Raw genomic sequence first — 45,886 nt, forward strand, 5'->3', positions numbered from 1 at the left:
CTGGTGCAACCCGGGACCGAGCACCAGGGGTGGCGGCGATCGACCGGAACCGGCCACCATCCAGGCACCGGCGAGTACCTCCGTGGTCCTTTCTTCGGCGCACGAGGGGTAACGAGGGGAGTGGACCGGGCCGTGTGGTGGGATTCCGGCGGGGTTCTTCCGTTTCTGGTGAGGTACGTGCGACCGCTGGGGTGCAGGTGACCGGAGGCGACCACCGAGTGGGAGCGATTCCATGGACAATGGTTCCGGGACCACGAGGAAGGGCGGACAGGCATGGGCGTCAGGTTCGGACTATTGGGCACGGGGTTCTGGGCCAACGAGACACACGCGGCAGCCCTGGACGCCCACCCGGACGCGGAGCTGGTCGGTGTCTGGGGCCGGGATCCGGCCAAGGCGGCGGCACTGGCCGAACGCTACGGGGCTCAGGCCCATCAGGACGTCGACGCGCTCCTGAAGGAGGTCGACGCGGTCGCGATCGCCCTGCCGCCCGACGTCCAGGCGGAACTGGCCCTGCGTGCGGCGCGTGCGGGCTGCCATCTGCTGCTGGACAAACCGGTCTCCCTGTCGACCTCGATGGCCGACCAGCTCACGGTGGAGGCGGAGAGCCGGGAACTGGCGTCGGTCGTGTTCTTCACGGCGCGGTTCTCCGAGGAGGTCGAGCGTTTCCACTCCGGGGCGCAGGGCCAGGACTGGCACGGTGCGCGGGCACACCTGTTCGCGTCGATCTTCGAACCCGGGAACCCGTTCGGCGCCTCGCCGTGGCGGCGGGCCAAGGGCGGCCTGTGGGACCTGGGCCCGCACGCGCTCGCGCTGACGCTTCCGGTGCTGGGGCAGGTCCAGCGGGTCTCGGCGCTGGCCGGGCCCAAGGAGACGGTGCATCTGTTGACCGAGCACGCCGGGGGCGCGGTGGGTTCGTTCGCGCTGACGGTGGACGCCCCGACCGCGGCACAGACCTTCGAGGTGGTTCTGCACGGCGAGCAGGGGTGGCGTCCGGTTCCGACCGGCTCCCGGGACCCGGTGTCGGCGTTCGGAACGGCGGTCGACCGGCTCATCGCGCAGATCGACGGGGAGAAGGGGGATCCCTGCGGGGTGCGGTTCGGCCGTGACGTCGTAGCGGTGCTGGAGGCGGCGGAGTGGTCGCTGTCGTCGGGGCGTACCGAACGTGTGGCGCCGGCCCCCGGATGGTGATCGGAGGTCGGCGCGTGTGCTCGTGCTCGGCGGCGCGTCAGGCGGCGTTCTTGGCGTAGAAACCGTCGGCGAGGTAGACGATCCCCGCGGCCACCAGTACCTGGACCAACAACACCCAGAGGAAGGCCGTGGCGAAAATGGTGGCGATCCAGCCTCCGACGAAGGCGGCCACGATGCCCAGGACGAGTGTGAGCCAGATGGGCAGGTGTTGTTTGCCCGGGATGATGAGGCGCCCGAGCGCCCCGATGATCAGCCCGACGATGATCGCACTGAAGATTCCGGTGATCTCCACGGGTACCTCCCCTTGGTCGGCGCGTTGACGCGCCCTTTCCGTTCCCTCCCGAGCACGGAGGGACACCGGCACACGCTGCCCTGTATGAACCTTTTATAGGGTTTTTGCGGCCCCGAGTATTGCTGCACGTGCATAAGCATGTGCGCTGCGCAATATCGTGCTCCGTTTTCCGGATACGGAGCGTTTTCTGGGGTATGAGTCCTACGTTCCTGTGGACGTCGAGAGACCCCCCATGCTCCCCCACGACAGCGACCGGAACCGTGTGACCTCCGATCAGGTGTCGGGGACCGTCGTACAGATCGGCTCCGTCCAGGGCCACGTACACACCGGCACCGCCCACCTCCCTACCCCTCGTCAGCTGCCCGGTGGACCACGGCTCTTCGCCGACCGCGAGGACGCGGTCCGCCGCCTGCACGAGCTACACGAGGCCGCCGCACCTGCGGTCGTGCTGCACGGCACCGGAGGCGTGGGCAAGACCGCGCTCGCCACGCACTTCCTGTCCTCGGTCGCCGACACCTTCACCGACGGGGTCCTCCACTGCGACCTGCTCGGCTTCAGCGGCGACGCACCCGCCGACCCCGGTGACGTCCTCGACCGTTTCCTGCGCGACCTCGGAGCCGCCCCGGAACACATCCCCCGCGACCTCGCCGGACGTGTGGCGGCCTTCCGCACCCGCACACACGGGCGCCGGCTCGGGCTCCTCCTCGACAACGCCGTCTCCGCGGCGCAGGTACGGCCCCTCCTACCGGGCGAAGGCGACCACCTGGTGCTCGTGACCACACGGCTGCACCTGAACGGGTTGCGTCTGGACGGCGCCGAGTTCCTGGAGTTGGGCCCTCTCGACGGTTCGGGGACGGCCGAACTCGTCCGGCGCATCCTGTCCGACGACCGGCCCCGCGACGAACCCGACTCCCTCCACGCGCTCACCGGCCTCTGCGCAGGGCTGCCTCTGGCGGTGTGCGCAGCGGTCAGCGGGCTCACCGTCCGACGCCACCAACCGTTGAGCCGGCTCGTCGAACGCCTGTCCCGGGCGCGCCACCGGTTGAGTGCGTTCGGCGCGGAAACGGAGATGTCTGTGGAAGCGGTGCTCACCGAGTCCTACCGGTGGTTGAGCCCGGACGCGCAGCGTATGTACCGGCTCCTGGGGCTGAGCCCCGGGCGGGACCTGACCCCCGAAGCCGCCGGTGCGCTCGCCGGGCTCTCCGAGGAAGAGACCGAGGAGCTGCTCACGGAGTTGCTCACCGTGAGCCTGTTGGAGGAGGGCGCCGGAGGGCGGTTGCGACAGCACGACCTGACACGGCTGCACGCGCGTGCGCGTGCCGAGGACGAGGGGACGGAACAGGAGCGGGAGGAGGCCCTGGACCAGGTCCTGGAGCACTACCTGACCACGGCGGCCGCGGCCGACCAGGTACTCAACCCCGGCCGCTGGCACTTGGCCCCGGTCTTCGACCGCCTTTCGGCTTCCTCTTTCACCACTCGCGCCGACGCGCTCGCGTGGTCGGAGACCGAGTTGGAGACCTTGCGCTCGTGTGTACGGTTCACCCATACCTCCGGACGCCACGAGAGCTGCTGGCAACTGTGTGAAGCTCTACGGAACCTGTTCATTCTGCGCAAGCACTACGCCGTGTGGGAAGAGTGCTATACGACCGGGCTGGCCTCGGCCAAAGCTCTGGATTCACCGACCGCCCAGGCGAACATGCTCGGCTCTCTTGCGGGCCTGCACCTGGCCTTGGGCTCCCCAGAGAAGGCGGCGGACCTACAGAGTCAGGCGCACGAGCTGTGGAGGTCGGCGGGCCATGTCCGTGGCCAGGCCTCCGCGTCGGAGGGCTTGGGGGTGTGCGATCTGACCCGAGGCAGACCGGAACAGGCCCGAATTCACTTCACCGAGTATCTTGCCCTCCACGAGGAGATCGGGGACCTCCGAGGAACGACACTCGGCCACCGGCGCCTGGGCGAAGCATCGAGAGACTGCCGGGATTTCACCACCGCAGTCGCACACTTCACCTCAGCTCTCGAAGGTTTGCCCGCTGACATCGAGCCCTATCAGCGCATGCGGACACTGATCGGCTTGTCCGACACCCACATCAGGCGCGGCCACCTCGGGAGTTCGGGCCCCCTCTTGGAGGAGGCCCTGTCTCTCAGTTTCGCGACGGGCGCGTCAGGCGAGGAAGCGAACGTGCGTTCCCAACTCGCGGAGGTGGCGCTGGGCCGAGGCGCTGTGAGGGAAGCGCGGGCGCATCTCACCCAGGCGCTCGCGCTCCGATCCGCCCTCCGTGACCCCAGAGCTGAGGAGACACGCCATCGTTTGTCAGGGCTCTCAGAGGCACCTCCTCCATAACCGGTCGGTCTGCGGTCCCGCCTTTCCTCCGGAGGTATGGACGGAGCATCTCGGCATAGGCCAGGACCCCATGCCTCCACATGTCCCTGCCCGGTGCGGCCACGGGAACGGAGATCCCCGCGCTCGTGGTGACGACCCCCTCCACCAGCACGACAGCGCATCCGGGGAAGCGCTCCAGGACCTCCTGTGATGTGCCCCAGCTCAACGGGGGCGAGAGGACGACGTCAGCGGCGTGGAGCCATTCCCAGGCCTGCGGAACACGGCAGTACACGCACAGTACGTCGACGGCCTCCTCCCACGAAGTCAGGCGGAACATCCTCACGGCGCCGGTGTTCACAGACTCCATCGGCCGGCTCTCCCTCCTCCGAGGAAGAAGGGATCCTCCACTGGCGAGAGGAAAGCGGGGAACACAGGTTCGGGCAAGCCCATCAGCCCGTACATGAGCGCCCTCAACCGCACAGCGGACTCCCCCGGGACGGTGGTGACCCGGCGCCGGTAGTGTGCCTTCGCCTCCGCCCCGTACCGGAAGAGCGCGGAGGCCACCTGTGGCGCGAAGGGCTCGTCCGGCCGGTAACGCGGAGCCGTACAGCACAGGGAGTCCACAGCGGTACCGGACGCGACCTCGCCTCCGACGCCACCGCCAAGGAGGGGTGCCGCGCCCAGAGCCGCTCCGTATGCCGTCGTGCTTCCGACATCGCCGACGACCACGTCACTGGCGGCCAGCAATCCCGACCATGGGGAATCGGGCGCCAGGATGCGCAATCCGCAGCTGAGAGCACGGCCGAACCAGAACCGGATCTGTCTCGGGCTGTACCGGGCCCATATGCCCGGGTGGAGGAGCGTAACGACCATGTGGTCAGCGGGCAGCTCTCCGACAGCCCGGTCGAGCGCCTCGGGAGAAAAGCCGAACAAGGAAGCGGGACCCCAGGTCGAGGAGAGGACCACGAGCGTCTGTCCGTCACCCACACCTATGGACCGCCTGAGCTCGCGGCGTCTGGGCTCAGCAGCCTCGGCCCGGTCGAAAGCGGGATCGCCGACGAGACGGACGACCTCTTGCGTCTCCGGAACGGCCTCGACGAGCAAACGACCGTGGTTCTCGCTCCCCACTCCGATCGCCGACGCGGTGACGCGCCCGTGCCGGACCAGGGTGGAAGGGACCACGTCCGCCACTGGGGGAGACAGCAGTCCGGGACCGTTTCCGGGACCCGGCATGTGGAGCTTTCCGGGACCGATCCCGTGGGAGACCGTCAACAACGGCCCGCGAAGCTGCTCGAGGTTGCTGTCGTACCCCGTGTTGGCCGCCACGACGAGGGCGAACCTGCGCTCGGGATCGGTCGCCCACTCCCATGAGACGACCTTTCCGTCGAAGGTACTCGCGTAGCGCTCCATGGCTTCACTGAAGCGTGAGGAGCTTCGCGGGAGGACGTACAGGACTTCGATCCGCCGGTCCCTCTCCAACAGGTCGGGGACGAACTCCTGGAGTCGGTCGGCCGCCGTCCCGTGTTCGAGGAAGATGGCGACTCGGTGGGACGGGTTCAACGTCATGGCGGACTCGGGGCCCAGGCGGGCCCTGGTTGCGATGGGGGTCACATCCGGTCCTCTCGGTCGGGGAAGTGGGACCGGAACCCACGCTCACGGCCGGTGCTTGGGATCCGCTGAACGGTCGCCTGCGGGCCGCTTGCGGACCCTTGCACGGCGCTGGCCCCGCGCTTGCAGAACCCTTGGCGACAGCGTCGGCTCTTTCCCGGGCATACAAAACCCCGCCGGACATATAATCCGACGGGGTGATTTGCGTCGCTGTGATCAGCCGCTCTGCGGCCACGTGTCAAGAGGAATACAGTTTGCCAATTCGGCCCCATTCAATAGACGTTCTGCGCAAAACGGGCATACTTGCTGATTCGGGCATGGCAGAGCCCATGCCCCGCATGCACCAAAGAGAACGTACAGGCACACAAAGGGTCCGCGCTGGAAAATCAGGCAGATCGGGGTGAAAACTTCAGCCCGTCATATCCAGGGTGTCGAGGAGCGCCTCGATCTTCACCTCGATCTCCGCGAGGAAGAAGGTCGGGGCGACGCTGAGGGCCTGCGCGGCCCGCCTCCACGACGCGAGCACAGCACCGTGGTCGCCCCTGCCGAGCTCCAGATCACCGATACGCCAGTACGCCAGGCCCACGGCTTCGTTGTCCGTCACACGCTCGGCCTCGTCACGGGCCCTCATGTAGGACCGTTCCGCGTCCTCGACACGACCGTGTCCGAGGTGGAGATCGCCTTGCACGCGCATCAACGAGGCGAGCGAGATGTCTTGTCCACAGGCGTGTGCGCGCTCGAGCCCCGTGGCCAGCACGGCTTCCGCTTCCTCGTTCCTACCCAGATCCAGGAGTGCCTGGCCAGTCTGTGCCGTGCTGTTGGCCAGCCACTGTTCATCTCCCGTGGCCCAGAACCCGCGCTGAGCCGACCGAAGGAGCCCCAGGGCCGCATCAGGGTCGCCGAGGTATCGCTCGACCATGCCGAGGCAGTGCTCGCTCTGCGCAGCCCCCAGGACGTCGTTCCGGTCCCGGAAGACGACACGAGCACTCCCACACAAGCGCTTGGCCTCACGGTGACGCCCCTGTGAGAGTTCGAGCCGCGCGTGGTTCAGGAACATCGATGCTTCGAGCCTCTCGTCCCCGACCTCCCGGTAGAGCGAGCGGGCCGTGGTGTAGGAGGCCCGGGCCTCACCAGCCCGTCCCAGTTCCTCGTAGCCGAAGCCCAGGTGAGTATGGACCCGCGCCGTTCCCCACCTGTCTCCCAGCCGGCGGAAAGCCGCCAACGCCGTCCGGTAGTCCTCGAACGCCCTGGTGTGGTTCCCCTCGGCGACCCGGATCTGGCCGATCTGGTCCAGTACATGGGCGGCCCCGCCCTCGTCCCCGATGTCACGCCAGAGGGCCAGTGATCGCCGCAGCGCTTCCTCGGCCTCCGTCCGCTTTCCCTGAAAACGGCGGAAGGACCCGAGCTGAAGCAGCGCCGACGCCACCCCGACGGTGTCCTGCAGCTCTTCCCACGCCTCCACCGATGCCCCGAGCAACGGTTCCGCGGCCGACCACGGACCGCAGATCTCCAGCAGACCGGCCATGGCCAGGGGCAGGCGGGCCACGTGTTCGAGCGCACCGGATCGGGTGGCCCGCAAAGCCACGGCCTCCAGGACAGGCAGGTGATCGACGAACCACTGCCGCGCCGCCCGGGGCGTGGAGAAGCACGGATCGACCGGCGCGGACCATCTCCTACCGAGACTCCGTCGGCGTTCCGGCCAAGCGACACGGTCCGCCGATTCGACGAGGCGGAGATAGTGGTTGTACAGGCGTTTCTCGATCTCCGAGGGCACCGCACCGTTCATGGTCGAGGGCACGTGGGTCTGCGCGAACGTCCGCAGCAGGTCGTGCGAGCGGTAACGCCCCACGCCGACCTCCTCCACGAAGTACGCGTCCAGCAGCTCCTCGACGCCGGTCTCCGTCGTCGTCCGGTCCCCGACCATCTCGACGAGCGCCTCGTCACCCACCACGGGGTTCGGATGCAGCCCCAAACAGAGGAAGGTGAGGCGGGCCGGGCCGGAGAGGGACTCGAAGGCGTCGGCGAAAGCGGGGAAGACCTCCCGTTCGACGCCCCTTCTCGTGGACGAGTCCTTCCGGGAGAGTCTTTCCACCAGGTGCCGCATGTCCCACGCGGGCCGCTTCCTCAACTGCCCCGTGACCACTCGCAGGGCTATCGGCATGCCGCACGAGATCGCCGCCACCCGGGCAAGATCGGGGTCGTCCCCGCGCTGGGTGAGACCGGCCAGCATTGCGGCCGCGTCGTCCTCGTCCAGCGGATCGAGTTTGAGGCCACCGGCCCCGGCGTAAGGCATGGAGCGACGTGCCGTGGCCAGGACGACGGCCCCGGAGGAACCGGGGATCAGCGGCACGAGGTCCTCTGCACGGGCGACGTTGTCGAGCAACAGCAGTACGCGGCGATCAGCCACCCTGCTGCGCCACAGGTCTACGCGGGCGTCGAGGTCGGACGGAACCTCCTCCTCCGGGACCCCGACCATGATCAGCAGCCGTCTCAGCGCCACGTCGGCACGATCGCTACCGAGCTCCACATCGAGCCTGAGGTCGAACTCCTCGCGTATCAGGTGGGCGGCGTGCACCGCGAGGGTGGTCTTTCCCGTTCCTCCGAGCCCGGTGATGAGCTGGACGCACGGCGCCTTGCGGTACCGCCTCACACGGGCGAGCAGGGTCTCGATCTCCTCCTGCCGGCCGACGAAGTCGGCGGTGTCGGCGCGAAGAGTGTCGACGGTCTCGGGCACGGGCGGCGCTGACGGAGCAGCGGCCGTCGCCCGGGGCGGTGTTCCGACGGTTCGGGGGCGCGATGGCGCGTCCGCTTCTTCGAGGATCCACTGGTGGAGATCGCGCGTACGGGGATTGGGTTCGGTCCCCTGCGCCTCGCGGGTGTGGGCGCGCAAGCGTGCGAAGCAATCGATGGCCTCGGCATGGCGCCCCTCGGCCACGAGGGCGCGCATGTGCACGTAGGTGTGGGGTTCGGACGGTCCGTGTCCGTCGAACCGCTCGCACACGTGTGCCGCCCGGTCCAGGACCAGCGCGGATTCCGCCCATCGGCCGAGGAGCTGGGCGTGCAATTGGGCGCACTCCTTCCGCACGGCCCGGGCCCATTCCTCCTGGAATTCTGAGAGCGGCTCCTCGGACCACAAGTCCAGTGCCAGGTCACACAGGTCGACGGCCTCGCGGTGCTCGCCCCGGAGTGCGTGGGCGTGGGCACGCCGGTCGATACCGCGTGCTCGGCAGAGGTCGACCGCCTCCCCGGGGACGTCGAGGAGGTAACCGCCTGACCGGTGGAGGACGAGATCGCGGGCGCCGGCCCGTGCCAGACTCCTGCGGAGCCGGCTGATGTTGGACTGGAGACTCTGGTTGACCGCGGGGGGCGGGTCCTGACCCCAGATCTTGCGGACGAGGGTCCGCGTCGACACCGGCTGCCCCGCTGAGTACGCAAGCAAGGCAAGCACCGACCGTTCCTTCGGTCTTCCCATGTCGACGGTCCGGTTCTCGACCAGTACGCGGGGGCCTCGGGCGAGGAGTCGTATCTCCAACTGGTCACCACCCAACACCTCGACATAATCGCACCGAGGATTACGGAAATCCAGACCACGAAATACGGACGATATCTAACCGAAACCAACAAGGCTGCCCCGACCTGGGAAAATACCAGAAACCACATTATCACCCACCCTCACCGAGGAGCATACGTGTACATAAACACCCCTCCCCGATAACCTCACATCGGAGGAAATAAAAAGGGAACATGAAAATGCACAACCTCTTGCACGAACCCTTGCACGGGCCTTTCGCACGTGCAGTACGGGGCGAGCCTGCCGGGGCGGCGGGGCCGGTGGACCGGCGCCACAGGAAACCCCGCACCCGTCAACGGTCCAGGAGCGACCCGGCTTCTGCCGAGGGCAGAAGCCGGGCCGCTCCCCTGCCGCCGCACCGGCCCGGGGCATAGGCTCGAAGGACGACGTCCGCGCCGCCACCGGGAGGAACCGATGTCCGAGAGCGTCCTGCGCGATCTGGACGAGGCCCGCCGCGGCCCGCGCACCGAACAGCCCGACGACCCGCTCATGCGCGACCTCATCGGTGAACTTCTGCGCCGCACCCGCAACGACCAGGGGCGCACCCTGCGTGAGGTCGCCGAGGACGCCCAGGTGTCACTGCCCTACCTGTCGGAGCTCGAGCGCGGCCGCAAGGAGGCCTCCTCCGAACTCCTCGCGGCGATCTACCGTTCCCTGGGCCTGTCGCTGACGGACGTGCTCGCCGAGCTGTACCGGCGTTCGGCCCCGGTGCGGATCGCGCGCACAGGCAGCTACCAGGTCGCACCGCTGCCGCAGACATCCGCGCCGATCCAGCAGACCAGGGTGCTCACGCTCGCCGCCTGACCGGTCGAACCCGTCCAACGGCCGAGGCCCACGCGGGAACCCACGGATCACGGGCCACGGCACACGCCACGGGGATCACCACGGAACACGGGTGCGGCCCGGCCGGTCGGCCGGGCCGCACAACTGCGTCGGATCCAGGTCCCCTCAGGCCGCCGCCGACGCCGGGGTCTCCTCACGGACCGTGACGATCCCGTCGATGAGCCCGTACTCCTTCGCCTGTTCGGCGGTGAAGTACCGGTCCCGATCGGTGTCGGCCCGCAGTCGGTCGAGGGTCTGTCCCGTGTGCCTCGCCAGGATCCCCTCGACCTGCGAACGGATGCGCAGTACCTCCTCGGCCTGGATCTCCAGGTCGGCGGCCACGCCCCGCCCCTCGGCGGAGGGCTGGTGGAGGAGCACCCTGGCGTGCTCAAGGGCCATCCGTTTGCCGGGGGTTCCGGCCGCGAGCAGCACCGCGGCGGCGGATGCGGCCTGGCCCATGCACACGGTCGAGACGTCGGCGCGCACGAACCTCATGGTGTCGTAGATGGCGGTCAACGCGGTGTTCGAGCCGCCGGGCGAGTTGATGTAGAGCTGGATGTCGGTGTCGCTGCTCTCGTGGTCCAGGTGCAGCAGTTGTGCCATGACCACGTTGGACACGTCGTCGTCGACGGGGGTCCCCAGGAAGATGATGCGCTCCGACAGCAGCCGGCTGAAGACGTCGTAGGAACGCTCCCCCTTCGGGGTGCTCTCCACGACCGTCGGGATCGTGTAACGGCCGCTCATCGTCCACCTCCTCGTCCGGTACCGAACCCGGGCGCGTGCAGGCCCAGGCGCGGTCCCACCCCGCCGAGTTCGCCGACGCCGGTCACGACCTCGTCCACGAACCCGTAGTCGCGGGCCTCCTCGGCGGTGAACCAGGCGTCGCGTTGCTGGTCGGTGGCGATGCGTTCCTCGGTCTGCCCGGTGTGCTGGGCGATCAGGCGCACCATGGTCCGTTTGGTGTGGGCCAGGTCCTCGGCCTGGATGGCGATGTCGGCGGCGGTCCCGCTGATACCGCCCGAGGGCTGGTGCATCATGACGCGTGCGTTGGGCAGCGCGAACCGCTTGCCGGCTGTACCGGTGCAGGACAGGAACTGGCCCATGCTGGCGGCCATGCCCAGGACCACGGTCGATACGTCGTTGGGCACGAAGTTCATCGTGTCGTGGATGGCCATGCCCGCGGTGATCACGCCGCCGGGGCTGTTGATGGCCAGGGTGATGTCCTTGTACGGGTCCTCGTCGGCGAGCAACATCAGCTGTGCACAGACCCGGTTGGCACTGACCTCGTCGACCTGGGTTCCCAGGAACACGATGCGGCTGCGCATGAGCCGCGCCGCGAGTTGGTCGTCGAAGGCGCCGTCCGTCCCCTCGGCCGAGGCCACCGGGGTCGACATGGTGGTCATGGTCCTCTCCTTCCGCCGGCCGCGACGGCCGGGCCGGCTCTTCTCCAGCCTGTGGGGAGAAGGGAGGCAGAGGCCACGGTTTCGGCCTGGGGCAGATCTGCCCAGGGCAGAGCTGCAACATCGGCCCTCCGGCCACCGGGTCGGACCGCGGCTTTCCGGCTATCGGGTCGGGCCGCTCCGGGGTGGGAACCGGGTGCGGGAAGAAAAGAGAACGTGATGCTGTTGTCAATGGAGGTGAACGAGAGCGCCGAACCGGGGGCCCGGCCGCTCAGGTGTCGTCCAGCGCCTCGCGCAAATCATGGAGGAGCGTGATGACCATCGGGCGCATGGACGGCCTGATCGCTTCGAAGACCTTGCGCTGTTTACCCTCCATGCGCTTGCGCGTGAGGGCGAGGACCCGTTCTCCGTCTTCCGTGACGGTCACCACGGTGCTGCGTTCGTCGCGTTCCGATCTGCGGCGTGACAGCAGTCCGCGACGCTCGAGCTGCTGGATCATGCGCGTGGCGGACGGGGACGAGACCCCCACCACATGGGCCACCGCGCCCACGTTGGGAGCGTCCATCCCTCGGACCGCCTCCATGAGCAGGGCCTGAGTGAGGGTGAGTTCCTCACCGCCACGGTGGCTGTGGCCACTGCGTGTCTGCGCGTGTATGGCCGCATTGATCAGTTCGGTCCACGCACGTTGGAACTCCTCGAGTTCACGATTGTGCAGCTCCGCACTGAATTCGTGGGCTTCATCGGGCACGGAACGGTCCTCGCAAGCTGAAGGTCCGGCGGACCCCCCGGGTCCGCGCGGCGGTTTGACGCTTGTATAGTCTAGCTATTAAATAGCTTGCGCACGCAAGTTCAGGAAGACACACGTCCCGCAAGCCGCAGTGACAGCCCGTCCACCCCCAGTCGTGGGCGTAACGGACTGCTGTAGGGGCAGTGGACGTCCGCCCGGAACTCGGGTGGGCCCGGACCGGTCCGGGAGGGCGCATTGACAACAGTGCTGATCGCGCATTTCATCGCTGCGGCAGTGGCGCCCTTACTGGTGAGCAGGTGGGGCCGTAACGCCTTCCTCGCGCTCGCCGTGGTACCCGGCCTGTCCACGGTCTGGGCCTTCTTCCAGATCCCCACCGTCCTCGACGGCGGTGCGCTGTCCTCCTCCTACGCATGGGCCCCGGAGTTCTCCCTCCGCCTGGGCCTGCACATGGACGCACTCGGCCTGCTGATGACCCTCATCGCGGCCGGCGTGGGCACGCTCATCCTCATCTACTGCGCCCGTTACTTCAGCGACTCCGAGGCCGGGCTGGGCCGCTTCGCCGGGGTGTTCGTGGCGTTCGCCGGTGCGATGCTCGGTCTCGTACTGGCCGACGACCTCATCCAGCTCTTCGTGTACTGGGAGCTGACCACGGTCTTCTCCTATCTGCTCGTGGGACACAGCACCGAGCTGAAGGAGAGCCGCCGCGCTGCCATGACGGCGCTGACCGTCACCACGTTCGGTGGCCTGGCGATGCTCGTCGGCATGGTCATGCTCGGCGAGACCGCCGGGACCTACGTGATCGCCGAGATCGTCGAGGCCCCGCCCGACGGTGCGATCATCGACGCCGCGCTCGTACTGGTCATGATCGGCGCGATGTCGAAGTCGGCGCTGTTCCCGTTCAGCCTGTGGCTGCCCGCAGCCATGCGCGCTCCCACACCGGTCTCCGGATACCTGCATGCGGCGGCGATGGTCAAAGCAGGTGTCTACCTGGTCGCCCGTCTCACCCCTGCCTTCGGCGACGTGGCCGTGTGGCAGACGATGGCGGTGTTCTTCGGTGTCCTGACCATGGTGTTGGCAGGGTGGAAGGCCCTGCACCGGACCGACCTGAAGCTCGTCCTGGCGTCGGGCACCATCAGCCAGCTCGGCTTCCTCATCGCCCTGCTCGGCACCGGCAACCAGTACGCCGCCCTCGCCGGCATCTCCATGCTCTTGGCGCACACTCTCTTCAAAGCGCCGCTGTTCCTGGTGGTCGGCATCATCGACCACAGCACCGGTACCCGGGACATCCGTAAGCTCTCCGGGTTGCGCGGATCGATGCCGGGAGCGTTCTGGGTCTCGGTCGTGGCAGCGGCTTCCATGGCCGGGCTACCACCCACCCTCGGCTTCGCCGCCAAGGAACTGGCCTTCGGCGCCTACGTCGGCGGCGGGCTCGTCGACATCGCCGTCCTGGTCGGGCTGGTCGTGGGTTCCACCTTCACCGTGGCCTACAGCCTGCGGTTCCTGTGGGGGGCCTTCTCCACCAAGGAGGGCGTTCCCGATACCCGGGTGCACGCGCCCGGGCCGCTCTTCCTGGCTCCTGCCACGGTCCTGGCCGCGCTCAGCCTCCTCGGCGGCCTGTTCTCCTCCCAGCTGGACCCGCTGTTCGCCCTCTACGCCGACACCGTCGAGCCCCTCGGCCCCGGTGGCCACGAGGCGCACCTGGCGCTCTGGCACGGTTGGGAGCTGCCGCTGCTGCTGTCGGCACTCTGCCTCGTCGGCGGTGCGCTCCTGTTCAGGTTCCGGGACGGGGTGGAACGCCTCAACAACGCCACCTCAGTGGTCGACGCCGACCGCAACTACCGCCGCATGCTCGCCGGGCTGGACAAACTCGCCCTGCAGGCCACCGGCGCCACCCAACGCGGTTCACTGCCGGTCTACCTCGGCACGATCCTGATCGTGCTGATCATCGGCGCGGTCTGGCCGATCGTCACCGGCCGTATCTGGGAGCTGCCCACACCGGAACTGCGTCTGTGGGACACCCCGATCCAGGTCATCCCGGCCGTCATCATGATCGTGACCGCCCTGGCCGCGGTCTTCGTGCGCCGCCGCCTGTACTCGGTGATCCTGATCGGCATCAGCGGTTACGGTTGCGCGGCCCTGTTCTACCTGCAGGCGGCCCCCGATATCGCGCTCACCCAGTTCCTGGTGGAGACCGTCAGCCTGGTCGTGTTCGTGCTGGTGCTGCGGCGTCTGCCCACGAACTTCTCGGCGCCCGCCCTGCGCGGCCGCCGTATCTGGAACCTGGCCATCGGTGCCGCCGCCGGCCTGGTCGCCTCGTTCATGACCTATTACGCGCTGGCCGGCCGACAGGAGGAGTCGATCGCCTCCATGTACCCGGACGCCGCACGCGACGCCGGGGGCGAGAACATCATCTCGGTGCTGCTGCTCGATGTCCGTGCCTGGGACACCATGGGCGAGATCTCGGTGCTGGCCGCCGCCGCTGCCGGTGTGGCCAGCCTTATGTTCCTGCGCCGCCGTCCCCAGTCCCGGAAGGTCCCCGACCGGGTGATGGCCCTGTCGGTCACCCCTCCGCCGGAGCAGCCCAACGGACACGACGACGTGGACCTGGGCAAACTCTCGTTCGCCCCGACGTCCATGCACGTCAGGCCACGGTGGAACCGCACGTGGTTGCCGGGCGCGGACACCCTGCCCACCGAGCGCCGCTCGATCATCTTCGAGGTCGTCTCACGCTTCCTCTTCCCGGTGATCATGGTGATCTCGCTGTACCTGCTGCTGACCGGCCACACGGCCGTCGGCGGCGGTTTCGCCGGCGGCATCGTGGCGGGGCTCGCCTTCATCGTGCGTTACCTGGCCGGGGGCCGTTACGAGCTGTACTCCACAGCGTGGGTCCAGCCCGGGGCACTCATCGGCACGGGTCTGGCCGTGGCCACCGGCACCGGTCTCGCCGGTGCGCTCTTCGGCGACGCCGTCCTCGCCGGAGCCCACGGATACGTGGACTTCTGGATCTTCGGTGAGGCCCACCTGACCGTGTCCATGTTCTTCGACGTCGGTGTCTACCTACTGGTGATCGGCCTGATCCTGGACATCCTCAGGAGCCTGGGCGCCCGCATCGACGAACAGATCGAGAGGGATGCCTCCGAGACCGACGAGGAGTCCCGGGCCGAGGCCACCAAGCGAGCCGAGGAGGTCACCTCGTGAGCGATTCACCGAGCCTGACCCTCGTCATCGTCATCGGCGTCCTGGTCGCCGTGGGTGTGGTGCTGCTCCTCGAGCGCAGCCTCACCCGCGTCCTCCTCGGTTTCGTGGTGATGAGCAACGGGGTCAACCTGATGCTTCTGGCCGCCGGAGGCCAGAAGGGCGGTCCCCCCGTCCTCTGGTTCGGCGACGAGACCCGCATGACCGACCCCCTGCCTCAGGCGATGATCCTGACCGCGATCGTCATCACCCTGGGATTGACCGCGTTCCTGTTGGCGATGGCCTACCGGAACTGGCAGTTGGAGGGCAACGACGAGGTCCAGGACGACGCCGAGGACCTCCGGATCGCGTACGGCGAGGGCCGGCGCGCGGTGCGGCACCGCTTCCAGCAGGAACGCCGCCGTCTGCGGGCCGACATCCGCCGCCAGCGGGCCGAGCTCCAGGCCACCATCGCGGCCGCCGACGCCCAGGAGCTGGCCGAACAGGCCCGTATCAAGGCGGAGATCGCCGCGGCCCAAGCCGAGCTGGCGCGCCACGAGGTCGAGGCCGAGGACGGAGAGGCCGATGAGCGCTCGCAGGAGACCATGCGCCGTCTCAGTGAACGTTCGGAGACCATGACTGCCCAGGTCAACGAGTTGCGCGGCCGTATCCGACTGGGCCGGCGCCGCCTGCGGGAGCACCGTAGGGCCGACCGTGCCGCCGAGCGTGAGCTCTGGCGCGAGCTGCGGCGCAGGATCCGCGCCCAGCGGCGGGAGGCGAGCCGGTCGATGCGTGCGGAGCGTGAACGCCTCGCTCGTGCCGAGGACAGCGACCTGCAAGGGAGCGAGTGACCATGGGCGAGTTCTTCCTCGCAGACATTCTCCATCTGCTCGTTCCGCTGCCGGTGATCCTGCCGCTGTTCGCGGCGGGGGTGAAGTTCGCGCTCGGGACCCGTTGGACCAGGCTCCAGCAGTGGTTGAGTGTGGGAACGCTCGCCATCGTGCTGGTGGTCGGTCTGCTGCTGATGTTCGGCGCGCACGAGCTCGGACCGCAGGCCGTGCAGGTCGGTGGGTGGGAAGCCCCCATCGGCATCACGTTGGTCGCCGACCGGCTCGCCGCGCTGATGGTGACGGTCTCGGCCGCGATCACTCTGGCGGTGCTGATCTACTCGATCGGCCAGGGCATGGCCCCCAAGGCCGAGGTCGCGCCGTTGTCGGTGTACCAGCCGACCTATCTGATCCTGGTCGCGGGTGTTTCCAACGCTTTCCTCGCGGGTGACCTGTTCAACCTGTACGTGGGGTTCGAGATCCTGCTGACCGCCAGCTACGTGCTGCTGACCCTGGGCGGGACCCAGTCGCGGATGCGCGCGGGCGCCATCTACGTCGTGGTGTCGCTGGTGTCGTCGGTGCTGTTCCTGATGGCGATCGCACTGATCTTCGCCGCGACCGGCACCGTGAACATGGCGCAGTTGGGCAAGCGCCTGCCCGAGATCAACAACGAACTCTGGCTGGTGCTGGAGGTCGTGCTGGTCATCGCCTTCGCCATCAAGGCGGCGGTGTTCCCGCTCGCGGCCTGGCTGCCGGACTCCTATCCGACCGCCCCGGTGCCGGTCACCGCGGTGTTCGCCGGCCTGCTGACCAAGGTGGGCGTGTATTCGATCATCCGGGTCGAGACGCTCATGTTCCCCGGAACGCAGATCAACACCCTGCTGATGTGGGTGGCGCTGGCGACGATGATCATGGGCATCCTCGGTGCGGTCGCGCAGAACGACATCAAACGTTTGTTGTCGTTCACCCTGGTCAGCCATATCGGTTACATGATCTTCGGGGTGGGGCTCGGCAGTGAGCTGGGTATGGCCGGCGCGGTGTTCTACATCGCCCACCACATCACCGTGCAGACCACGTTGTTCCTCATCACGGGGCTGATCGAGCGCAGGGGCGGGTCCGCGTCGTTGGACCAGCTCGGCGGGCTGGTGCGTATCGCACCGGTCCTGGCGGTCCTGTTCTTCATCCCGGCGATGAACCTGGGCGGGATCCCGCCCATGTCGGGCTTCCTCGGCAAGATCGGCCTGATGCAGGCCGGTATCGACGCCGGGACACCGCTGGCCTACACGCTGGTGGGTGTGTCGGTCCTGACGAGCCTGCTGACGCTGTACGTCATCGCGCGGGTGTGGAACTACGCGTTCTGGCGCACACCCTCCGAGGGCATGGTCGCCGAGCCCGGCACCGTCCTGGAGGACACCGAGGCCGACTCCTCGTCGACGGCGGCGTTGGGTCCGTCGGACGAGGCCGTGGGCCCCTCCTCCCGGATCGGCGACACCGCCGTGTCCGCGCCGGTGGTCACCTCGGTCGTGCTGCCCCGGAGCATGGTCGGCTCCACCATGGCGCTGGTCGCCTTCAGCCTGGCGCTGACGGTCTTCGCCGGCCCGCTCATCGGTTACGCGTCCGACGCCGCCGTGGAACTGATGGCTCGGACGTCCTACATCGACGCGGTCCTCGGAGGTGAGTGATGAAGAAACAGACACCGCCGAGGAGTATTCGCGCCCTGGGGCTGCGGCGCCGGCTCGGTAAGATCCAGCTCCCCGTCGCGCTCGGTATGACACTGGTGTGGATGATGCTCTTCGACGGCTTCCGTCTGCGCCCGGAGTCGTTGGGGCTACTGGTGCTGGGCTTCCTGGTGTCGGTGGCGATCATGCTGGTCTTCCCGCTGCCGCCGATCAAGCCCGGGTTCCGGTTCTGGCCGGTCCGAGGGGTGTGGATGATCGTCTACATCGCTTGGAAGATGTTCGTGGCGAGTTTTCAGGTGACCGCTCAGGTCTTCACCCCGGGCACGGTGCACAGCTCCGTGATCTCGGTGAAGCAGCGCACGGGTTCCGACCTGATGCTGGTGTGCACCGCCATCGTCACGACGGTGATCCCGGGCAGTGTCATCGTCGAGGTGGGTCAGACCGAGCGTGAACTGTTCGTGCACGTGCTCGGCGCGGACACCGACGAGAAGGTACGCAGGGCCGAGCAGGACGTGCGTGCTCTCGAGGAGCTCCTGGTGCGCGGTCTGGGCACTCGTGCCGACATCGCCGAGTTGGAGGAAGCCCTGGCTTCCGGAGAGGGGCGCGTGTGACCGTCCTCTGGATCGTGATCGCGGTGGCCCTCGCCGTCGCCGCGCTGCTGGGTACCGCCCGGCTGTTCATGGGACCCAGCATCCTGGACCGGGCCCTGTCGGTGGATGTGCTGATCGCCTCGGCCATGACCGGCCTGGGCGCCTATGCGGCCTTCCACCAGGACCCCACCCTCATGCCGACCCTGATGGTGTTGGCTCTGCTCGGTTTCACGTCGTCGGTCAGCATCTCGAAGTTCGTCGCCCGGCGTCCCGAGGAGTACGCCCCTCCCCGCGGGACGACCGATGAGACCGGTACGGGCTCGCAGCAGAACGCCCCGGGCAAGGAGGGTTCATGAGCGAAGTGTTCGTGCAGGTGCTCGACTGGATCGCCGTCCTGTGCCTCCTGGCGGGGGCACTGCTGACACTCGTGGCGGGCATCGGCCTGATCCGTTTCCCCGACCTCCTGTCGCGGATGCACACAGCGGCCAAGCCGCAGGTGCTGGGGTTGCTGCTGGTGCTGGTGGGGCTCGCGATCAGGCTGGTGCCCGTGGAGACCAACGTGTTCAACGCCGGGACCCTGGCGCTGGTGGGCCTGTTCCAGATCGTGACGATCCCCGTTGGCGGGCACATCGCGGCGCGTGTGGGCTATCGGTCGGGGCGCATCCAGCAGGATCTGCTGGTCCACGACGCGCTGGCCGACCGGCTCGCGGAGAAGGAGCGTGCGCAGGAGGCCGAGCGCCAGGAGGAGGAACAGGCGCGGGAGAGGGCCGAACACCAGGAGGGACGGGCGCAGGAGGCAGAGCGCACCGAGCAGTGAGGTGTGGCTGCGCAGAGGATCGGGAGGGCTCGGCGCCGGGCGCGGTGTCGAGCCCTCTCCGTCCGGGGTCCGGTTCGGTGCGGAGTACGCCTCTCGGTTCCCGGAGACCGTTCAGCGGGCGGGACCGCCGCCACGTTCCTCCTCCGACGGGGCCTGCCGGGGATCCACCCGGCTCACGGCACGGTAGTGGGCGCGTATCCGACGGTGAGTGGTTCCCGGGGCGATCTCCGACGGCAGGTTCTCGCGACTGCTCTCCACAGTGGCCTCGCCGTCCTCACCGAAGACCGTTCTCACCTCCGGCACTTGGTGGAAGGTCAGCTCCTCCGCGCTCGCCCACGCGCCGATCTCGACGTCGGGCCTGTCACGCGGATCTTCCCAGGGCATGGGTCTCATTCCCCTTCACGCGCTGCCCGCACCACTCGCGAGGCCGCACCGCCGAGCTCGCGCCCGAGCTGTTTGGCCCCCGCTCCCAGCCCTTTGAGCACCCTCTCACGGGCGGCCGAGAGAGCCTGTCCGGCCTCGGCCCGAGCCCGCTCCCAACGCTCGGTGTCGGACTCGTCGTCGGGCTGCCCGGTGTCGTCGTCCTCGGTCCGGTCGATGTCGGACTCGTCGTCGGACTTCTCAGCGACAGTTCCGCCGTCGGCTCCGGACCCGGCCCCCTCGGACCCGGTGTCTTCGGCACCGGCCTGATCGCTACCGGCCTCGTCCTCGGCCTGCTCGGTGCCGGACTCCTCCTCGGGACGGTCGTCCGTGGTCCTGTCCTCGGGACGCTCGACGGCGGCCTCGGGCTCGGTCCCATCGGTCTCGCCCCCGGCCTCGGGGCCCTCGTTACCGGCCTGATCGCCCCCGGGACCGTCGTCGTGCCGTCCGGTACCGGCGGCCTCCCCGGGCCGTTCGACGTCCGTCGTCTCCCGGCCGGTCACCGGTTCCGCCGGGGAAGCGGCTCCGGGGCTCTCCGTCTGCTCCACCGCGGTTCTCATTCCGGGGACAGCCCCTCCCCCGCTGTTCTCCGTCCCGGGGCCCCGGGATCTCTTCTCCACCCCGGCATCCTGTCCGACACCGGTCCCAGGGGCCGTATCGGCGATGTCGGTGCTGTCGCCGAGGTCACGGGCCACCGCGCCCGCGCTGCCCGCAGCCTCCTCGGCCGCCCTTCCGGCCCCTTCGGCCACGCCGCCGACGCCTTCGGTCGCCTTGCCCACGCCCTCGGTGATCCCTTCCGCCGTCCGGCCGAGGTCGTCGGCCGCTTTTCCGGCCGTATCGGCGACCGTACGGGCCGCCGCCTCGACGATCTGCGGGTTCTCGTCGATGGTCTGCAGGACCCTACCGATGATCGACTCCACGTTGTCGAGCCGGACCTTCAGGAGGGCCTGGGCCTGGACGCCCTTGATGTCGAGCCGGACCCCGCTGAGGTCCACGTCGGCCCCCACGTCGAGTTGGAGGAGATCCAGGACTCTGGCCTGGAGGGCGACCCGTGCCCGGAGTTCGTCCACCTCCAGGTCGATCTCGTCCACGTTCAGGCGGGGCACGTCCAGAAGGACGTCGGGCTCGTCATCGCCCTTTCGCGGTCGGTCCTCGGCGGTTCCGGTCCCGGAGGTGTGTGTCCCGTCCGCGTTACGGTCCGCAGGGTCCTTCGATTCCTCCGTCAGCCAGGGGGCGTAGTGCTCTGTCTCGTCTGGCTCACCCATGTCTCCCCTCTCCGCGCCGTGCGCGTCGGAGAGTCGACCGGTACACCGCCCGTACGGTTCGGAGGGCGACCGGGCCCCGTGTCGCGCTCATTCGCGGAGCACGGACACGAGGGCTTCTGACCTGGCCTTTCAATGCTCTTCCTGTCGGCGAACCCCTGTCAAGCGGGTGAGGTGGTGCGAGTATCCGGCCGCCTTCCCTGCCCCCGTCTCAGATCCCGGCGGCCTCCTCGTCCGACATCAGCCGGGACCGGACGAGGAAACGGCGCCCGGTCGGGGCCTCCACCGAGAACCCCGACCCGCGGCCCTCGACCACGTCGATGGTCAGGTGGGTGTGGCTCCACAGGTCGAACTGCGAACGCGACATCCACACCGGAACCGTCTCGGGTGCCCCGATGTCGAGGTCGCCCAGGTGGACGTCGGCGGCGCCGACCCGGAACTCCCCCTCCGGATAACACATCGGGGAACTGCCGTCGCAGCAACCGCCCGACTGGTGGAACATGAGGGGCCCGTGGGTCCCGCGCAGTTCCCGGAGCAGGACCGCCGCCTCATCGGTGACGGCCACTCGCTCCACCTCAGCTCGGCCCGGGTCCGGGGCACTCATCAGAACAGCCCCTGGGCCTGGTCGGAGTAACTCACCAGCAGGTTCTTGGTCTGCTGGTAGTGGTCGAGCATCATCTTGTGGTTCTCCCGTCCGATCCCCGAGTGCTTGTAACCGCCGAAGGCCGCGTGCGCCGGGTAGGAGTGGTAGTTGTTCACCCACACCCGTCCGGCCTGGATGTCGCGTCCGGCACGGTAGGCGGTGTTGCCGTCCCGCGACCACACGCCCGCGCCGAGGCCGTACAGGGTGTCGTTGGCGGTCTTGATCGCGTCGTCGTAGTCGGTGAAGCGGGCCACGGACACGACCGGGCCGAAGATCTCCTCCTGGAAGATGCGCATGGCGTTGTTGCCCTCGAAGACCGTGGGGGCGACGTAGTATCCACCGGAGAGCTCCCCTCCCAGGTCCACGCGTTCGCCGCCGGTGAGGATCTCGGCTCCCTCGCGCTTGCCGATGTCGATGTAGGACAGGATCTTCTCGAGTTGATCGTTGCTGGCCTGAGCCCCCACCATCGTCTCGGTGTCCAGGGGGTTGCCCTGTTTGATGGTGCCGAGGCGGTCCAGGGCTCGGGCCATGAACGAGTCGTAGACCGAGTCCTGGATCAGGGCGCGGGACGGGCAGGTGCACACCTCCCCCTGGTTGAGGGCGAACATCGCGAAACCCTCCAGCGACTTGTCGTAGAAGGAGTCGTCGGCGGCCGCGACGTCCGAGAAGAAGACGTTCGGGCTCTTGCCGCCCAGTTCCAGGGTGACGGGGATGAGGTTCTCGGACGCGTACTGCATGATGAGGCGCCCGGTGGTCGTTTCCCCGGTGAAGGCGACCTTGCGCACGCGCGGGTTGGCGGCGAGGGGCTTTCCGGCCTCCGCGCCGAAGCCGTTGACGACGTTGAGCACGCCGGGCGGCAGCAGGTCGGAGACGAGGTCCATCAGGACCAGGATCGAGGCCGGTGTCTGCTCGGCCGGCTTGAGCACGACGGCGTTACCGGCGGCGAGTGCGGGCGCGAGTTTCCACGTGGCCATGAGCAGGGGAAAGTTCCACGGGATGATCTGGCCGACCACACCCAGCGGCTCCTGGAAGTGGTAGGCGATGGTGTCCCCGTCGATCTCCGAGCTGTGGCCCTCCTGGGCACGGATGACGGCAGCGAAGTAACGGAAGTGGTCGATGGCCAGGGGGACGTCCGCGGCGAGGGCCTCGCGCACCGGTTTCCCGTTCTCCCAGGCCTCGGCGACCGAAAGTTTCTCCAGATTGGCTTCCATGCGGTCGGCGATGCGGTTGAGCACCAGGGAACGCTCTGCCGCCGTTGTACGGCCCCAGGCCGGTGCCGCGCCCCAGGCGGCGTCGAGGGCGAGTTCGACGTCGTCCGCGTCGCTCTGGGCGACCTCGGTGAAGGTCTGCCCGGTGACGGGGGTGGGGTTCTCGAAGTAACGGCCCTTGGCCGGGCGGACCCACTCACCGCCGATCCAGTTCTCGTAACGCGGGGCGTACTCGACGATGCTCTCGGGCTGTCCGGGTGCAGCGTAAACGGCCATGCCTGCCTCCTTGCGTCACAGGCCGCAGCTCTGCGGCCGCGGCCCACTCGGGCCATGAGTGAGACGCTAGTCACACAGACGTTGCGACCACGTTGCGAGCCTGTGCGTCCGGCAGGGACACGCACCGGAGGGGTCAGTGGGCGAGCCAGGCCAAGCGGCCGGCGAGGATCCGGCGGCGCGGGGAGTCCGGGGGCAGAGCGGCGGCGGCCGCGGAGACGGCCCGCGGGTCCTCGTTCCAGGCCGGGTGCTCGACCCAGGCCAGAAGGGTTCCGGGGTCGTCGGCGGCCTCCAGTACGGCACACAGTTCGGCCTGCAGCTCCCCGCGTGCCTCGCCCACCCCGGGTGCCGTGGACGCGGGCAACAGATGCCCGGGGTAGGCGTCGAGGGCCTCGGCGAGAGCGCCCTCGGCCAGCAGAGCACGCACACGGTCGGCGTCGGTGCGCACTGGCACACGAAACCGATAGGGGCGGGAAGCCACGACGTCCTCGCCGAGCAGGCGCCGCAGACGCGCCACCTCCGCTCGGACAGTCACGGGGGACGTGCCGCGGTCGGTGAGCAGCGCTCCGAGAACGCCCCCGGTGAGGCCCGCGGGGTGTCGGGCCAGGAGCAGGAGGAGCTCCGAGTGGCGCAGACTGAGCTCGATGGTAGCGCCTCCGGAGGTGAACGCCGCACGGTCCCGGCCGAGCACTCGCAGCTCGGCGGCTCCTCGCCCGGAACCGTGCGGTTGCGGTTCCCACACCGGGCTTCCCGCGCTCGACGGCCGCGCCCGCACGCACGTGGCACCGTTCCCGGGCACCCTCGCCGTCTCGGGCGGCCCGGCCCTCTTCGGCGCCGTCCCGGAGGGTGCCGGGTCCGCACCGTCGGCGCCCGTCCCCGGCAGCCGTCCGGCTGCGTACAAGGCACGCATCTCGGCGTCGGCGGCCGAAGCCGCCGCGCGTACGAGTGCCATCGCCGAGGGCGAGGCGGCGTGGTCGGTCCCGGTCAGGTCCAGGAAGCCGAGCACCTGCCCGGTGGCGGGGTCGTGCAACGGCGCGGCGGAGCAGCTCCATTCGTGGACGCCCCGGGCGAAGTGTTCGACCGCGAAGATCTGGACCTCGTGGTCGACGGCGAGGGCGAGTCCGGGGGCGTTGGTCCCGGCGGACCCCTCGTCCCAGCTGGCTCCCTCGACGAAGCGCATGTCCTCGGCCCGGGTCCGCAGGCGGTGATCGCCCTCGACCCACAACAGGCGCCCGTCGGCCTCACCCACGGCGACGATCTGCGGTTCCGGGGCCGTTTCGACGAGAAGGTGGCGTACCAACGGCATGACGGCGGCGAGCGGGTGCGTTCTTCTGCGCTCGTGCAGGTCGTGTGTGTCGAGTTCGACCCGGGGGCCGGTGGTTGCGGGGTCCACGCCGTGGCGAGCGCTGCGCAGCCACGACTCGCCCACGATCGGCCGCACGCGCACGTCGACCCGACCGGAGTCGGTGAAGTGCTCGTGGGCCTCCTCCACCTCCCGACGCACGGTGTCGGGGTCGGCCGTCCACGGCCACGCGTTCGCTGAGCCGGACATCGGGTGCCCCCTCCGTCGCAGTGGCGGCTGTCCCTGCGGACACCGTCCCGGACCCCTGATTGAAACCTCCCGCACGTGGCCTGACAAGGGGTTTCACCGGATCGGGTCAGGCTCGCGGCCGACGGGAGCGCGCGCCGGGGCCGGCGGCCGGTGCTCCGGCGGGACGAGCAGGGGCGCCCGCCGAGCTCTGCGGGCGCCCCTGCGGTATGCCCTGTGGGACCGTCAGACGGAGGCGCTCTCCTTCTGTCCCTCGGCCGCGGCCTGCGCCATCTTCCTGTGGCGGCGCCGGAGCACGACGAGTCCGAGGAAGAGGGCCGCGACCATGGTGCCCGCCATGATCGCCAGGAAGCCCCAGGCGCCGACGAGCGGGCTGACGATCAACGGGATGGCCGCGGCGGTGACCAGTCCCCCGCCGAAGAACGGCTCGAAGACGAGCTGCTTGTACCCGAACGCAGGGTAGGCGGGTGTCTTGGCCTCGGGGTCGACGACGCGCATGAGGACCATGCCGGTGGCCGTCACGCCCATGGACTGGCCGAACTCGCCGATGCCGCGCTCGAACCAGTAGTTCGGCATCATGCGCGGGGCCAGGACCAGGAACGCGAACAGGCACCAGACGATCCCGGAGATCGCCAGGATCGCGAAGACGGCGATGTTCTCGGCGATGGCCTGCAGAGACAGCGTGGCCATGGCGGCGATGATGAGCACGTCCAGCGACATGCCCTGGATGCGTTCGACGGAGCGCTCGTCCACGAGGTGGTTCTTGTCGAACCGGTCGATGACGATCTGGACGACGATGCCGCCGATCATGGCGAGCGGGAACAGCGGCACGTACGCCATGATCTCGATGGTCTCGGCCCACAGGGCCTGCTCAACCCACTGCAGACCGGACAGGATGAGCTGGCCGATGATGATGGCGACCGCGATGAGCCCGAAATGCAGGGTGAGCGGGTCCATGGACGAGGGGTGGATCGTCATGGTCGAACCGGCGGTGCGGTTCTCGTGCTCGATGAGGCCGGCCTGCTCTTTGTCCGTGCCCTTGTTGTCGGCATCGATGACCCGGGTCTTCTTGGTGCGGGCACCCCAGTTGATGAGGATGATGCCGATGATGACGCCGGAGAGGAGACCGACCGTGGCCATGCCCAGGGCGAGGTCCTGTCCCTCGGCCCAGCCGACCTGTTCGAAGGTGTTGCCCAGGCCCGCCGCGGTTCCGTGGCCGCCGAGGAAACCGATCTCGATGAGGGCACCGGAGAAGAGCGGTACCCCGAAGACCGGGGCGAGGACGAAGATGGCCAGGAGCAGGCCGATGACGTACTGGCCGCTGGCCACGGTCACACCGAAGGCCAGGTTGGGGCCGGCGAGGTCGACGGTCTCCTTGAGCTTGGGCATGCGCTTGCCGAGGAAGAGGCTCGCGAAGACCACGGAGATCAGGAGGCCGGGCAGGGTCGACCAGACCGACATGATCTCCTCACCGAAGAGACCGCCCGCCCGGAGGCGCTCGGCGAGACCCTCGGCGATCCCCTGGTCGGCCAGCAGACCCGAGAGCCTTCCGAGGATGTCGGGCCCGAGGAGCAGCGCGATGCCGCCACCGATGATCGAACTCGGCAGGTAGAGCTTCTGCGAGAGTTTCCACTTCACCCGGACGAGTTTGGAGAGCAGCAGCAGACCTCCCAGCAGGAGGAGCGCGAGACCGACGGATTCAGCCGACATTTCTACCTCTCAATGCGGTCCCGTAACGGGTGGTTCAGGGCAACATTCGGCCCCTGAACACCCACCCGGGCCGCGTCGGCTCATGACGCGTCGGGTGCACGGATGCTCCAGGGGCGGTGGCTGGGAGGTAAGTCGCTCACCGGAGTGACCCAGGTGACGCGATCGCTCGGGCGATCCTATACACGCGTCGAACGTGATCCCCACATACCGAGGGAAGACTTCGAGGCCATGTGGGGTCCGGATGAGCCGTGCCGCAGCACCAGGGAGGTTACCCACGGGTCACTTGGCTTTCACAGTGACAAAGGTCTCCCCTATGACCTGCAAAAATACGCTCATGGCCGGATCCGGGGGCTCGGCGCGGCTGTCGCACACGCAGTTCTTCACGGTGAGCGACGACCATCACTCGACCCCGCCGCACACCGATGCCGCGGCGCCACCGGACCGTGACCGCACTGCAACGCGATCAGCCCCGTTCAGGCGGACCGGCCGGTGCGGCCGGAGGCATCGGGCCGGCCCGGGACCTCCGGCCGGACGACACCCGTGTACCAACGCCGCGAAGGGCCGATCTCGTTGAGGAGCAGGAGCAGGGTCGGCACCGCTACCGCGAGCACGGGGTTGACACCGTTGACCCGGTCCACGGCGGCGCACAGGTAACCGAACACGACCGTGAGCCGCACCAGCAGGCGTGTGCGCCTCCCGCCCCGGCCCAGGGTCGCGGCGACGTAGACCTGGAAGGGCAGGCGCAACGCGGCGACCGCGGTCAGCGCCAGCGCCGTACCCCTGGTGAGCCCGCCCTGCCGTTCGAACCACACGGGTTCGACCACGACGAGGCCCACCAGGGACAGGAAGTACACGAGGGCGACGATCCCCGTCCACAGGAGGAGCAGGACACGGACCGCGACGAGGGGTACGGGCACGCCGATCATGCCCTCCCCCTACCCGGGGCGGGCCCCGGCAACGGCGCGTCCTCAGTCGGTCAGGCCCAGCGGCCCGGTCGGGGCGGGCGCGAAGAAGCGCTCCACGTCGGTCACACCGGCCAGGGTCGGCGGGTCCCAGTGGGGATCGCGGTCCTTGTCCACGACCTGGGCACGGATGCCCTCGGCGAGGTCGGAGCCGGTCAGGAACGCGCAGGAGACCCGGTACTCCTGTTCCAGGACGGCCGGGAGATCGGGAAGGTCACGAGCCCGGCGCAGGGCCTCCAAGGTCACCTTCACCGACGTCGGGGACTTGCTCAGGACGGTCTCGGCGGCCTTCTCGGCCTCGGGTGCCCCGTGGCCGCGCAGCCGGGCCACGATCTCCTCGGCCGTGTCGGCGGAGTAACAGGCGTCGATCCACCCCCGTTCGGCCCACAGCGGGGCCTCGGGCGCGGGCTCGGCGAAACGTTCCACGACCGCGGTGATCCCGCCGGCGGAGGAGACCGACAGCAGCGCCTCGGTCAGCCCCGGGAGGCGCTCGGAGGGCACGTAGTGGTCGGCCAGGCCCAGGCGGATCGCGTCACCGGCACCGGCCGAACCCGCGGTCAGCGCCAAGTGGGTACCGAGCTCCCCGGGTGCGCGCGAGAGGAGGAAGGTACCGCCCACGTCGGGGGTGAAGCCGATGGTGGTCTCGGGCATGCCGACCTTGGAGCGTTCGGTGACCACCCGTACGGACCCGTGCGCGGACACACCCACGCCGCCGCCCATGACGACGCCGTCCATGAGGGCGACGTAGGGCTTGGCGAAGCGGGCGATGCGGGCGTTGAGCAGGTATTCGTCGCGCCAGAAGGCCGAGGCGCCACTGCCGTCGCCCAGGGCGCTGTCCCGCATCGCACGGACGTCACCGCCCGCGCAGAGACCTCGGTCGCCGGCGCCGTCGATGACGACCGCGTCGACACGGTCGTCCTTCTCCCAGGCGGCCAGGGTCTCGTCGAGGCACTGGACCATGGGGTGGTCGAGGGCGTTGATCGCGCGGGGCCGGTTCAAGGTCAGCCGGCCCACGCGCCCGTGGACCCCGACCAGTACCTCTGGCTCGGTACTCACGCGGCACCTCCGGCGGCTGCGGCGGTGTCGTTCACGCAGTGGCTCATGGTGATCGGTCCCCTTCCTCGGCACTGGTGCGGCCGGAACGATCCTCTCAACCGTGAGCGGGTGAGGTGGTGAGCGGGTCCGGGACAGCTCCGGCCTGTTCTCCCGGAGCGCGGCGGGGACCGGGGCCTCGTCCGGTGCGGCCCGGCCGGGGCTCCGCCCGCCCGCCGGCTGCTCGGTGCTCCTCCGAGCGCGGGGTGCGGACCGGAGCGGTCACAAGCACCCACTGGAGGAAGCCTTGGCCGGTGCATGTGGACCGTGTTCAGATGGTGGCAGGAGCCGTACCAGAGCTTCCAGGGAGGCATGATGCGTGCCGTACGTGTGCACCAGTACGACAATCCTCCGACGATCGACGATGTCCCGGACCCGCGTGTGGGAGGGCCGCTGGACGTGCTGGTCGAGGTGAACGCGGCCGGGGTCTGCCGCACCGACCTGCACGTCATCGAGGGCCAGTGGGCGGACAAGAGCGGGGTCCGGCTCCCTTGCACGATCGGCCACGAGAACGCTGGGACGGTCGTGGAGACCGGGTCGGCCGTGACCAACGTGCGTGTCGGGGACCGGGTGATCCTCCACCCGCTGGTCACATGCGGGCTCTGCCGGCCCTGCCGCGCCGGCGACGACGTGCACTGTGAGAACTCGGCCTTCCCCGGGATCGACACCGACGGGGGCATGGCCACCTACCTGCGCACCAACGCACGAGCCTGCGTGGTGCTCGACGAGGACCTGCCCCCGGCCGAGGTCGCCGCGCTGGCCGATGCCGGGCTGACCGCTTACCACGCTGTGCGCAAGGCCGTTCCGCTCCTGCATCCGGGTGCGCACGTGGTGGTCATCGGCGCGGGCGGGCTCGGCCACATCGGGATCCAGTGCCTGCCGGCGATGAGTCCGGCCGATCTGACGGTGGTGGATCGGTCGGCCGAGGTGCTCGGGGTCGCCGAGGAGCTCGGGGCACGTGAGACGGTCCTGGCCGACGGCGACCAGGTGGAGAAGGTCCTGGACCTGACAGGTGGACAGGGCGCCCACGTGGTGCTGGACTTCGTCGGTGAGGGCGGAACCGAGCAGGAAGGCATCGCGATGACCCGCGACGCCGGGAGTTACTTCGTCATCGGTTACGGCGGGGCGCTCGGGGTGGCCACCATCGATGTGATCTCCCGCGAGATCAACGTGGTCGGGAACCTGGTGGGGACCTACAACGATCTGCAGGAGCTCATGGCTCTGGCTGCGCGGGGACGGGTACGCCAGCGCACGCGCACCTATCCGTTCGACCGGGCTCTGGAGGCCCTGGACGATCTGGACCACGGGCGCCTGCCGGGTATGCGGGCGGTGCTGGAGCCCGTACCCCTGTGAGACCCGGTCCTCGGTGCTCTCAGCAGTGCTGGGAACGGACGGTGGTGCTTCAGGAGGCACCGTCAACGGACCGATCGGTCCCGGTGCTGCCCGAACCGAGCGCGCCCAGCAGGAACTCCATGGTCCGCTCGCGCACGGCGGGCAGTGTCCCCGGGGCCGCGGCGACCTCGTGGACGGCGGCTGCCATGGTCCCGGAGAGCAGCCGGGTGGTCAGGCCGGGGTCCCCGCCGACCCGGAAGCGGCCCTGTTCGGCACCGTCCTCGACGATCGCTGTCAGGTCGGCGACGACACTCGCGAACGGTGCGCCGGCGCTGCGGCCGACGTCCTGGGGCAGGGCCCCGGTCAGGCTCTGCAGGAGCAGGTGCCGGTGGGTACCGGAGACGAAGAAGGAGAGCAGGGCGCCCACGGTCGCCGACAGGCGCTCGAGCGCTGATCCGGGCCCGCCGGCGATGTCGGAGATCCGCGGGGCCAGGTCGTTCCCGGCGCGTTCGGCCGCGGCCGCGAGCAGGTCCTGCTTGTCGCGTGCGTAGTTGTAGATGGTGTTGCGGGCGATCCCGGCCTCGGCGGCGATCTGGGCCAGAGTGACGGAGTCGGCTCCCCGTTCGGCGAGCAGGCGCTCCAACGCGTCGAGAAGCGATCCCCAGACCAGGTCGTGGTGTGCGGACAGACTGCCCGCCTGAATCCTCGGCATGCCTCCAGTATCGGGGGTGAGGCCCACCGCACAGGAATTTTCACGACGCGACGTCGCGAAGTAGGGGTACGGTTTTCACGACGAGAGGTCGCAAAACCAACCGGAGGGCATCTGCCCTCCTCCCCACCGCAGCGAGGAGAACGACGTGAGCAGCGACGCACCGCTGACCGCCCACAGCACCATCGGCACCTGGCTCGACGACCCGGAAGGACGCCGTGCCATGGAAGGACTCCTGTCCGCCTCGGGTGTGGACCCCGACTCGCTGGCACCGGTGCGGTCGATGCCCCTGGTCCAACTCGTCGACCTCAGCCGGGGTGCCCTGACCCGGGAGACCGTCGATACGCTGGTCCGCTCGGTCAACGGTGGTGAGGTCCCCGAGGAGGAGCCCGGTGCGGTCTGGCGCGAGCGCATCGTCCCCGGCCGCTTCGAGGGCCGGACCGCCGTCGTCACCGGCGCGGCCTCCGGTATCGGGCGGGCCACCGCTTCCCGTGTCGCGCGCGAGGGCGGCCGTGTCATCGCCGTGGACCTGGCCGCCGAGGGTCTTGGGCAGCTGGCCGCGGACCTGCCCGGCAGCGACGTCGTCCCCGTCACCGCCGACCTCACCCGCCCCGAGTCGATCGAGGACGTGATCGAGGCCGCCGGGCCGCGTGTGGATGCGCTGGCCAACGTCGCCGGGGTCGTCGACGACTTCTCGCCGCTGCACGAGGTCACCGACGAGGCCTGGGAGAAGATCTTCGCGATCAACGTCGACGGCCTGTTCCGTCTCAGCCGTGCGGTGATCCCACTGATGCTGGAGGCCGGCCGCGGATCGATCGTCAACGTCGCCTCGGAGGCGGCGCTCAAGGCGTCCACCTCGGGCACGGCCTACACCGCCACCAAACACGCGGTCGTCGGCATCACGCAGAGCAGCGCCTTCATGTACGGGCCGCAGGGTCTGCGCGTCAACGCGGTCGCGCCCGGCCCCGTCGCCACCGCGATCTCCGGGGGTATGTCCATGTCGGAGTTCGGGCGTGAGCGCACGGGCGGGTTCATGCAGCTCATCCCGCCGGTGTCCACAGCCGAGCAGCTGGCCGCCTCGATCACGTTCCTGCTCAGTGACGACGGCGTCAACATCAACGGTGCCGTCCTGCCCTCCGACGGCGGTTGGTCGGTTCAGTGACCCGCGGCAGCCCTGGAGATCGGCCCTGCCGCGCTCCCGGAAGTGCCTATCCTGTGCTGCATGGCCCATTCACGCCGCCGGCCGCCGTTGAGCAGCGATCTCGCCCAGCGTGTGGTCGACCTGATCGCGCCGACGATCAGCCACAACATCAACGTGATGGATGAGCACGGCACGATCATCGCGTGTCTGGATCCCGAGCGGCTCGGCACGCTGCACCGAGGCGCCCAGCGTGTGATCGCCGAGGGCCGCACGATCCGTGTGGAGAACCCCGAACCGGGTACCTCCGACCGGCCCGGCGTCAACGAACCGCTCGTCGTCGACGGGGAACTGCGCGGGGTCGTCGGTGTGACCGGCCCCCCGCAGGTGGTCGCGGCCCTGGCTCGGGTCGTGGCCCTGACCGTGCAGCTGCTCATCGCCCAGGAGCACGAACAGGATGCCGCGACCCGGCGCCACACCGACGCCCGCGACCTCATCGCCGCCCTGAGCGCGGGCACCACCCGGCCCGACGCCGCACGGGTGCGTCTGGCCGCCACCGGGCTCTCCCCTCCCTGGTCGATCGCCCTGTGGACCTCCGAACGCCCCCGCGAGGACTCCGCCGCTGCCCCTCCCCCCTCCGCCGCGACCGCCGTAACCCGTATCAACACCGACTCCGGGCGCCGCGCGGCGGTGTTGCACGGCGCGCTCTGGCTCGTCAGCTCCGGCCCGCCTCCCAGGCCCGACGCCGCCGGGCTCTCGCCGGGGTGCCGACACACCCGCACCGAGCCCACCGATGACGTGGAGGTGCTGCTGGCCCACGCCGAGGAGTCCCGGGCCCTGTGCAGGTACGGGGCGCTGCTCCCCGTCCTCGGTGCCGACGGGCCGTGGTCGCGCGAGACGGCGGTCGCCGCCGCCCACCTGCCCCGCCGCTCCCTGGAACGGCTGGCCCGGCGCGCTGCAACGCTCAGCCCCGCCCACCGTTCCACCGTCACCGCGGTCGGGTCGACGATCTCCATGCAGGCCGCCGCGGACTCCATGTACGTGCACCGCAACACGCTCCTGCAGAGGGTCGAACGCATCCGGTCCCTCACCGGGCTCGACATCCGCCGCGGCGACGACCGCGGCTCACTCGACCTGGCACTGTACGCACTCACCGCACTGGGCGAATCGCACATACACGCCGGATAAAAGCGCAGGGAACCTGGGCGCCATAACGTCGAACCGCACCATGCGTGTGCTTAAACTTTCCGACATGTCAAAAGTGGTTCACACGCGTGGCGGGGACGCCCCCGTCCGTGTCGCCGTACTCCCCGACTCCTTCAAGGGGAGCGCCCGCGCCACCGACGCGGCCGAGGCGATGGCGCGGGGAGCCGAGCGTGCCCTGTCCGGCCGTCCCGGCGGTGTGCACATCGATGTACTCCCCTTCGCCGACGGCGGCGAGGGCACCCTGGACGCCCTGCTCGGTTCCTGGGGCACCCCCGTCCTGACCGTGGACACCACCGACGCCGTGGGCCGTCCCACGACCGCCCGCTACGGCCTCTCCCCCGACCGCACCCGCGGTGTCGTGGAGGCCGCCGAGGCCAACGGCCTGCCGACCGTCTCCGATCTGCCCCTGCGGCCGCGCACCGCCACCACCCGCGGGATCGGCCCGCTCGTGGAAGCGCTGCTCGACGCAGGGGTCGAGGAGATCCTGTTGTGCATCGGCGGTTCGGCCACCACCGACGGCGGGACCGGGCTGCTCCGCGCGCTGGGAGCCCGTTTCCTGGCCGCCGACGGCACCGAACTGCCCGACGGCGGCGGCAGCCTCACCGACCTGGAACGCATCGACCTGGACGGGTTGGACCCCAGGGCACGGTCCGTCCGGTGGCGCATCGCCTGCGACGTCACCAACCCTCTGGTGGGTGAACGCGGCGCCGCGGCAGTCTTCGGCCCCCAGAAGGGCGCCGGCCCCGAGGACGTGCGTGTACTCGACGCCGGCCTGGACCGACTCGCCGACGTGCTCTCCGAGAGTACGGGGACCGACGTCCGGGACCGCGAGGGCATGGGTGCGGCCGGGGGACTGCCCGCGACTCTGACAGCGGTCCTGGGCGCCGAACTCCTCCCCGGAGCCCGCCTGGTCGCCCAGACCCTGGACGCCGAACGGCTGGTCGCCCGGGCCGATCTCGTGATCACCGGCGAGGGCCGCTTCGACCGCCAGTCGCTCGACGGCAAGGTCGTGGACGCGGTCCGTCGTATGACCCCCGGCCACGTCCCCGTCCTCGTGGTCGCGGGCAGTGTTGCGGTGGGCCCCGAAGAGCTCGAACGCTCCGGGGTCACCGCGGCACTGTCGATCGCGCAGGGGCCCGAAAGCCTCGACCGGATGCGGGAGCACGCGCTCCCCGACATCACCTGGACGACCTACAACGGCTGTCGGCTCCTGGCCCACTCCCTCGCACCGTCCCGCTCGCAGAAAGAACCACGCCCGTGACCGCGCTCCTCATCCTTGTCCTGCTCGTGGCGGGCATCGTGCTCGTCACCGCCCGCTGGAAGATCAGCCCCTTCCTCGCACTCATGGGCGCGGCCCTCCTCGGAGGTTTCGCCTTCGGCCTGCCACCGACGGAGATCGTCGGAACCATCACCGAGGCCTTCGGCGGCACCCTCGGCAACATCGGTCTGGTGATCCTGTTCGGCACCATGATCGGGGTGATCCTGGAACGTTCCGGCGCCGCGATCGCGATGGCCGAGGCGCTCATCAAGGTGCTCGGGACCCGCTTCCCGAACCTGACGATGTCGCTGATCGGCTACATCGTCGCCATCCCGGTCTTCTGCGACTCCGGGTACGTCATCCTCAACTCGCTGCGCAAGGCCATTACCCTGCGCACGGGGGTGTCGGCTCTGGCCACGTCGATGGCCCTGATGACGGGTCTGTACGCCACACACACCCTGGTGCCGCCCACACCGGGTCCGCTCGCGGCCGCCGAGAACATCGGTATCACCCACAACTTGGGGCTCATCATCGCTCTCGGCGTTCCGGTGGCGGCGATCGCGGCGCTGGCCGGCCTGGCCTACGCGAGCTCGTTCAGCCGCAAGGAGTTCACGCCGTTGCCGGCCGAGGAGGGCGACGACCTCGCTGTCCAGCAGTCCTGGGAGGAACTGCGCGAGAGCTACGGCAAGCTCCCCAACCCGTTCCTGGCGTTCTTCCCGATCCTGTTGCCGTTGGCGCTCATCTGTGTCGGCTCCGTGGCGGAACTACCCGGTGCGCCCTTGGGTGAGGGCATGTTCCTCGACGTGGCGGCCTTCCTCGGTACCCCGGTGATCGCGCTGATCCTGGGCCTGGCCGCTGCCACCCCACTGCTGCGGGGACACGGCAAGCTCGCCCGGTTCAACGAGCAGATGAACGACTCGGTGCGCGTGGCCGCACCGATCCTGCTCATCACCGGTGCCGGTGCCGCCTTCGGTTCCGTCCTCGAGGCTTCCCCGATCACGGGCTTCCTGGAGGAGAACCTCAGCGGCCTGGGGCTGGGCCTGGCCGTGCCGTTCCTCGTCGCCGCCGCACTCAAGACCGCGCAGGGCTCGTCGACGGTGGCTCTGGTCAGCACCTCGGCGCTGATCGCACCTATGCTGCCCGCGCTCGGACTGGGGTCACCCGAGGGGATGGCGCTGTCCGTGCTCGCCGTCGGTGCGGGTGCGATGGTCCTCTCCCACGCCAACGACTCCTACTTCTGGGTCGTCTCACAGCTGAGCCGGATCCCTGTCGGGACCGCCTACCGCACCCTCAGCGTCGCCACCGCGATCGAGGGCACGGCCGCGTTCGCGACGATCTGGGTCATCGGCCGGTTCCTGTTGTGACCCACCGGCTGCACACACCGCGCCCCGGGCGGGGAGCATCCCCGCCCGGGGCGCGGTACTGCGTGTGTGAGGGCGGTCCGCCCCACGCAGTCGCGGGTCCGGCCCGTGGGAGTGCGCAACAGCGGCGCGAGGTCCTCGCCGAAGGTGTACGGCCGGATCCGGCTGCCGTTGTCGTCGCCCCTGACGGCGACCTGGGCCGGGCACGGCGGTTCGCTCTCGGCCGTGGCCGGGGCGCCACCAGTACGGGTTCCCGGTGATCGGCTCGGCCGAGACGGCCAAGAACCGGGACCCGAGTTGCCGCAGGGGACGCGTCGCGGGCGCGGGGACGTCCTCGGCCGGGAGCGTGCGCCAGGGCCGCCGGCGGGGACGTGCAGCGGAAGACCTCTATCCGACGCGGCGGGCCGTGGACACCGGCGCCACCACGATCGCGACCGCGGAGAAGACCGCCGCCACAGCGAAGACGGCCGGGAGCCCGAGGAGGGTGATGACCGCGGCCATGAGAACGGGGGTCAGGGTCGTACTGATCCCTTGCAGCCAGTTCTGCACGGCCAGAGCGCGTCCGGCCCACGAGGTTCCGGCGAGCTCCGCGACGGAGGTGAACGTCAACCCGTTGTGCCACATGGTCAACATCAAGCCCGTCAGAACCAGCGGCACCGCCGTCCACGACCACAGCCCCGGAACCAAGGTCAGCAGCACGAGGGAGGTCCCCGACACGATCGCCAGCCACCGCACCGGTCGCAGACGGTCCCCGGTGCGGTCCGACCACATCCCCAAGAGCAGGCGGCCCGCGGCCCCGGGCACCTGGGCGGCGGCGACGACCACACCGGCTGCGGGGGCGGACCATCCCTGTTCCTGCACCAGGTAGACCAGCGCATAGGTCATCATCGCGACCTGCGGAACACCGAGCAGCATGCTCACCCCGTGCACGCGCCACAGGGCCCAGGTCCGGTAGGGCGAACCGGAAGAGTCACCAGCGTCGGGCACGTCCTCCCGGCCGTGACCGCCGCGGTCCCCCTCGGTCGCAGGCGTGGGCGGCGCCGAGGCCACGACGAGCACCAGCGGGGCGGCGATCAGCGCGAGCACGGCCGGGAGGCTCATCGCCGCGGCGAACCCCCACGCGTCGGCGGCGCCGGGCAGCACCAGGGACGAGATCCCCACACCCATGGGCAGCGCCGACTGGCGGATCCCCATCGCCAGCCCGCGTTCGGAGGGAGCGAACCAGACCAGGACGAGCCGTCCGCTGGCCGCGTTGACGGGCCCGCCGACCGCTCCGACCAGGAGCAGCACGGCACCGGCCGTCCACAGACCCGAGACGGTCCACAGGAGCCCCAGCGCACCGGCGGTCAGGAGCATACTCAGCGTCATGGTGACCCGCTCGCCGGCGCGGTCGATGACCACACCCCACAGCAGCAGGGTCAGGAGCAGACCGAACGAGGGCAGTCCCGCGAGCGCACCCGCCTGCGCGGTCGTGACCCCGAAGGCGTCCCTGATCTGGGGAAGGACGAAGGGGACACCGAACATCGCCGACACACTGGCGATCTGGGCCACCAGGCTGACGGTCAGGACCGACCAACGGTTGTGCACGAGCATCCGACCACCCTAGGGACCGGCCGGTGCTCGGCTCGAAGGCCCCGGGGACGGCCCGTACCGGGGAGGGATCAGCCCTTCCGGGCCGTGCTCTCCCCCTCCGGCACCGTCGCCGTTGCGTTCGCCGTACCGCCGTCACCGGACACGTCGAGCCCGATCCCGCGTGCCCACAGCAGCGTCGCGGTCTCCAGGGCGTTGTCGGGGTCGTGTTCCTGGCCGTGCAGGAACCACACCCGGGCGAAGTGCTCGACCATCCCGCCGAGCATGCTCGCCGCGGTTTCGGCGTCCAGAGCGGGGTCGGCCTCGCCCTCCTTCTGGAGCCGACGGACACCTGCGGCGATCCGGTCCACGAACAGGCCCCTGATCTCCAGGTAGACGTGGGCGAACCGGGGGTTGCGCGGGGAGACCTGCTCGACCACGTGCATCATGCGCGCGTTGTCCCGGTACACGCTCAGGAACCGTTCGGTGGAGGCCCGGATGCGGTCGACGGGGGCCGCGCCGGGCGGTTCGCCGGAGCGGGACGCCTCGAACATCTCGGCTGTGAGGCCCTTGGCGACCTCGTGCAGGGCATCGTCCTTGGAATCGAAGTAGGTGTAGAAGGTGCCGTGTGCGAGGCGAGCGCGGGCGGTGATCTCGGCGACCCTGGTCTCCTCGAACCCCTTCTCCTCGAACATCTCGCGTGCGGCCTGCACCAACGTGTTGCGGGTCCGGCGTCCGCGCGTAGTGAGCGGGCGCTCGTCCAGACGGCGCTCCCTCATCGCCTCGGTCTCCTCCCCGTTCCCGGCGGTGTGCTCCACCGCCCGGGATCGTAACAGCGGCCCCGGGACGGCGGGCCCGGTCAGCGCAGCGGCAGGAACTTGGTGATGACCTCGTTCATGATCTCGTAGGCGCCACCGCCGATGCTGAAGATGCGGGCGTCGCGGTAGTGGCGTTCGACCTCGCTGTCACGGACGAAACCTGCCCCGCCGTGGATCTGGACGGCGTTGTCGACGACGTGGTCGAGGGCCTCCGTGGCGGTGTTCTTGGCGACGGCGACCTCGGGGATGAGCTCTTCTCCGTCCTGGAGGCGCTCGGCGACGTGGCGGACGTAGGTACGGGCGACGGTGGTGCGGCGGTGCATCTCGGCGAGCCGGTGGCGCAGGACCTGGCGCTTTGCGAGCGGGCCACCGAAGGCTTCGCGTTCGCGCAGGTAGCGGGCGGACAGGTCGATGCAGCGCTGGGCGACGGCGACGGCCTGCACGGACATCCCGATCCGTTCACCGGCGAACTGGCGCATGATCTGGAGGAAACCCTGGTCGCGTTCGCCGACGAGGTTGCGGGCCGGGACGCGGACACCGTCGAAGGACAGCTCTGCGGTGTCGGAGGAGAGCCAGCCCATCTTGTCGAGTTTGCCGCCGGCCGTGAAGCCGGGGGTACCGGTGTCGACCACGAACAGGGAAATGCCCTCGTGGCCGGTGTCGGAGGTGCGGGCCGCGACGGTGACGAAGTCGGCGCGGTGGCCGGAGGTGATGAACATCTTGGTTCCGTCGATGACCCACTCGTCGCCGTCGGGCACGGCCCGGGTGCGCAGGCGGGCGACGTCGGACCCGCCGTCGGGTTCGGTGATGGCCAGGGCGCAGACACGTTCGCCCGCGAGGGTGGGGCGGACGTAGTCGCGTGCCAGGTCCTCGCGCTCACTGTCGACGAGGGCCGGCAGGGCGATCGCGTGGGTGAACAGCGACGCCAGGACCCCGCTGGGCACCCCCGTGTGCAGGAGTTCTTCGGAGACCACGAGCTGGTCGATCATCTCGCCCCCGCCGCCCACCCGCTCGGGCATCCCGAGTCCGAGCAGCCCCAGGTCGGCAGCGGCCCGGTGCAGGGACCGGGGGAGTTCGCCCTCCCGTTCCCAGCGGTCGGCGTGGGGCAGGATCTCCTTCTCCGCGAAGGCACGCACGGTGGCACGCAGTTCGGTGCGCTCGGGGGTGTTCCAGAGGTCGGCTCGGGGGGTGGAACTCATCGGTTCACGCTCGCATCCGTCGTCGCTGTGGGTGTGGCGGTCCGGGGACACGGGGTTCACCGGACCGCCGGAACACAGGCCGCGCCCGCCCGTGTGAGGCCCCTCACTCGTGCGCTATTGTTCGCCGGACATGACAAGTCCGTCAACATCGGACGGCGCAGGTTCCCTTCTGGGAGGAGCGATCCCGTGGTCGACGTACACGCCCTGATCGAAGACCTGAGGGCCGAACAGGAAGAGCTCGCCGGCCTGTTGGCCGGCCTGGACCCCGCGGCCTGGTCCCGCCCCACGCCCGCCCCCGGGTGGAGCATCGCCGACCAGGTCCGGCACCTGTCCTTCTTCGACCGCGCGGCACACACCGCGCTGACCGACCCCGAGGGTTTCGACGCGCTGCTGACCGAGGCCATGGCCGACCCGGTGGGGTTCACCAAACCCGACCCGGTCCCTGCCGAGCGCCTGCTCCCCGAGTGGCAGGAGGCCGCCGGTGAGCTGCGCACGGCGCTCGCGGAGGCGCCCCCCGGAACGCGTGTTCCGTGGTTCGGCCCGCCCATGAGCGTGCCTTCCAAAGCCACGGCGCGCCTGATGGAGACATGGGCGCACGGCCAGGACGTCGTCGACGCGCTCGGGGTGCGCCGCCGCCCGACCGCACGGCTGCGGCACGTCGCACACATCGCGGTGCGGGCCCGGCCGTTCAGTTACCTCACCCGTGAACTCCCGGTCCCCGAGGAACCGGTGCGGGTGGAGCTGGAGGCACCCGACGGGTCGACGTGGCATCTGGGCCCGACCGAGGCCGAGCAGATCGTCACCGGGGACGCGGAGGAGTTCTGTCTGGTGCTGACGCGGCGGAGGCACGCCGACGACACCGTCCTGCGGGCGTACGGCGCGCTCGCGCGCGAGTGGCTCGAGATCGGGCAGGCATTCGCGGGCCCGCCCGGCGAGGGCCGGCATCCCGGGCAGTTCGATGCCAAGAGTTGACCGGTTCGTCAACTCCGGCCCCGGGCCGTCCCGGCCGCCTCGACGAGCGGGGTCAGGACTCTTCGCGCACGGCGGGGAAGACCGTCTGCAGTATGTGCAGGACCGAGCTGGTCAGCATCACGTGCAGGTCGGCACGGTTCAATGCACCGCGCACCAGCCACTCCCGGGACGCCGCCTTGAGCATGCTGCCGTAGGCGCGCACCATCCCGCGGAGTTTCTCCCGTCCTTCGACGACGTCGGACATCATGGCTGCTTGGAGGATGTGGTCGGTGGCCGTCTCGTCGACCTCGAGCATGATCTGCTCGACGTCGCTGTCCTGTCCGATCGCCTCCGAGCCGATCGCCGACAGCCACATCTCGCGGTTGCGCTCCACCACCGCGACATCATCGGCAAGACGTACGGACTGTGAGGCCCGACCATGTTGACGACACGGTTCTGTGAGACCTTCGGGGTGGACCACCCCATCGTTCAAGGCGGCATGCAGTGGGTGGGCAGGGCGGAACTCGTCTCCGCCGTGGCCGAGGCCGGCGCACTGGGGTTCCTGACCGCGCTGACCCAACCGACCCCCGAGGCCCTGGTCCGTGAGATCGCCAGGTGCCGGGAGATGACCGACGAACCCTTCGGCGTGAACCTCACGATCCTGCCGTCCATCGATCCGCCTCCGTACGACGAGTACAAACAGGCCATCATCGAGTCCGGCATCGGGATCGTGGAGACCGCAGGGGCCAACCCCGCCGAGCACGTACCCGATTTCCACGCGGGCGGGGTCAAGGTGCTCCACAAGTGCACCAGTGTCCGGCACGCGGTCAAGGCGCAGAACGTCGGTGTCGACGGGGTGAGCATCGACGGTTTCGAATGCGCCGGCCATCCGGGTGAGGACGATGTCCCGGGGCTGGTCCTGGTCCCGGCCGCTGCGCAACGGCTGTCGATCCCGATGATCGCCTCGGGAGGGTTCGTGGACGGCCGCGGCCTGGTCGCCGCCCTCGCGCTCGGTGCCGACGGCATCAACATGGGCACCCGTTTCCTGTGCACGGCGGAGTCCCCCGTGCACGAGAAGGTCAAGGAACAGATCGTGGCCAACACCGAGCTGGACACCGAACTGATCTTCCGTCCTTTGCGCAACACGGCCCGGGTGGCGAGCAACTCGGTCAGCAGGAAGGTCGTCGAGGTCCTCGACGACGGTGGTGAGTTCCCGGACGTGCGCGAGCTGGCCTCCGGGGCACGCGGCCGCAAGGTGTTCGAGGACGGGGACCTGGACGCCGGGATCTGGAGTGCGGGGTTGGCCCAGGGGCTCATCGACGACGTCCCGACCGTCGCGGAGGCGGTCGAGCGGATCGTGTCCGAGGCGGAGGAACTCATCTCCCGGCGCCTGATGGGGGTCCGAACGGCCGACCGGTGAACACGGACGGGCGCTCAGTGGCCCGAGTTCGGCCCTGAGGCGCTCGAAGCGGTGGCCCGGAGGGAGCAGGGGCCACCTTCCGCGTACAGGCGTGACGGCGCTCGCCGCCCCGGCCTGGGCGCGCTCCATGGGGACCGAGGACACCGACCCGGGTGAGCTATCCGAGAACCCCGATGTGCTGGCCGCCCTCGACAAGAGGGTCACGGAGATCAACACCGGGCTCAACCATGTGGAACAGGTGAAGAAGTACCGGGTCCTGGGAGCTCTGTGGACCACCGGGTCCGGCGAGCTCACCCCGAAGCTGAGCCTGCGCCGGAAGGTCATCGAGGAGCGCTACAAGGACGTCATCGACGCGCTGTACTGAGTGCTCCGGCCGCTCGCCCCGGCGGAAGGCCACGGACTCGGGATCGCCTCCCACTCCGTGGAAGCTCACGTTCGCGGTTCGGGGGTGGGGCCCGGTGCCCTGCCCCCGAACGGTCCTGCCCCTCGGGCCGCCTCACAGCACGGCTCGGTACCAGGGAAGACCGAAGCGCACTGCCGCAGCGGCCACCGGTACGGCTGTGGCCGCCGCGGCCGCGACCAGAGCCGTCGCCGTGCTCAGGGACGTTCCGAGCGTCATGAGGCCGATGGCGACCGATGGGACGCCCGCCCCGGAGTAGAAGGCGGTGTAGAGCGCGCCCGTGACCGCACCGCGCTGCTCCGGTGTCACGGCGTTCTCCACCGCCGCCGACGCTCCGCCGTAGGCGAGTCCGTGACCGGCACCGGCGGCGACCGCGGCCACCGGGACGAGGAACATGGGTCCGCTGAAGGAAAAGGCCAGGAGCACCAGGCTGGCCAGGAGGGCCACGAGCCCGGACAGTTGGGCCCTGCGAAGGCCCAGCATGGGCACCGCGGGCTGGGCCAGCAGGGAGCACAGCAGGACGGTTCCGAGGATCCCCCCGACGACGGCCAGGTCGTTCTGGCCGGCACGGTCGAGCAGGGTCGGGATGACCGACAGGAACAGCCCGGCGGTGGTCCACGCCAAGAACCCGGTCAAGGCCGCTGCGCGGAAGACGGGCCGCAGGAGCACGGGCACGTGCGGGCGTGTGGGCCGCCACTGCCGCAGCGAGGCCCTCTCCTCCTTCCGCAGGACGGCGACCTTGTTCCACCCGATCCACAGCAGCACCAGATGCACGAGGAACGGCAGGGTGTGCGGCGCGGGCAGGTACTGGGCCAGCAGACCCGCCGCGATCGGGCCTGCGGCCGTCCCTCCCACGAAAGCGGCACCGGCCGCCCCCTTGACCCGGCCGTCCACGAACTTGCGTTCCCCGGAGCTGATCAGGGAGACGGCCGCCCCGGTGGCCGCTCCCAGCGCGATCCCCTGCACGGCCCGGCCGGCGATCAGCCAGCCCTGGCCGTCCGCGAGCACGAAGCACAGCGACCCCAGAGCTGCGGCCACGATCCCCCAGCGGAGCACCGTCCCCGGCCCGAGGGCGTCGGAGGCGGGGCCGAGGAACAACAGTGCCGGAATGCTGGTCAGGGCGAACGTGGCGTAGGTGAGCGTCATGAACAGGTCACCCGCACCGAACGCCTCCTGGTACCCGGGATAGAGCGGGCTCGGCAGGTAGGCGCCGGCGGTGAGCACTACCAGTACGTAGATCCCGACGTGCAGTTCCACAGAGCGGCCCGAACGGCGGCCGCTACCCCTCTCATGCTTCGTAAACATCACAGGGCCAGTTTGTCCCGCACGAACGCTGATGAGAAGCAAACATTTTTCGCAGGAACCATGCAGAATAATTGCATGATCGACTCGAAGCTCAAGGTTCTGCAGATGGTCGCCCAGCACGGCACCGTCACCGCTGCGGCCGAGGCACTGCACTACACGCCCTCCGCGGTCTCCTACCGGGTACGCCAACTGGCCGAGGAGCTCGGTGTCGAACTGCTGGCGCCCTCGGGCCGGGGGGTCGCCCTGACGGCCGCGGCACGCGTCGTCCTCCGGCACGCCGAGGTCCTGTACGCAGAGGCCGAGCGCACCTACGCCGAGTTGGCCGCGACGGTCGACGAACCCACCGGGCTGTTCACGCTGTGCGGGTTCTCGACCGCTGCGAGCCGCCTGCTCCCCCCGGCCGCTTCCGACCTCCGGGAGCGCTTCCCCCGGATCACGCTCCGAGTGATCGAGGCCGAGCCCGTACGGTGCTTCGACCTACTGCTCTCCGGGGACGCCGACCTCGCCCTGGTGACCAACACGGCCGATACCCCGCCCGCGAGTGATGAACGCTTCGACCAGAAACCCCTGCTCGACGACCCCCTGGACCTGGTGGTGCCGGAGGGGCACCGGCTCACGCGCCTGTCCGAGGTCGACCTCGCCGACGCCGCGGACGAACCGTGGATCGTCGGGAGCCCTGGGACCACGTACCACCATCTCGTCATGAACGCCTGCATGACGGCGGGTTTCACCCCGAACATCGCCCACCACGCCGACGAGTGGGAGACCGGGACCGCCCTGGTCGCCCACGGGTTCGGCATCATCCTCGTACCGAAGCTGGCGCGGCTCCAGGACTGGCCGGTCGTGCGTCTGCCGCTGTCCGGGGATGCCGCTCCGGTGCGCCGGGTCCTCGCCGCGACCCGGAAGGGCGGACGCGACCATCCTCTGGTCACTGCGGCCCTGGAGCGGATCAGTTCCTCCTCGACGCTCCCGGTGGTCCGGGACGAGGCGTGAACACCGCCCGAGTACAGGCCGGGACGGGTGTCCGCCCGTCCTCAGAGCGCGGCGCGCGCCACCTCGTGTGCGAGCCCTGCGGCGATGTGCGCCCCGTCGACATCGGGGGCGGTGGCCTGCATGGCCAAGGCACCCTCGTGGAGGCAGAAGAGCCGTTCGGACAGATCGGCCGGGTGTTCGGCCCCTGCCTGTTCGGCCGAGCGTTCGAAGAGGTCGCGCAGCCACCGTTTCTCGTCGAGAGCGATCCGGTGGGCAGGATGCCCGGGGTCCGGGAGTTCGGCCAGCGCGTTGATGAACGCGCATCCCCTCGGGTTGTCCGCGCTCCATTCCCGCAGGGCCTCGAACGGGGCGACGATACGTTCGACGGCGGCCGTCCGCGCGTCCACGCATCGCATGACCAGCGCGCGCCAACGGCGATCGCGTTCGAGCAGGTAGGTGGCGACCAGGGTGTCCTTGGAGCCGAAGCGGTTGTAGAGCGTCCGTTTCGTCACTCCGGACCGGGCTGCGACGAGGTCCACCCCCACAGCGGTGATGCCGTTCTCGTAGAACAGCTCGGCTGCGGTGTCGAGGATTCTGCGCGCCCCGGGGGTGAGCGTGTCGGGATCGAACGTTGAACTTTTATTCACAGATCAGTGTACCCTGCCCTCCGGGAATCTTCACAGATCAGTGTACGAAGGAGGCGTGGACGATGCAGACCACCCCACGGACCATGCGTGCCGCACGGCTCACCCGGCACGGCGGACCGGAGGCCCTCGAACTGGCGGAGGTGCCCACCCCCGTTCCGGGCGACGGCGAGGTCCTGGTACGAATGGCCGCAGCGGCACTCAATAACACGGACCTGTGGACCCGCGAGGGCGCCTACGGCCTCGCGGGAGATCCTCGGGCCGAGGCCGGTTGGCGCGGAAGGATCGACTTCCCCCGCGTCCAGGGCGCGGACATCGCAGGTACCGTCGCAGGCGTCGGGGGCGGCGCCGATCCGGCGCTGGTCGACACCCGTGTCCTCGTCGACCCGGCGCTGTACGACGGCCCCGGCCCCCACGCCCATCCCGTCGGGCTGTTGGGGAGCGAGCGCGACGGCGGATACGCGGAGTACGTCGCGGTCGCCGCCGAACGGGTCCACCCGGTCCAGGACTCAGGTCTGACCGACGACGAACTCTCCACCCTCCCCACCGCCTACGGCACAGCGCTGGGCATGATCGAACGCGGCGGGGTGCAGGCGGGCGAGACCGTCCTGGTGACGGGCGCTTCCGGCGGTGTGGGGCTGGCCCTGGTCCAGCTCGCGCACGCGCGCGGCGCACGCGTCCTCGCCCTCACCAGCGCCGGGAAACGCTCCGCCGTGCAAGAGGCAGGGGCCGAGGAGACGATCGACCGCGGCGGGGACCTCTGGGCCGATGTGCGAAAGCTCGCCCCCGAGGGCCTGGACGCCGTGCTCGACGTCGTCGCGGGCGACCTGGTCGAGGAAGGCCTCCCCCACCTGGGCGAGGGCGGCCGGTGGGTCGTGGCCGGCGCCCTGGGCGGCTACTCGGCCGCCCTCGACATCCGCCGCCTGTACCTGCACAACAAGGCACTGATCGGTTCGTCCATGCACACCCCGACCCACTTCGCACTGTTGGCGGACATCGCTCGCCGGGGCCAGGTAGCTCCCGTCGTCGCCGCGGTGTTCGGGCTAGGGGACGTGCACCGAGCCCAGGCCGAGCTCGCCTCCCGGTCCCACGTGGGCAAGATCGTGCTGAACCCCGCGACCCGGTGAACGCCGCGGCACGGGAAGGAGCAGGCGGTGGACGGCTCGGCTCTTCTCCTGCACGGACGAACACCGACGCCTGTGGCCTCCTCCACCGCCGTAGGGACGTGGCACTCACGAACCACACCCACTGGCTTCCTCCATAGTTCCATGGAATATATAATCCGGGGAAAGTGTCGACAGCACACGCGAGCCACGAAGCCCCTGCGGCGCCTTCTGTCCCTCGCCCACAGGAGCCGCAACGAACGGAGGAATGAGCCCTCATGAGCACCGATGTCCGCAATGTGATCATCATCGGTTCCGGCCCCGCGGGATACACCGCGGCCGTCTACGC

General features: G+C 69.6%; 40 protein-coding genes. 19 read left to right on the plus strand and 21 right to left on the minus strand.

The window, feature by feature from the left end:
• The first annotated feature begins 273 nt into the window (after positions 1–273).
• Complete coding sequence (locus D456_RS0102435) at positions 274–1,188, plus strand: Gfo/Idh/MocA family protein (protein ID WP_026115503.1); 915 nt, start codon at positions 274–276, stop codon at positions 1,186–1,188.
• 37 nt (positions 1,189–1,225) lie between these two features.
• Here D456_RS0102435 and D456_RS0102440 read toward each other — a convergent pair whose 3' ends face one another.
• Positions 1,226–1,480, minus strand: coding sequence for a GlsB/YeaQ/YmgE family stress response membrane protein (locus D456_RS0102440; RefSeq protein ID WP_017574560.1), 255 nt, complete (start codon positions 1,478–1,480; stop codon positions 1,226–1,228).
• Positions 1,481–1,712: 232 nt separating this feature from the next.
• Between D456_RS0102440 and D456_RS0102445 the strand changes: the two genes are divergently transcribed.
• Positions 1,713–3,818 carry a tetratricopeptide repeat protein gene (locus D456_RS0102445; protein WP_152442458.1) on the plus strand — a complete coding sequence of 702 codons (2,106 nt, stop codon included), beginning with the start codon at positions 1,713–1,715 and terminating at the stop codon, positions 3,816–3,818.
• 333 nt (positions 3,819–4,151) lie between these two features.
• On the opposite strand, the gene D456_RS0102450 is transcribed toward D456_RS0102445, so the two are convergent.
• Both D456_RS0102450 and D456_RS0102455 read right to left on the minus strand, forming a co-directional pair.
• Positions 4,152–5,408 (minus strand): hypothetical protein, encoded by a 1,257-nt coding sequence (locus D456_RS0102450; protein ID WP_017574562.1) that lies wholly within the window; start codon positions 5,406–5,408, stop codon positions 4,152–4,154.
• Positions 5,409–5,814: 406 nt separating this feature from the next.
• A complete protein-coding gene (locus D456_RS0102455; protein ID WP_272980527.1) occupies positions 5,815–8,877 on the minus strand; it encodes an AfsR/SARP family transcriptional regulator in 3,063 nt (1,020 codons plus the stop codon).
• Positions 8,878–9,390: 513 nt separating this feature from the next.
• Between D456_RS0102455 and D456_RS0102460 the strand changes: the two genes are divergently transcribed.
• On the plus strand, positions 9,391–9,780 hold the full coding sequence (locus tag D456_RS0102460) for a helix-turn-helix domain-containing protein (protein WP_017574564.1): 390 nt from the start codon (positions 9,391–9,393) through the stop codon (positions 9,778–9,780).
• 144 nt (positions 9,781–9,924) lie between these two features.
• On the opposite strand, the gene D456_RS0102465 is transcribed toward D456_RS0102460, so the two are convergent.
• The 3 genes from D456_RS0102465 to D456_RS0102475 form a co-directional block, all read right to left on the minus strand.
• The gene (locus tag D456_RS0102465) at positions 9,925–10,542 is read right to left on the minus strand and encodes an ATP-dependent Clp protease proteolytic subunit (RefSeq protein ID WP_017574565.1); all 618 of its coding nucleotides are present in this window, start codon (positions 10,540–10,542) and stop codon (positions 9,925–9,927) included.
• Positions 10,539–11,201: a ClpP family protease gene (locus D456_RS0102470; RefSeq protein WP_017574566.1), complete on the minus strand. Its 663-nt coding sequence runs from the start codon at positions 11,199–11,201 to the stop codon at positions 10,539–10,541. Before D456_RS0102470 ends, D456_RS0102465 begins: the two co-directional genes overlap by 4 nt.
• A gap of 268 nt (positions 11,202–11,469) precedes the next feature.
• Positions 11,470–11,946 carry a MarR family transcriptional regulator gene (locus D456_RS0102475; protein WP_017574567.1) on the minus strand — a complete coding sequence of 159 codons (477 nt, stop codon included), beginning with the start codon at positions 11,944–11,946 and terminating at the stop codon, positions 11,470–11,472.
• Positions 11,947–12,189: 243 nt separating this feature from the next.
• On the opposite strand from D456_RS0102475, the gene D456_RS0102480 reads away from it, so the two are divergent.
• From D456_RS0102480 to mnhG, 6 genes are read left to right on the plus strand one after another with little or no spacing between them, the layout of a single operon-like run.
• Positions 12,190–15,144 (plus strand): Na+/H+ antiporter subunit A, encoded by a 2,955-nt coding sequence (locus tag D456_RS0102480; RefSeq protein ID WP_017574568.1) that lies wholly within the window; start codon positions 12,190–12,192, stop codon positions 15,142–15,144.
• Positions 15,141–15,971, plus strand: a complete 831-nt coding sequence (locus tag D456_RS0102485) for a Na(+)/H(+) antiporter subunit C (RefSeq protein WP_017574569.1) — start codon at positions 15,141–15,143, stop codon at positions 15,969–15,971. The genes D456_RS0102480 and D456_RS0102485 overlap by 4 nt, the downstream gene beginning before the upstream one ends.
• A 2-nt stretch (positions 15,972–15,973) precedes the next feature.
• Positions 15,974–17,629 carry a Na+/H+ antiporter subunit D gene (locus D456_RS0102490; protein ID WP_193373800.1) on the plus strand — a complete coding sequence of 552 codons (1,656 nt, stop codon included), beginning with the start codon at positions 15,974–15,976 and terminating at the stop codon, positions 17,627–17,629.
• Entirely contained in the window at positions 17,629–18,237 is a 609-nt protein-coding gene (locus D456_RS0102495; protein ID WP_017574571.1) for a Na+/H+ antiporter subunit E, read from the plus strand. The genes D456_RS0102490 and D456_RS0102495 overlap by 1 nt, the downstream gene beginning before the upstream one ends.
• The gene (locus D456_RS0102500) at positions 18,234–18,572 is read left to right on the plus strand and encodes a monovalent cation/H+ antiporter complex subunit F (protein WP_017574572.1); all 339 of its coding nucleotides are present in this window, start codon (positions 18,234–18,236) and stop codon (positions 18,570–18,572) included. Before D456_RS0102495 ends, D456_RS0102500 begins: the two co-directional genes overlap by 4 nt.
• Entirely contained in the window at positions 18,569–19,033 is a 465-nt protein-coding gene (gene mnhG / locus D456_RS23515) for a monovalent cation/H(+) antiporter subunit G (protein ID WP_017574573.1), read from the plus strand. Before D456_RS0102500 ends, mnhG begins: the two co-directional genes overlap by 4 nt.
• A gap of 111 nt (positions 19,034–19,144) precedes the next feature.
• On the opposite strand, the gene D456_RS0102510 is transcribed toward mnhG, so the two are convergent.
• The 8 genes from D456_RS0102510 to D456_RS0102545 all read right to left on the minus strand — a co-directional run bounded on the left by D456_RS0102510 (position 19,145) and on the right by D456_RS0102545 (position 28,116).
• On the minus strand, positions 19,145–19,417 hold the full coding sequence (locus D456_RS0102510; protein WP_017574574.1) for a hypothetical protein: 273 nt from the start codon (positions 19,415–19,417) through the stop codon (positions 19,145–19,147).
• Between the two features lie 5 nt (positions 19,418–19,422).
• Positions 19,423–20,718, minus strand: a complete 1,296-nt coding sequence (locus tag D456_RS27735; RefSeq protein WP_051049385.1) for a hypothetical protein — start codon at positions 20,716–20,718, stop codon at positions 19,423–19,425.
• 208 nt (positions 20,719–20,926) lie between these two features.
• A complete protein-coding gene (locus D456_RS0102520; protein WP_026115507.1) occupies positions 20,927–21,319 on the minus strand; it encodes a DUF779 domain-containing protein in 393 nt (130 codons plus the stop codon).
• On the minus strand, positions 21,319–22,842 hold the full coding sequence (exaC, locus tag D456_RS0102525; protein ID WP_017574576.1) for an acetaldehyde dehydrogenase ExaC: 1,524 nt from the start codon (positions 22,840–22,842) through the stop codon (positions 21,319–21,321). Before exaC ends, D456_RS0102520 begins: the two co-directional genes overlap by 1 nt.
• A 133-nt stretch (positions 22,843–22,975) precedes the next feature.
• Complete coding sequence (locus tag D456_RS0102530) at positions 22,976–24,391, minus strand: GAF domain-containing protein (RefSeq protein WP_017574577.1); 1,416 nt, start codon at positions 24,389–24,391, stop codon at positions 22,976–22,978.
• 222 nt (positions 24,392–24,613) lie between these two features.
• The gene (locus D456_RS0102535; RefSeq protein WP_017574578.1) at positions 24,614–26,098 is read right to left on the minus strand and encodes a sodium/glutamate symporter; all 1,485 of its coding nucleotides are present in this window, start codon (positions 26,096–26,098) and stop codon (positions 24,614–24,616) included.
• 473 nt (positions 26,099–26,571) lie between these two features.
• The gene (locus D456_RS24950) at positions 26,572–27,024 is read right to left on the minus strand and encodes a hypothetical protein (protein ID WP_017574579.1); all 453 of its coding nucleotides are present in this window, start codon (positions 27,022–27,024) and stop codon (positions 26,572–26,574) included.
• A gap of 42 nt (positions 27,025–27,066) precedes the next feature.
• Positions 27,067–28,116: an enoyl-CoA hydratase/isomerase family protein gene (locus D456_RS0102545; RefSeq protein ID WP_017574580.1), complete on the minus strand. Its 1,050-nt coding sequence runs from the start codon at positions 28,114–28,116 to the stop codon at positions 27,067–27,069.
• A gap of 294 nt (positions 28,117–28,410) precedes the next feature.
• Between D456_RS0102545 and D456_RS0102550 the strand changes: the two genes are divergently transcribed.
• The gene (locus D456_RS0102550; RefSeq protein ID WP_017574581.1) at positions 28,411–29,505 is read left to right on the plus strand and encodes an NAD(P)-dependent alcohol dehydrogenase; all 1,095 of its coding nucleotides are present in this window, start codon (positions 28,411–28,413) and stop codon (positions 29,503–29,505) included.
• Positions 29,506–29,554: 49 nt separating this feature from the next.
• Here D456_RS0102550 and D456_RS0102555 read toward each other — a convergent pair whose 3' ends face one another.
• Entirely contained in the window at positions 29,555–30,196 is a 642-nt protein-coding gene (locus tag D456_RS0102555; RefSeq protein WP_017574582.1) for a TetR/AcrR family transcriptional regulator, read from the minus strand.
• Positions 30,197–30,341: 145 nt separating this feature from the next.
• On the opposite strand from D456_RS0102555, the gene D456_RS0102560 reads away from it, so the two are divergent.
• From D456_RS0102560 to D456_RS0102575, 4 genes are all read left to right on the plus strand, one after another.
• Positions 30,342–31,355, plus strand: coding sequence for an SDR family NAD(P)-dependent oxidoreductase (locus tag D456_RS0102560; protein WP_017574583.1), 1,014 nt, complete (start codon positions 30,342–30,344; stop codon positions 31,353–31,355).
• 60 nt (positions 31,356–31,415) lie between these two features.
• Positions 31,416–32,519: a sugar diacid recognition domain-containing protein gene (locus D456_RS0102565; RefSeq protein ID WP_026115509.1), complete on the plus strand. Its 1,104-nt coding sequence runs from the start codon at positions 31,416–31,418 to the stop codon at positions 32,517–32,519.
• 64 nt (positions 32,520–32,583) lie between these two features.
• Positions 32,584–33,798: a glycerate kinase gene (locus D456_RS0102570; protein WP_051049386.1), complete on the plus strand. Its 1,215-nt coding sequence runs from the start codon at positions 32,584–32,586 to the stop codon at positions 33,796–33,798.
• Positions 33,795–35,159 (plus strand): GntP family permease, encoded by a 1,365-nt coding sequence (locus tag D456_RS0102575; RefSeq protein WP_017574586.1) that lies wholly within the window; start codon positions 33,795–33,797, stop codon positions 35,157–35,159. Before D456_RS0102570 ends, D456_RS0102575 begins: the two co-directional genes overlap by 4 nt.
• A 384-nt stretch (positions 35,160–35,543) precedes the next feature.
• Here D456_RS0102575 and D456_RS0102580 read toward each other — a convergent pair whose 3' ends face one another.
• The 3 genes from D456_RS0102580 to D456_RS0102590 form a co-directional block, all read right to left on the minus strand.
• Positions 35,544–36,749: an MFS transporter gene (locus D456_RS0102580; RefSeq protein WP_017574587.1), complete on the minus strand. Its 1,206-nt coding sequence runs from the start codon at positions 36,747–36,749 to the stop codon at positions 35,544–35,546.
• A 68-nt stretch (positions 36,750–36,817) separates the two neighbouring features.
• The gene (locus tag D456_RS23530) at positions 36,818–37,504 is read right to left on the minus strand and encodes a TetR/AcrR family transcriptional regulator (protein WP_051049390.1); all 687 of its coding nucleotides are present in this window, start codon (positions 37,502–37,504) and stop codon (positions 36,818–36,820) included.
• 80 nt (positions 37,505–37,584) lie between these two features.
• Positions 37,585–38,742, minus strand: a complete 1,158-nt coding sequence (locus tag D456_RS0102590) for an acyl-CoA dehydrogenase family protein (protein ID WP_026115510.1) — start codon at positions 38,740–38,742, stop codon at positions 37,585–37,587.
• Between the two features lie 186 nt (positions 38,743–38,928).
• Between D456_RS0102590 and D456_RS0102595 the strand changes: the two genes are divergently transcribed.
• Complete coding sequence (locus D456_RS0102595) at positions 38,929–39,714, plus strand: TIGR03084 family metal-binding protein (protein WP_017574590.1); 786 nt, start codon at positions 38,929–38,931, stop codon at positions 39,712–39,714.
• A 52-nt stretch (positions 39,715–39,766) separates the two neighbouring features.
• On the opposite strand, the gene D456_RS23535 is transcribed toward D456_RS0102595, so the two are convergent.
• Positions 39,767–40,090: a hypothetical protein gene (locus D456_RS23535; RefSeq protein WP_017574591.1), complete on the minus strand. Its 324-nt coding sequence runs from the start codon at positions 40,088–40,090 to the stop codon at positions 39,767–39,769.
• Positions 40,091–40,132: 42 nt separating this feature from the next.
• Between D456_RS23535 and D456_RS0102605 the strand changes: the two genes are divergently transcribed.
• Together D456_RS0102605 and D456_RS0102610 are read left to right on the plus strand one after the other, a co-directional pair.
• Positions 40,133–41,113, plus strand: a complete 981-nt coding sequence (locus D456_RS0102605; RefSeq protein WP_017574592.1) for an NAD(P)H-dependent flavin oxidoreductase — start codon at positions 40,133–40,135, stop codon at positions 41,111–41,113.
• Positions 41,114–41,204: 91 nt separating this feature from the next.
• Positions 41,205–41,477 (plus strand): hypothetical protein, encoded by a 273-nt coding sequence (locus tag D456_RS0102610; protein ID WP_017574593.1) that lies wholly within the window; start codon positions 41,205–41,207, stop codon positions 41,475–41,477.
• A 132-nt stretch (positions 41,478–41,609) separates the two neighbouring features.
• Here D456_RS0102610 and D456_RS0102615 read toward each other — a convergent pair whose 3' ends face one another.
• A complete protein-coding gene (locus D456_RS0102615; protein ID WP_152442461.1) occupies positions 41,610–42,818 on the minus strand; it encodes an MFS transporter in 1,209 nt (402 codons plus the stop codon).
• 75 nt (positions 42,819–42,893) lie between these two features.
• On the opposite strand from D456_RS0102615, the gene D456_RS0102620 reads away from it, so the two are divergent.
• On the plus strand, positions 42,894–43,811 hold the full coding sequence (locus tag D456_RS0102620; protein WP_017574595.1) for a LysR family transcriptional regulator: 918 nt from the start codon (positions 42,894–42,896) through the stop codon (positions 43,809–43,811).
• 41 nt (positions 43,812–43,852) lie between these two features.
• On the opposite strand, the gene D456_RS0102625 is transcribed toward D456_RS0102620, so the two are convergent.
• Positions 43,853–44,437: a TetR/AcrR family transcriptional regulator gene (locus D456_RS0102625; protein WP_017574596.1), complete on the minus strand. Its 585-nt coding sequence runs from the start codon at positions 44,435–44,437 to the stop codon at positions 43,853–43,855.
• Positions 44,438–44,499: 62 nt separating this feature from the next.
• On the opposite strand from D456_RS0102625, the gene D456_RS0102630 reads away from it, so the two are divergent.
• Positions 44,500–45,561, plus strand: coding sequence for a zinc-binding dehydrogenase (locus D456_RS0102630; RefSeq protein WP_017574597.1), 1,062 nt, complete (start codon positions 44,500–44,502; stop codon positions 45,559–45,561).
• The last annotated feature ends 325 nt before the right edge of the window (positions 45,562–45,886 follow it).

It is taken from the genome of Nocardiopsis kunsanensis DSM 44524 (assembly GCF_000340965.1).
GTDB classification, from domain to species: Bacteria; Actinomycetota; Actinomycetes; order Streptosporangiales; family Streptosporangiaceae; genus Nocardiopsis; species Nocardiopsis kunsanensis.

Coding starts and splice junctions, on each gene's coding strand:
- D456_RS0102435 (WP_026115503.1), top strand. CDS start 274: ATGGGCGTCAGGTTCGGACTATTGGGCACGGGGTTCTGGGCCAACGAG.
- D456_RS0102445 (WP_152442458.1), top strand. CDS start 1,713: ATGCTCCCCCACGACAGCGACCGGAACCGTGTGACCTCCGATCAGGTG.
- D456_RS0102455 (WP_272980527.1), bottom strand. CDS start 8,877: ATGGGAAGACCGAAGGAACGGTCGGTGCTTGCCTTGCTTGCGTACTCA.
- D456_RS0102460 (WP_017574564.1), top strand. CDS start 9,391: ATGTCCGAGAGCGTCCTGCGCGATCTGGACGAGGCCCGCCGCGGCCCG.
- D456_RS0102465 (WP_017574565.1), bottom strand. CDS start 10,542: ATGAGCGGCCGTTACACGATCCCGACGGTCGTGGAGAGCACCCCGAAG.
- D456_RS0102470 (WP_017574566.1), bottom strand. CDS start 11,201: ATGACCACCATGTCGACCCCGGTGGCCTCGGCCGAGGGGACGGACGGC.
- D456_RS0102490 (WP_193373800.1), top strand. CDS start 15,974: ATGGGCGAGTTCTTCCTCGCAGACATTCTCCATCTGCTCGTTCCGCTG.
- D456_RS0102495 (WP_017574571.1), top strand. CDS start 17,629: ATGAAGAAACAGACACCGCCGAGGAGTATTCGCGCCCTGGGGCTGCGG.
- mnhG (WP_017574573.1), top strand. CDS start 18,569: ATGAGCGAAGTGTTCGTGCAGGTGCTCGACTGGATCGCCGTCCTGTGC.
- D456_RS0102510 (WP_017574574.1), bottom strand. CDS start 19,417: ATGCCCTGGGAAGATCCGCGTGACAGGCCCGACGTCGAGATCGGCGCG.
- D456_RS27735 (WP_051049385.1), bottom strand. CDS start 20,718: ATGGGTGAGCCAGACGAGACAGAGCACTACGCCCCCTGGCTGACGGAG.
- D456_RS0102520 (WP_026115507.1), bottom strand. CDS start 21,319: ATGAGTGCCCCGGACCCGGGCCGAGCTGAGGTGGAGCGAGTGGCCGTC.
- exaC (WP_017574576.1), bottom strand. CDS start 22,842: ATGGCCGTTTACGCTGCACCCGGACAGCCCGAGAGCATCGTCGAGTAC.
- D456_RS0102530 (WP_017574577.1), bottom strand. CDS start 24,391: ATGTCCGGCTCAGCGAACGCGTGGCCGTGGACGGCCGACCCCGACACC.
- D456_RS0102535 (WP_017574578.1), bottom strand. CDS start 26,098: ATGTCGGCTGAATCCGTCGGTCTCGCGCTCCTCCTGCTGGGAGGTCTG.
- D456_RS24950 (WP_017574579.1), bottom strand. CDS start 27,024: ATGATCGGCGTGCCCGTACCCCTCGTCGCGGTCCGTGTCCTGCTCCTC.
- D456_RS0102550 (WP_017574581.1), top strand. CDS start 28,411: ATGTGGACCGTGTTCAGATGGTGGCAGGAGCCGTACCAGAGCTTCCAG.
- D456_RS0102555 (WP_017574582.1), bottom strand. CDS start 30,196: ATGCCGAGGATTCAGGCGGGCAGTCTGTCCGCACACCACGACCTGGTC.
- D456_RS0102565 (WP_026115509.1), top strand. CDS start 31,416: ATGGCCCATTCACGCCGCCGGCCGCCGTTGAGCAGCGATCTCGCCCAG.
- D456_RS0102570 (WP_051049386.1), top strand. CDS start 32,584: ATGTCAAAAGTGGTTCACACGCGTGGCGGGGACGCCCCCGTCCGTGTC.
- D456_RS0102580 (WP_017574587.1), bottom strand. CDS start 36,749: ATGCTCGTGCACAACCGTTGGTCGGTCCTGACCGTCAGCCTGGTGGCC.
- D456_RS23530 (WP_051049390.1), bottom strand. CDS start 37,504: ATGAGGGAGCGCCGTCTGGACGAGCGCCCGCTCACTACGCGCGGACGC.
- D456_RS0102590 (WP_026115510.1), bottom strand. CDS start 38,742: ATGAGTTCCACCCCCCGAGCCGACCTCTGGAACACCCCCGAGCGCACC.
- D456_RS0102605 (WP_017574592.1), top strand. CDS start 40,133: ATGTTGACGACACGGTTCTGTGAGACCTTCGGGGTGGACCACCCCATC.
- D456_RS0102615 (WP_152442461.1), bottom strand. CDS start 42,818: ATGTTTACGAAGCATGAGAGGGGTAGCGGCCGCCGTTCGGGCCGCTCT.
- D456_RS0102620 (WP_017574595.1), top strand. CDS start 42,894: ATGATCGACTCGAAGCTCAAGGTTCTGCAGATGGTCGCCCAGCACGGC.
- D456_RS0102630 (WP_017574597.1), top strand. CDS start 44,500: ATGCAGACCACCCCACGGACCATGCGTGCCGCACGGCTCACCCGGCAC.